Annotated in this window: 52 protein-coding genes and 1 tRNA gene (2 of these 53 running past the window's edge); 17 read left to right on the forward strand and 36 right to left on the reverse strand. The window is 68.9% G+C overall.

The window, feature by feature from the left end; genetic code table 11:
- The 5 genes from ASG62_RS01415 to edd form a co-directional block, all read left to right on the forward strand.
- Positions 1 to 125, forward strand: the final stretch of a protein-coding gene (locus ASG62_RS01415) for a biliverdin-producing heme oxygenase (protein ID WP_056694507.1). 589 nt of this gene lie to the left of the window's left edge; the window shows 125 of its 714 coding nt (coding positions 590-714); its start codon lies off the left edge, out of view; its stop codon occupies positions 123 to 125.
- Positions 122 to 2,734 carry an HWE histidine kinase domain-containing protein gene (locus ASG62_RS01420; RefSeq protein WP_056694505.1) on the forward strand — a complete coding sequence of 871 codons (2,613 nt, stop codon included), beginning with the start codon at positions 122 to 124 and terminating at the stop codon, positions 2,732 to 2,734. Before ASG62_RS01415 ends, ASG62_RS01420 begins: the two co-directional genes overlap by 4 nt.
- Positions 2,735 to 2,907: 173 nt before the next feature.
- The gene (gene zwf, locus ASG62_RS01425; protein WP_056694504.1) at positions 2,908 to 4,386 is read left to right on the forward strand and encodes a glucose-6-phosphate dehydrogenase; all 1,479 of its coding nucleotides are present in this window, start codon (positions 2,908 to 2,910) and stop codon (positions 4,384 to 4,386) included.
- A 55-nt stretch (positions 4,387 to 4,441) separates the two neighbouring features.
- On the forward strand, positions 4,442 to 5,158 hold the full coding sequence (gene pgl, locus ASG62_RS01430) for a 6-phosphogluconolactonase (RefSeq protein ID WP_056694502.1): 717 nt from the start codon (positions 4,442 to 4,444) through the stop codon (positions 5,156 to 5,158).
- A 152-nt stretch (positions 5,159 to 5,310) separates the two neighbouring features.
- A complete protein-coding gene (edd, locus tag ASG62_RS01435; RefSeq protein ID WP_056694500.1) occupies positions 5,311 to 7,131 on the forward strand; it encodes a phosphogluconate dehydratase in 1,821 nt (606 codons plus the stop codon).
- A 78-nt stretch (positions 7,132 to 7,209) separates the two neighbouring features.
- Here the strand turns inward: edd and ASG62_RS01440 are convergent, their stop codons facing one another.
- A complete protein-coding gene (locus ASG62_RS01440) occupies positions 7,210 to 9,234 on the reverse strand; it encodes a GumC family protein (RefSeq protein ID WP_082537183.1) in 2,025 nt (674 codons plus the stop codon).
- Between the two features lie 142 nt (positions 9,235 to 9,376).
- A complete protein-coding gene (locus ASG62_RS01445; protein ID WP_082537182.1) occupies positions 9,377 to 10,516 on the reverse strand; it encodes an endo-1,4-beta-xylanase in 1,140 nt (379 codons plus the stop codon).
- Positions 10,517 to 10,541: 25 nt separating this feature from the next.
- Here ASG62_RS01445 and ASG62_RS01450 point away from each other — a divergent pair, with 25 nt between their 5' ends.
- The gene (locus ASG62_RS01450; RefSeq protein WP_056694497.1) at positions 10,542 to 11,861 is read left to right on the forward strand and encodes a lipopolysaccharide biosynthesis protein; all 1,320 of its coding nucleotides are present in this window, start codon (positions 10,542 to 10,544) and stop codon (positions 11,859 to 11,861) included.
- On the opposite strand, the gene ASG62_RS01455 is transcribed toward ASG62_RS01450, so the two are convergent.
- The 3 genes from ASG62_RS01455 to ASG62_RS01465 are packed head-to-tail and all read right to left on the reverse strand — an operon-like array spanning position 11,812 to position 14,799.
- Positions 11,812 to 12,708: a DUF6492 family protein gene (locus ASG62_RS01455; RefSeq protein ID WP_056694495.1), complete on the reverse strand. Its 897-nt coding sequence runs from the start codon at positions 12,706 to 12,708 to the stop codon at positions 11,812 to 11,814. The two genes, ASG62_RS01450 and ASG62_RS01455, sit on opposite strands and share 50 nt — an antisense overlap.
- A 40-nt stretch (positions 12,709 to 12,748) precedes the next feature.
- A complete protein-coding gene (locus ASG62_RS01460; RefSeq protein ID WP_244487566.1) occupies positions 12,749 to 13,567 on the reverse strand; it encodes a WecB/TagA/CpsF family glycosyltransferase in 819 nt (272 codons plus the stop codon).
- Complete coding sequence (locus ASG62_RS01465; RefSeq protein WP_056694492.1) at positions 13,549 to 14,799, reverse strand: glycosyltransferase; 1,251 nt, start codon at positions 14,797 to 14,799, stop codon at positions 13,549 to 13,551. The genes ASG62_RS01460 and ASG62_RS01465 overlap by 19 nt, the downstream gene beginning before the upstream one ends.
- Before the next feature lie 194 nt (positions 14,800 to 14,993).
- Between ASG62_RS01465 and ASG62_RS01470 the strand changes: the two genes are divergently transcribed.
- The 6 genes from ASG62_RS01470 to ASG62_RS01495 all read left to right on the forward strand — a co-directional run bounded on the left by ASG62_RS01470 (position 14,994) and on the right by ASG62_RS01495 (position 20,105).
- Positions 14,994 to 15,974, forward strand: a complete 981-nt coding sequence (locus tag ASG62_RS01470) for a glycosyltransferase family 2 protein (protein WP_056694967.1) — start codon at positions 14,994 to 14,996, stop codon at positions 15,972 to 15,974.
- Positions 15,943 to 17,247 (forward strand): O-antigen ligase family protein, encoded by a 1,305-nt coding sequence (locus tag ASG62_RS01475; protein WP_056694490.1) that lies wholly within the window; start codon positions 15,943 to 15,945, stop codon positions 17,245 to 17,247. Before ASG62_RS01470 ends, ASG62_RS01475 begins: the two co-directional genes overlap by 32 nt.
- A 90-nt stretch (positions 17,248 to 17,337) precedes the next feature.
- Positions 17,338 to 17,799, forward strand: a complete 462-nt coding sequence (locus ASG62_RS01480; protein ID WP_056694489.1) for a DUF2948 family protein — start codon at positions 17,338 to 17,340, stop codon at positions 17,797 to 17,799.
- A 53-nt stretch (positions 17,800 to 17,852) separates the two neighbouring features.
- Positions 17,853 to 19,145, forward strand: coding sequence for a histidinol dehydrogenase (hisD, locus tag ASG62_RS01485; protein ID WP_056694487.1), 1,293 nt, complete (start codon positions 17,853 to 17,855; stop codon positions 19,143 to 19,145).
- A gap of 14 nt (positions 19,146 to 19,159) precedes the next feature.
- Positions 19,160 to 19,642, forward strand: coding sequence for a UPF0262 family protein (locus ASG62_RS01490; RefSeq protein ID WP_056694486.1), 483 nt, complete (start codon positions 19,160 to 19,162; stop codon positions 19,640 to 19,642).
- Position 19,643: 1 nt separating this feature from the next.
- Complete coding sequence (locus ASG62_RS01495) at positions 19,644 to 20,105, forward strand: low molecular weight phosphatase family protein (protein ID WP_056694483.1); 462 nt, start codon at positions 19,644 to 19,646, stop codon at positions 20,103 to 20,105.
- Positions 20,106 to 20,136: 31 nt separating this feature from the next.
- On the opposite strand, the gene ASG62_RS01500 is transcribed toward ASG62_RS01495, so the two are convergent.
- Together ASG62_RS01500 and ASG62_RS01505 are read right to left on the reverse strand one after the other, a co-directional pair.
- Positions 20,137 to 21,744 carry a DHA2 family efflux MFS transporter permease subunit gene (locus ASG62_RS01500; protein WP_056694481.1) on the reverse strand — a complete coding sequence of 536 codons (1,608 nt, stop codon included), beginning with the start codon at positions 21,742 to 21,744 and terminating at the stop codon, positions 20,137 to 20,139.
- 23 nt (positions 21,745 to 21,767) lie between these two features.
- Positions 21,768 to 23,015 carry an HlyD family secretion protein gene (locus ASG62_RS01505; RefSeq protein WP_082537227.1) on the reverse strand — a complete coding sequence of 416 codons (1,248 nt, stop codon included), beginning with the start codon at positions 23,013 to 23,015 and terminating at the stop codon, positions 21,768 to 21,770.
- 125 nt (positions 23,016 to 23,140) lie between these two features.
- Here ASG62_RS01505 and ASG62_RS01510 point away from each other — a divergent pair, with 125 nt between their 5' ends.
- Together ASG62_RS01510 and ASG62_RS01515 are read left to right on the forward strand one after the other, a co-directional pair.
- Positions 23,141 to 23,818, forward strand: coding sequence for a TetR/AcrR family transcriptional regulator (locus tag ASG62_RS01510; protein WP_156381913.1), 678 nt, complete (start codon positions 23,141 to 23,143; stop codon positions 23,816 to 23,818).
- Entirely contained in the window at positions 23,815 to 24,264 is a 450-nt protein-coding gene (locus ASG62_RS01515; protein WP_056694477.1) for an NUDIX hydrolase, read from the forward strand. Before ASG62_RS01510 ends, ASG62_RS01515 begins: the two co-directional genes overlap by 4 nt.
- Positions 24,265 to 24,269: 5 nt before the next feature.
- On the opposite strand, the gene yihA is transcribed toward ASG62_RS01515, so the two are convergent.
- From yihA to rpmH, 5 genes are read right to left on the reverse strand one after another with little or no spacing between them, the layout of a single operon-like run.
- Complete coding sequence (gene yihA, locus ASG62_RS01520) at positions 24,270 to 24,968, reverse strand: ribosome biogenesis GTP-binding protein YihA/YsxC (protein ID WP_082537180.1); 699 nt, start codon at positions 24,966 to 24,968, stop codon at positions 24,270 to 24,272.
- A complete protein-coding gene (locus tag ASG62_RS01525; protein WP_056694475.1) occupies positions 24,965 to 25,600 on the reverse strand; it encodes a CatB-related O-acetyltransferase in 636 nt (211 codons plus the stop codon). Before ASG62_RS01525 ends, yihA begins: the two co-directional genes overlap by 4 nt.
- Before the next feature lie 35 nt (positions 25,601 to 25,635).
- Positions 25,636 to 27,462 carry a membrane protein insertase YidC gene (gene yidC / locus ASG62_RS01530; protein ID WP_056694474.1) on the reverse strand — a complete coding sequence of 609 codons (1,827 nt, stop codon included), beginning with the start codon at positions 27,460 to 27,462 and terminating at the stop codon, positions 25,636 to 25,638.
- Entirely contained in the window at positions 27,462 to 27,854 is a 393-nt protein-coding gene (rnpA, locus tag ASG62_RS01535; protein WP_056694472.1) for a ribonuclease P protein component, read from the reverse strand. The genes yidC and rnpA overlap by 1 nt, the downstream gene beginning before the upstream one ends.
- Before the next feature lie 20 nt (positions 27,855 to 27,874).
- Positions 27,875 to 28,009 carry a 50S ribosomal protein L34 gene (gene rpmH / locus ASG62_RS01540; RefSeq protein ID WP_056502505.1) on the reverse strand — a complete coding sequence of 45 codons (135 nt, stop codon included), beginning with the start codon at positions 28,007 to 28,009 and terminating at the stop codon, positions 27,875 to 27,877.
- A gap of 326 nt (positions 28,010 to 28,335) precedes the next feature.
- Here rpmH and ASG62_RS01545 point away from each other — a divergent pair, with 326 nt between their 5' ends.
- Together ASG62_RS01545 and ASG62_RS01550 are read left to right on the forward strand one after the other, a co-directional pair.
- Entirely contained in the window at positions 28,336 to 29,853 is a 1,518-nt protein-coding gene (locus ASG62_RS01545) for a sensor histidine kinase (protein WP_244487565.1), read from the forward strand.
- A gap of 215 nt (positions 29,854 to 30,068) precedes the next feature.
- Positions 30,069 to 30,145, forward strand: a tRNA-Arg gene (locus ASG62_RS01550).
- A gap of 432 nt (positions 30,146 to 30,577) precedes the next feature.
- On the opposite strand, the gene ASG62_RS01555 is transcribed toward ASG62_RS01550, so the two are convergent.
- From ASG62_RS01555 to ASG62_RS01575, 5 genes are all read right to left on the reverse strand, one after another.
- Positions 30,578 to 31,339: a DeoR/GlpR family DNA-binding transcription regulator gene (locus tag ASG62_RS01555; protein ID WP_056694470.1), complete on the reverse strand. Its 762-nt coding sequence runs from the start codon at positions 31,337 to 31,339 to the stop codon at positions 30,578 to 30,580.
- 85 nt (positions 31,340 to 31,424) lie between these two features.
- Positions 31,425 to 32,249 carry an ABC transporter permease gene (locus tag ASG62_RS01560; protein ID WP_056694468.1) on the reverse strand — a complete coding sequence of 275 codons (825 nt, stop codon included), beginning with the start codon at positions 32,247 to 32,249 and terminating at the stop codon, positions 31,425 to 31,427.
- 4 nt (positions 32,250 to 32,253) lie between these two features.
- Complete coding sequence (locus tag ASG62_RS01565) at positions 32,254 to 33,168, reverse strand: ABC transporter permease (RefSeq protein ID WP_056694467.1); 915 nt, start codon at positions 33,166 to 33,168, stop codon at positions 32,254 to 32,256.
- 3 nt (positions 33,169 to 33,171) lie between these two features.
- The gene (locus ASG62_RS01570) at positions 33,172 to 34,287 is read right to left on the reverse strand and encodes an ABC transporter ATP-binding protein (RefSeq protein WP_082537179.1); all 1,116 of its coding nucleotides are present in this window, start codon (positions 34,285 to 34,287) and stop codon (positions 33,172 to 33,174) included.
- Between the two features lie 41 nt (positions 34,288 to 34,328).
- The gene (locus ASG62_RS01575; protein WP_056694465.1) at positions 34,329 to 35,468 is read right to left on the reverse strand and encodes an ABC transporter substrate-binding protein; all 1,140 of its coding nucleotides are present in this window, start codon (positions 35,466 to 35,468) and stop codon (positions 34,329 to 34,331) included.
- 179 nt (positions 35,469 to 35,647) lie between these two features.
- Here ASG62_RS01575 and fabG point away from each other — a divergent pair, with 179 nt between their 5' ends.
- A complete protein-coding gene (gene fabG, locus ASG62_RS01580; RefSeq protein ID WP_056694463.1) occupies positions 35,648 to 36,418 on the forward strand; it encodes a 3-oxoacyl-ACP reductase FabG in 771 nt (256 codons plus the stop codon).
- A gap of 164 nt (positions 36,419 to 36,582) precedes the next feature.
- On the opposite strand, the gene ASG62_RS01585 is transcribed toward fabG, so the two are convergent.
- The 19 genes from ASG62_RS01585 to ASG62_RS01680 form a co-directional block, all read right to left on the reverse strand.
- Positions 36,583 to 37,920: an aspartate aminotransferase family protein gene (locus tag ASG62_RS01585; protein WP_056694461.1), complete on the reverse strand. Its 1,338-nt coding sequence runs from the start codon at positions 37,918 to 37,920 to the stop codon at positions 36,583 to 36,585.
- Positions 37,917 to 38,939 (reverse strand): phosphotransferase enzyme family protein, encoded by a 1,023-nt coding sequence (locus ASG62_RS01590; protein WP_056694459.1) that lies wholly within the window; start codon positions 38,937 to 38,939, stop codon positions 37,917 to 37,919. The genes ASG62_RS01585 and ASG62_RS01590 overlap by 4 nt, the downstream gene beginning before the upstream one ends.
- 105 nt (positions 38,940 to 39,044) lie before the next feature.
- A complete protein-coding gene (locus ASG62_RS01595) occupies positions 39,045 to 40,304 on the reverse strand; it encodes a hydantoinase/carbamoylase family amidase (RefSeq protein WP_082537178.1) in 1,260 nt (419 codons plus the stop codon).
- Entirely contained in the window at positions 40,301 to 41,137 is an 837-nt protein-coding gene (locus ASG62_RS01600) for a BtpA/SgcQ family protein (protein ID WP_056694457.1), read from the reverse strand. Before ASG62_RS01600 ends, ASG62_RS01595 begins: the two co-directional genes overlap by 4 nt.
- Entirely contained in the window at positions 41,134 to 42,081 is a 948-nt protein-coding gene (locus ASG62_RS01605; protein ID WP_056694455.1) for a PfkB family carbohydrate kinase, read from the reverse strand. Before ASG62_RS01605 ends, ASG62_RS01600 begins: the two co-directional genes overlap by 4 nt.
- 4 nt (positions 42,082 to 42,085) lie before the next feature.
- Positions 42,086 to 42,856, reverse strand: a complete 771-nt coding sequence (locus ASG62_RS01610; RefSeq protein WP_056694453.1) for a glutamine amidotransferase — start codon at positions 42,854 to 42,856, stop codon at positions 42,086 to 42,088.
- A gap of 50 nt (positions 42,857 to 42,906) precedes the next feature.
- Positions 42,907 to 43,995: a phosphotriesterase gene (locus ASG62_RS01615; protein ID WP_056694451.1), complete on the reverse strand. Its 1,089-nt coding sequence runs from the start codon at positions 43,993 to 43,995 to the stop codon at positions 42,907 to 42,909.
- A gap of 4 nt (positions 43,996 to 43,999) precedes the next feature.
- Positions 44,000 to 45,037 (reverse strand): ABC transporter permease, encoded by a 1,038-nt coding sequence (locus tag ASG62_RS01620; RefSeq protein WP_056694448.1) that lies wholly within the window; start codon positions 45,035 to 45,037, stop codon positions 44,000 to 44,002.
- The gene (locus ASG62_RS01625; RefSeq protein ID WP_056694446.1) at positions 45,034 to 45,837 is read right to left on the reverse strand and encodes an ATP-binding cassette domain-containing protein; all 804 of its coding nucleotides are present in this window, start codon (positions 45,835 to 45,837) and stop codon (positions 45,034 to 45,036) included. Before ASG62_RS01625 ends, ASG62_RS01620 begins: the two co-directional genes overlap by 4 nt.
- A 70-nt stretch (positions 45,838 to 45,907) precedes the next feature.
- A complete protein-coding gene (locus tag ASG62_RS01630; RefSeq protein ID WP_056694444.1) occupies positions 45,908 to 46,849 on the reverse strand; it encodes a substrate-binding domain-containing protein in 942 nt (313 codons plus the stop codon).
- Between the two features lie 189 nt (positions 46,850 to 47,038).
- Positions 47,039 to 47,989 (reverse strand): ROK family protein, encoded by a 951-nt coding sequence (locus ASG62_RS01635; RefSeq protein ID WP_056694442.1) that lies wholly within the window; start codon positions 47,987 to 47,989, stop codon positions 47,039 to 47,041.
- Positions 47,989 to 48,696, reverse strand: a complete 708-nt coding sequence (locus ASG62_RS01640) for a ribulose-phosphate 3-epimerase (protein ID WP_056694440.1) — start codon at positions 48,694 to 48,696, stop codon at positions 47,989 to 47,991. Before ASG62_RS01640 ends, ASG62_RS01635 begins: the two co-directional genes overlap by 1 nt.
- Entirely contained in the window at positions 48,693 to 49,553 is an 861-nt protein-coding gene (locus ASG62_RS01645; RefSeq protein WP_056694438.1) for an alpha/beta fold hydrolase, read from the reverse strand. The genes ASG62_RS01640 and ASG62_RS01645 overlap by 4 nt, the downstream gene beginning before the upstream one ends.
- A complete protein-coding gene (locus ASG62_RS01650) occupies positions 49,550 to 50,371 on the reverse strand; it encodes a sugar phosphate isomerase/epimerase family protein (protein ID WP_056694436.1) in 822 nt (273 codons plus the stop codon). The genes ASG62_RS01645 and ASG62_RS01650 overlap by 4 nt, the downstream gene beginning before the upstream one ends.
- Complete coding sequence (locus tag ASG62_RS01655; RefSeq protein ID WP_056694434.1) at positions 50,371 to 51,447, reverse strand: Gfo/Idh/MocA family protein; 1,077 nt, start codon at positions 51,445 to 51,447, stop codon at positions 50,371 to 50,373. Before ASG62_RS01655 ends, ASG62_RS01650 begins: the two co-directional genes overlap by 1 nt.
- A gap of 425 nt (positions 51,448 to 51,872) precedes the next feature.
- On the reverse strand, positions 51,873 to 52,673 hold the full coding sequence (locus ASG62_RS01665) for a DeoR/GlpR family DNA-binding transcription regulator (RefSeq protein ID WP_056694430.1): 801 nt from the start codon (positions 52,671 to 52,673) through the stop codon (positions 51,873 to 51,875).
- Between the two features lie 76 nt (positions 52,674 to 52,749).
- Positions 52,750 to 53,640 (reverse strand): 3-hydroxyisobutyrate dehydrogenase, encoded by an 891-nt coding sequence (mmsB, locus tag ASG62_RS01670; protein WP_056694428.1) that lies wholly within the window; start codon positions 53,638 to 53,640, stop codon positions 52,750 to 52,752.
- A gap of 42 nt (positions 53,641 to 53,682) precedes the next feature.
- A complete protein-coding gene (locus tag ASG62_RS01675; RefSeq protein WP_056694426.1) occupies positions 53,683 to 55,281 on the reverse strand; it encodes a GMC family oxidoreductase in 1,599 nt (532 codons plus the stop codon).
- Between the two features lie 4 nt (positions 55,282 to 55,285).
- Positions 55,286 to 55,621, reverse strand: the end of a protein-coding gene (locus ASG62_RS01680; protein WP_056694424.1) for a branched-chain amino acid ABC transporter permease. It continues 654 nt past the right edge of the window; 336 of the gene's 990 nt are visible here — the last part of the coding sequence; the start codon falls outside the window, past its right edge; it ends in the stop codon at positions 55,286 to 55,288.

Genomic DNA, 55,621 nt, shown 5'->3' on the forward strand with positions numbered 1-55,621 from the left:
TCCGGTACTTCCTCGACGTGGAGCGCCTGTCCCGCGCAGATGCGGAGCGCCTGTCCAGCGCAGACGCGGAGCGTCTGTCCAGCGCAGACGCGGAGCGTCTGTCGCGCGCGGGAGAACGCGCTTGAGCGGCGGTGTTCCAGGCTTCGACGGGCCGGTCGATCTCTCCAATTGCGACCGCGAGCCGATCCATCTTCTCGGCCACATACAGCCCTTCGGCTTCCTGATCGCGGTCTCGATGGACTGGCTGATCCAGCATGTCTCGGCCAATATCGGCGAGTTCCTCGCCTGCGATCCCGAGACGCTGCCCGGCGAGAACCTCCTGAACGTCCTGCCGGAAAACGCGATCCACTCGATCCGCGGGCGCCTCCAGATGCTGGCGGCGGGCGAGGGCACGGAGCGTCTCTTCGGCTGCGATCTCCTCGGCGACGAGCGGCCCTTCGACGTCGCGGTCCATGTCTCGGGCTCGACGATCCTGATCGAAGCGGAGCCCGCCGAGACGACCATGGCGATCAATCCGAGCGCCATGGTCAAGAGCATGATCGCCCGCATCCAGAAGGCGGCGACGCTGACCGATCTGCACAAGAACGCCGTGCGCCAGCTGCGCGGCGTCACCGGGTTCGACCGCGTCATGCTCTACCGCTTCGCCGAATCCGGTTCCGGCGAGGTCGTGGCGGAATCGGTGCGCAGCGGCCTGGAGACCTTTCTCGGCCTGAACTATCCCGCGACCGACATTCCGGCCCAGGCCCGCCAGCTCTACATCCGCAACCAGATCCGCATCATCTCCGATGTCGGCGCGGTCACGGTGCCGATCGAGCCGCCGCTGGACCCCTTGGGCAAGCCCCTCGATCTCTCGCTCTCGCTGCTGCGCTCGGTCTCGCCGATCCACATCGAATATCTGCAGAACATGGGCGTCGCCGCCTCGTTCTCGATTTCGATCGTGATCGGCGGCAAGCTCTGGGGCCTCTTCGCCTTCCATCACTACGCGCCCCGCCACCTCTCGATGGAGATGCGCTCCGCGCTCGAACTCTTCGGGCAGATGGTCTCCTTCATGATCGAGGCACGGCTCTATTCCGAGCGGCGCCAGATGGAGGAGACGACCCGCGAGGTGCACGACCGCTTCCTCAGCAAGATCGTCGCGGCGACCGGCAGCGTCGAGGCGCTCGGCGACTATGCGGACGAGCTGCGCGAGATCATTCCCTGCGACGGGCTGATGGTCTGGGCGAAGGGAGAGGCGCGGCGCTTCGGCCGCACGCCGACCGAGGACGAGATGCCGGGCCTTGCCCGCTTCCTCAACCGCGCCGCCGCCAGCCGCATCTACGGAACCGACGAGCTGGGCTTTCTCTATCCGCCCGCGCAGGATTTCGCGGACCGGGCGGCCGGCATCCTCGCCATCCCGATCTCCCGCTCGCCGCGCGACTACGTGATCTTCTGCCGGGGCGAGGTCGTGCGCACCGTCGACTGGGCGGGCGATCCCCGCTCCAAGCCCGTGACGACCGGCCCGAACGGCCCGCGCCTGACGCCGCGCAAGAGCTTCGAGGCCTGGCGCGAGACCGTGCGCGGCAAGAGCATTCCCTGGACGCCCTCCGAACTGAAGGCGGCCGATGCGCTTCGCGTCTCGATCCTGGAAGTCCTCATCCGCTACAACGAGGAGAGCGAGCGGCAGAAGCAGCTGGCGAGCGAGCGCCAGGAGCTTCTGATCGCGGAGCTGAACCACCGCGTGCGCAACATTCTCGGCCTCATGCGCGCGCTGGTCTCGCAGAGCCGGCCGGGCGCGAAATCGATCGACGATTTCGCCGCCATCATCGGCGGGCGCATCCAGGCGCTGGCGCGCGCGCACGACCAGATCACCTCCGACAACGCCTCCGCCATCTCGCTCGCCGAGATCGTCTCGACGGAGGTTTCGGCCTATATCGGCGCCAAGGCGAGCCGCGTGCATCTGTCCGGTCCCGACATCCATGTCGAGGCGCGGGCCTTTTCCACGCTCGCGCTCGTCTTCCATGAAATGGTCACGAACTCGGCCAAATATGGCGCTCTGTCCGATTCGCATGGCTCGATCTCGGTGCAGTGGCGCATCGAGGACGATGGCGGCTGCAGGATCGAATGGCGCGAGAGCGGCGGTCCGGCCGTGACGGCACCGACGCGGCGCGGCTTCGGCTCCACGATCATCGAGCGCGCCATTCCCCACGACCTGCAGGGATCGGCGCAGCTTCGCTACCGCCTTCCCGGCCTGGAAGCGGATTTCACCCTGCCCGCCGGCGTCTTCCACCCGGTTGCACCCGAAATGGCGCGCCTCGCGGCGGCGTCCAAGGAAACCGCCCGCATGGCATCCGTCGCAAACCCGTCCTCGCTCAGCGGGATGACCGGGCTCATCGTCGAAGACAACATGATCATCTCCATGGATGCCGAGCAGCTCATGCTCGACAATGGGATGACGCAGGTCTTCGTGGCCGCGAGCGTGGCCGAGGCGCGCAAGATCATCGTGCGCGAGACGCTCGACGTCGCGCTGCTCGACGTCAATCTCGGCAACGAGACGAGCTTCCCGCTGGTCGGCGACCTGAAGGCGAGGAACGTGCCCTTCGTCTTCGTGACGGGCTATGGCGAGAACGTGGACCTTCCCGTGGAAGCCAATGGCGCCCGCGCCATCAAGAAGCCCTTCGCCAGCGACCAGCTGATCGACGCTCTGGGCACCGCTGCGCGCTCGGAACGGGCCGTTCCGACCACTTCAAACGATTGAATCTGCCAAAAACAGCGATTGATCGTCTCTGAATCGCGTTTGCCGCGCTGCAAGAGACTGGAAAAGCGCGAAGGCTTGGATTACTCCCAAGGCACGGCCATCGAGCGCGCGGACGTCCCGCGCAGCCGGCGCCCGAGATGCGCGGGGATTTCGCCCCGCCCGGAAAGGATTCGATGTCGAGCCAGATCATTCCCGTCGAACCGTTCGACTATGTCGTCTTCGGCGGAAACGGCGATTTGGCCGAGCGCAAGCTCCTTCCCGCCCTCTACCACCGCGACGACGACGGCCAGATCCCCGCGGAATCGCGCATTATCGGCGCCTCCCGCACGGCTTTGTCGGACGACGATTTCCGCGCCTTCGCCAGGGCCGCGATCGAAGAGCACGTCGCCGCCGCCGACCGGCACGAGGACTCGGTCGAGCGCTTCGTCCAGCGCCTCTACTACCGGCAGGTCGACGCGCGCTCCAACAATGGCTGGGACCAGCTGAAGAGCCTTCTGGAAGAGGGCGGCGGGGATCGCGTCCGCGCCTTCTATCTGGCCGTCGGCCCCGCCCTCTTCGGCGACTTCGCCTCGAAGATCGCGGAAAACGGCCTCATCACCGAGAAGACCCGCCTCGTGGTGGAGAAGCCGGTCGGCCGGGATCTAGCCTCCGCGCGCGAGCTGAACGTCATGATCGGCCGCCACTTCCGCGAAGACCAAGTGTTCCGCATCGATCACTATCTCGGCAAGGAGACGGTGCAGAACCTCATGGCGCTGCGCTTCGCCAACATGCTCTACGAGCCGCTGTGGAACTCCAGCCACATCGACCACGTCCAGATCACGGTCGCCGAGAGCGTCGGGCTCGAGGGCCGCGTCAGCTATTACGACAAGGCCGGCGCGCTGCGCGACATGGTGCAGAACCACATCCTGCAGCTTCTCTGCCTCGTGGCGCTGGAGCCGCCGGCGGCGATGAACGCCGACGCCCTGCGCGACGAGAAGCTGAAAGTGCTGCGCGCGCTCCGGCCGATCGACGCCGGCAATGTCGAGAGCCGCACGGTGCGCGGCCAGTACAAGGCCGGCGCCTCCAACGGCTCGGCCGTGAAGGGCTATCTCGACGATCTCGGCGATGCCGACAGCCAGACCGAGACCTTCGTCGCCATCAAGGCCGAGATCGGCAACTGGCGCTGGGCGGGCGTGCCCTTCTACCTGCGCACGGGCAAGCGCCTCTCGCAGCGCATGTCCGAGATCGTGGTGACGTTCCGCTCGATCCCGCATTCGATCTTCGAGCGCTCCGCCGGAAACGTCGTGCAGAACCAGCTCGTCCTGCGCCTCCAGCCGGACGAGGGCGTGCGCCAGTGGCTGATGATCAAGGACCCCGGCCCCGGCGGCATGCGCCTTCGCCACATCCCGCTCGACATGACCTTCGCCGAATCCTTCAACACGCGGAACCCCGACGCCTACGAGCGCCTGCTGATGGACGTGATCCGCGGCAACCAGACGCTCTTCATGCGCCGCGACGAGGTCGAGGCGGCCTGGGAATGGGTCGATCCGATCCTGAAGGCCTGGGACGAGAAGGCGATGCCTGCACAGAGCTACACGGCCGGCACCTGGGGCCCCTCCTCCTCCATCGCCCTCATCGAGCGCGACGGGCGCACCTGGCACGAGCCGGACTGACCGGGCTCCCAACGACACAAGCCGCGCAAGCGAGCGAACGGGCAGGGAGACCGGCATGAACAGCGTGTTTCACAGATACGAGTCGCGCGAGGCGCTGGCCGAGGCGCTGGCGGCCGGCGTCGCGGCGGTTCTGGTCGGCGGCATCGCGACGACGGGCGCGGCGACGCTCGCCGTCTCCGGCGGCTCCACCCCGAAGCTCTTCCTGGAAACGCTCGGCCGCGCCGAGATCGACTGGAGCGCCGTCACGGTCACGCTGGTCGACGAGCGCTGGGTGCCCGCAGACCACGCGCGCTCCAATGCGGGCTTCCTCGCCCGCCATTTCCTGAAAGGCCCCGCCGCGGCCGCGCGTTTCGAGCCGCTCTATGCCGAGACCGAGACGCCCGAGGAATCCCTTTCCGATCTCACCGCCCGCATCGGCGGCCTGCACCATCCGTTCGACGCCGTCATCCTCGGCATGGGCGCCGACGGGCACACGGCCTCCTTCTTTCCCGGCGCGGACAAGCTGGCCGAGGCGATCGACCCGGCTAATCACAGCCCGCTCGCGGTGCTCCGCGCCGAGGGCGCCGGCGAGCCGCGCATCAGCCTGACGCTCGCCCGGCTGGTGGACGCGCATTTCCTCGCCCTCCACATCGAGGGCGACGAGAAGCTCGCCGTTCTGGAGACGGCCAAGGGCGACGGTCCCGTCGAGGATCTGCCCGTCCGCTCCGTGCTGCGCGCGCCCCGCGAGGAGCCGCTGCAGGTCTTCTGGACGCCGGCCGGCGCACCGGCCTGAGCGATGCCGGACGGGCTCCGCCCAGCTTGGAACCGCTCTGAATTTCAATCGATTTAGCGTTTGTTCTTCGCTATGATCGCGCTGCAATATCGAACCTTCGCCGACACGCGCCCCGGCCGAACCGGCCCCGCTTTCGAGAGGCATGAGCTGACATGACCGCCGACCGCCGCATCGAAGAGATCACCGACCGCATCCGCGAGCGCTCCGCCAAGACGCGCGAGACCTACCTCTCGCGCATTCGCGCCAAGGGCGCGGAAAAGCCGGTGCGCTCGCATCTCACCTGCGGCAACCTCGCCCACGGCTTCGCCGCCTGCGGCCCGACGGACAAGGAGCGGCTGACGGAGAACCGGGTCGCCAATCTCGGCATCGTCACCTCCTACAACGACATGCTCTCGGCCCATCAGCCCTTCGAGACCTACCCCGAGATCATCCGCCAGACCGCGCGCGAGGCCGGCGCGACGGCGCAGGTCGCCGGCGGCGTGCCCGCCATGTGCGACGGCGTCACGCAGGGTCAGACGGGCATGGAGCTGTCGCTCTTCTCGCGCGACATCATCGCCATGTCCGCCGGCGTCGGCCTCAGCCACGACATGTTCGATGCGGTCGTCTATCTCGGCGTCTGCGACAAGATCGTCCCGGGCCTCGCCATCGCCGCCCTCACCTTCGGCCATCTGCCCGCGATCTTCATTCCCGCCGGCCCGATGACCTCGGGCCTGCCGAACGACGAGAAGAGCCGCGTGCGCCAGCTCTACGCGGAAGGCAAGGTCGGCCGCGACGCGCTGCTGGAGGCGGAGTCCAAATCCTATCACGGGCCGGGCACCTGCACCTTCTACGGCACCGCCAATTCCAACCAGATGCTGATGGAGATCATGGGCCTGCACACGCCGGCCTCCTCCTTCGTCAATCCCAACACGCCGCTGCGCGACGCGCTCACCAAGGAGGCGACGCACCGCGCCCTCGCCATCACTGCGATGGGCAACGAATACACGCCGGCGGGCCTCGTCGTGGACGAGCGGGCGGTCGTCAACGGCGTCGTCGGCCTCCACGCGACGGGCGGCTCGACCAACCACACGATGCACCTCGTCGCCATCGCGCGCGCGGCCGGCATCCAGCTCACCTGGAACGACATTTCCGACCTCTCGGACGCCACCCCCCTGCTCGCCCGCGTCTATCCGAACGGGCTCGCCGACGTGAACCACTTCCATGCCGCCGGCGGCATGGGCTTCCTCATCCGCGAGCTTCTCGACCACGGCCTGCTGCACGACGACGTGCGCACCGCCTGGGGCCAGGGCCTCAGGGCCTATGCCGTCGAGGCCAAGCTCGGCACGGACGGCTCGGTCGTGCGCACGGCGGCGCCGGTAGAAAGCGGCGACCCGAAGGTTCTGACGACGGCCGACAAGCCCTTCTCGACCAATGGCGGGCTGAAGATGCTGACCGGAAACATGGGCAAGGCGGTCATCAAGGTCTCCGCCGTCAAGCCCGAGCGCCGCGTCGTCGAGGCGCCTGCCAAGGTCTTCCACGACCAGGACGAGCTGAAGAAGGCCTTCGACGCCGGCCAGCTCACCGGCGATTTCGTCGCCGTCGTGCGCTTCCAGGGACCGCAGTCCAACGGCATGCCGGAGCTGCACAAGCTGACGCCGCTTCTCGGCGTGCTTCTCGATCGCGGTCAGAAGGTCGCCCTCGTCACGGACGGGCGCATGTCGGGCGCCTCCGGCAAGGTGCCGGCGGCGATCCACGTCACGCCCGAGGCCAAGGCCGGCGGCATCATCGGGCGCATCCGCGAGGGCGACATGATCCGCCTCGACGCCGAGAAGGGCACGCTGGAAATCCTCGTCGGCGAGGCCGAGCTGGCGGGCCGCCCGAATGTCGAGGCCGACCTTTCGGCCAACGAGTTCGGCCTCGGCCGCGAACTCTTCGCCACCTTCCGCGCCGCCGTCGGCCCGGCCGACCAGGGCGCCAGCGTCTTCTTCAACTGATCGACATACGTCTCGAAAGAAAAAGGCCCGGGCGACAGCGCCCGGGCCTTTTCGTTTCCGGAAGATCGCCGCCGTCGCTTATCCGAGGCGGCCGCTCGTCGCCTTGCGCCGGCGGATTTCGGCGATGGTCTCGCGGATCGAGGCGATGTCGTGCGCCAGCTCCGCCGCTTCCGCTTTGGGCGCACGGGCGGGCGCGGAACCCGCTCCCATCTGCGACAGCGCCCGCACGCGCTCGCGGAGCTTGGCCCGGTCCTCGGCTTCCCCGCTTTCGACCGGCGGGACGGCCCGAGCGGGCGCCGGCGCCGGTTCCTCGAAGATCTCGGCGGGCGCGCGGCGAAGCAGCTGGCCTTCGCGGGCGGCCTCGGAGCCGAGCGGCGCCGGGCTCGACGCGGGCTCCGCCGGCTCGCGCACGCTGGCCTCGATCGCTCGGGCCTCCACCTCGACCGGGACCGCCACCTCGTTCGGCGGGCTCGCGACGTCGGGCTCCGCAACAATTCGGGGCAAGCGAGAGGCGCGGTCGAGCTCGGAGACGCCCTCCATCACCGCCGGCTCCAGGCGACGGTCGGGCGCGCTCGGCGCGGTCTCGGGCGTCTCAAGAGGCCCCGACGGGGCCGGCGCTGCGGCGGCAAGATCCCGGCGCGGAGCGGCCGTCGCGGCGCCCGTCAGAACCTTCAGGACGGCGAGCACGGTGGCGAGCGCGATCCCGGCCGCGAGGCCCATGACGAGACCGGCGAGGAGGACGATCTTCTTCGACATGCCGGACGCCTCGAACGGCGTGGTCGCATCGGAGATCACGCGGACATTGGCGGTGTTGAGGCTCTCCTGCTCGCTCGTCTCGCGGGCCCGCAGCAGAAACGCCTCGTAGACGGCGCGCGAGGCATCGACCTCGCGCTCCAGCTCGCGAAGCTTCACGAAGGAGCCGGACGTTTCCACCTGCTTGGCCTTCAGCTCCTCGATCTGGGCGGTCAGGTTGCGCTCGGTCTCCGTGGCGCGGGCAAGCTCCGTCTGGGCGGCCGCGACGATGCGGCCGAGCTCGCCGGCGATCGCCTGACGCGCGGCGCCGAGCGCGCCCTCGGTCGCGATGCGCTGGGGATGGCGCGGCCCGAGCTTGGTCGCCAGGATCGCGGCCTGCTGGGCGAGATCCGAATAGCTCTGGCGCAGCCGCACCAGCGCGGCCGAGGCCAGCTCTTCCGGCAGCGTGCCGCGCACCACGTCCTCGACGCTCGCCCGGCGCATGGAGTCGGCGCGCACGCGAAGGCCGGTGATGTCGCCCCGCGCCTTGGCGAGCTGGTCGTTGATGCGCACGATGTAGTCGTCGTCGACCAGTCGCCCGCCGACGCCGATCAGCGCGTTGCGGCTCTTGTAGTCCTCCACGCGCCCCTCCGCCTCGACGACGCTGCGGCGCAGCTCCGACAGGCGCGAGGAGAGAGAATCGGTCGCCCGGCGCGCCGTGTCGGACTGGACGCGGCCCTGCTCGGCGATGAAGACTTCGGCGGTGATGTTGGCGATCTCCGCCGCCTTCTGCGGATCGATGCTGGCGACCGTGAGATTGATGACGAAGCTCTTGGTCTCCCGCGCGACCGTCAGCGCATGGCGCAGGCGGTCGATCACCCGCAGCTCGCGTTCGCGCAGGGCGGCATCGGGGTTCGACAGGATGGAGGTGAAGACCGACGGCAGGAGCGAAGCGATGCCCGTCTTCAGCTGGCCGTTGAACTCGGGATCGCTTTCGAGCCCCGCCTTGGCCGCGACGCGCGACAGGACGTTGTTGGACAGGATGACGGAGGTCTGGCTCTCGATCAGCGCGAGCGTCGCCTCGGAGGGCAGCCCGTTCGGCGTCACCTCGTTGGCGACCACCTTGATGTCGCGCGGGTCGATGAGGATCTGTGTCGTCGCCTCGTAGACCTTGGGCGTCGTCAGGGCGACCGCGAGGGCGCCGAGAAGCCCGAGCAGTCCGAAGAGGAGCACGAGCCCGCGCGAGCGCCAGATGGCCCCCGCCAGATAGACCGGATCGAAGAGCGGCGAGGGCGACGGCACCGCACGCCGCTCGCGTGGCCTTGCCTCGCTCGCAGGGCTCGCGGACGCTGGGATCTCGGAGGTGAACATGCGACGGCGGTCCCGCGAGAGTCGAGTGACGGTCTTGGCACCGGCGCGACGATGCACGATGCGCCGACTCCAGCCCTTTGCCGACCTTAAGCGAACATGGCTAACGCTCGGTTAACACCTGGTGCGTGTGGCAAGCCTTCCTTCACACCTGCAACCGCCTCTCGATCAGCCCGTGCCAGCTCTTGGGTTTCAGATCGGCGTCGAGCGGCAGCGGGCGGCAGGGCTTGCCGTCCGGGCGCGGCATGGTGCCGGGAATCCAGCTGTAGCGATCGGTGATGCCCCAGGCGACGACGGCCTCGGGCGGGCCGGCCGCGAAGACGCCGTCGAGAAGATCGCCGACGATTCTGTAGGCCGCCGCGTCCTGCTCCTCGGCGCCGCCCTCGATCTTCCAGTCGATGACGTCGAGTTCGGTCACGAGCAGGCGCACGCCCAGCCGCTTCAGCGCTTGGCCGAAGGCGGCGAGCGCTTCGACGTCGATTTCCTGTTCGGCATAGAGGTGGCCCTGGATGCCGACGCCGTCGATGCGGATGTTCGCATCCTGGAGCTGGCGCACGATGGAGAGCGCGATCTCCCGGCGCAGGTCGAAGCGCGGGCCCTTGAACTCCAGATCGTAGTCGTTGAGGACGAGCCGGGCCTTCGGGTCCGCCCGCTCGGCGGCTCTGAAGGCGATCGGGATGTGCCGCGGGCCCAGGACGCGCAGCCAGCTCGTGTCGCGCAGCAAGGCCCGGTCCGTCGGCTCGAAGGCGATGGCCTCGTTGACGACGTCCCAGCTCGTCATGCGGCCGCGATAGCGGTCCATCACCGTCTCGATATGCCCGACGAGAACGCGCTCCAGCTCCGCCGGATCGTCGATCGCCTCCATCCAGGGCGGCGTCGCGCCGAACCAGAGAAGCGCATGCCCGCGCGTGGAAAGACCGTTGGAAAGCGCCAGATCGACGATCCGGTCGGCCGGCCCGAAGCGGAAGGTCGCGGCATCGGGCCTCAGAAGATCGGCCTTCAGCTCGTTCATCGGCATGACGAGATCGCAATGGTCGAGAAAGGCCTGAACGTAAGAGGGATCGCTGTCCATATGATCCGACATCAGCGCCCCACCGAAGAGCACCTTGCCGCCGGAAGCCCGCGCCGGGCCGGGCCGGCTCGCGAGCGCCCCGGCGGCGGCCCCCGCCCCCGCCGCCAGGAACGAACGGCGCGTTAAGCCGGATGGCCTAGACTCCGCGTTCGGTGCGGCCACGGCCGGCGATCCGGCAAGGCTCCGGGCGTCCCGTCCTGTCGTGATGCCCATCGGTCGTCTCGCTAAAGGGTGGGAAATGGTTGCGCTTGCAGACTGGACGGCAAGGCTTAAGGGCAACCTAAGCGGGCTGCGGAGCTACGCCTTCCTCCTCGGCGGCTCGGCCGGGCGTCTCGTCCTGTCGCTGGCCTATTTCGTCTCGGTGGCGAACGGGCTGACGGTCTCCGATTTCGGCCTCTTCGCCACGGCCTCGGCGACCGGCATCGTCCTCTCGCGCATCGCGGGCCTCGGCTTCGTCTCGCCGCTCTACCGCGTCGCCACCGTCAAGCCGCAGCTGATCGGCACCTACACGGTGGGACTCGGACTTGCCGTCCTCGCCTCGCTGCCGCTCGTCGCCCTGGCGGCGGCCGGCTTCTACCTCGCCTTCTTCATGGGCCAGATGAGCCTCGGCGCGTTCCTCGCCATCATCGCGGCGGAGATCTTCTGCTGGCGGCTTCTCGAAGTCGTCGTCATCGTCAACAACGGCATCGGGCGGTTCGGGCGCGGCGCCTCGATCGTCGTCGTCGGCTCGGCGGTCCGGGCGCTCGCGGCCGTCGCCTTCGCCGCCTTTTCCGACCATTCGCTCCTCTCCTGGAGCCTCGCCTATCTGGCGGCCAACGCGGCGGTCGCGGCCCTTTCGGTCGCCCTCTTCTATCCGCCCTGCCGCCTTCGCTTCGCGCCCCGGCTCTATCTGGCGCGCTGGCGCGACAGCGTCTCGGTGGCGGGCGCCGAGATCGTCTTCTATCTCCAGTCCGAGCTCGACAAGCTGCTCGTCCTCTCCCTCGGCGGCCCCCATATCGCGGGCATCTACGCCATCGTCATGCGCCTCGTGGACCTCACGGCCCTGCCCATCCGCTCCTTCTCGACCATGATCGTGCAGAAGCTGATGAAGACGCCGCAATGGCTGGATCGCTGGCGCATCCGCTGGTCGATCGAAGGCGGCATCGCGGCCGTCTCGATCGCCGGACTCGCCGGCCTCGGCGGCTTCCTCCAGGTCTTTCCGAACGCGCTCGGCGGAAACGTGGCGGGCGCGGCGCCCCTCGTCCTGTCGGCCCTGCTCGTGCCGGCCTTCCGCAATCTCGTCGAATATCAGAGCGAGCTTCTCTATGCGCGCGGCCGCACGACGGTGCGCGCCCTCGTCCTCGCCCTGGTCGGCCTTATCAAGGCCGGGCTCCTCTTCATCCTGCTGCAGACCTTCGACGACAGCGGCACCGGCTGGATCGTCGGCTTGAACGGCCTCTTCCTCGTGCTCTGGATGGTCTCGGCCGCCGCGACCTACACGGCCTTCGACTGGGCTCCGTCCCGCAGGCTCAGGCGGCGGTCCTTCGGTCTCGATCCAGCCCCGCTGCCCGGCGAATGAGGGCGAGATCGGTGCCGAGGAAGGACTGGATGCCGATTGCCACCTGATCGGGGCCGAGCGCCCGCATGAAGGCGCCGAGCGAGGCCTCGTCCAGCGCCTCGCCGCTCCAGAGCGTGCTGCAGCGCTTGAGATCGGTCGCACGGTGCAGGTCCGGCCGCCCCTCCACTTCCTCCACGAAGCGGCCGTAGATCGTGTATTCCGAGATCGCCCGCGTGCCCGCCAGCGTCCGCGCCCAAGACCGGCCCGTCACCGCCTCGATCCGCGCCGTCATGGCGCGCACGCTCTGCGTGCGCCAGGCGGCGAGCGAGGAGATGTAGTCGGTCTCGGTGACGTCCGGCCCGGCAATGCCGAGAATCCGCCCGGCGAGGCGCGACCAGGACCGGTGCTTGTCCAGAACCGGATCGTGCGCCGGAAGCCCGCGGGGAATGCGGTAGAACTCCGTGACGCCGCCGGCCTCGAAGAGCCCCGCGTCGAAGTCGCGCACGACCACGGCGTCCGAATCCAGCGTCACCATCACGTCTTCAGAAAGCGCCGCGCCGATGGCGATGCGGCGCAATTGCTGGACGTGCCAGCCGCGCAAGGGCGGGCCGAAGGGCGAGAGCCAGATGCGGCGGCGGCCGAAATTCGTCGGATCGGGAAAGACGCGGAGCCATCGCGGCAGGAGGTCGCTTTCGGCGACGATCTCGCGTTTCGGCCCCGCGAAGGGCCGAAACAGCGCGAGATCGGCATCCTCGACGAGAACGAGATGGCGCGTGTGGCCCAAGACCCGGGCGTCGATGCTCTCGCAGAGCAGGGCGAACCGTTCGAGGTCGCCGCGATAGCTGGCGGTTACGAGAGCGACGGACAAGGATCTTCGTCTCCGATGGGGCTCGTCGGCATCCGGCCTCTCAGCCGCCGCGATCCTTGCGCCACCACAGCGCGATCATCCGGGCCAGAAAGGTCGGGTTGCCCAGGATGTAGCGCTTCCACAGGCGCCGCGGCTCGATCATCATGCGCCAGATCCATTCCATCCGCATCATACGCACGAGGGCCGGCGCCCGCGAGACCTTGCCGGCGACGAAATCCAGAAGCGCGCCGACGCCGATCGCGATGGTGCACTCCTCGCCGGACAGATGCTCGGCGATCCAGAGCTCCTGGCGCGGAACGCCGAGCGCGACGATCGCGATATCGGGCTTCAGCGTCCTCAGCGTGGAGAGCACGACCTCGGTCTGCAGGCCCTCCTGGAAATAGCCGTGTGACACGACCGCGAACCGGTGTTGCGGGCACGCCTTGACGAGGCGCGCGCAGGCCTCGTCGGCGACGCCCGGCTCGGCGCCGAGAAGCGCGACGCTCAGCGGCCGGCCCGTCTCGGCGAGGAGATAGGGCACGAAGTCGGTGCCGTTCAAATTCTCGCAGAACGGTGTGCCGTAGAGGAGCTGCGAGGCGATATCGATGCCGATGCCGTCGGGCAGGATGACGAAATCCTCCAGCGAGCGCCGGTAGGTCTCGGACTCGAAGGCAAGGTTCACGCAGTGGGCGTTGAGGAAGCCGACCTTGGTGAAGATCTTCGCCTCGATCCGCGCCATCAGGATGCGCCGCGCCTCGTCCGCCGCGACGGAGATGACGTCGACCCCGCCGATGCGGCGCGGCGCCTGCGAGAAGAAGGCCGGCTCGGCGGCCACGCGCAGGGAAAATGGAACTTCGAGATTCATTGTCCGCCCACCCATCCCGAATGGAACTCCCGCGCCTGAAAGCTCGGAGCGGCCCGCGACGCGCCGGCGGCCTTACGCGGCCGGCTCAGCGCCGCATCGAGGATCGCCAGCCCCCGCCCGATGCCCGAGGCCAGCGCCGCGCGCTGCCGCTCGGCGAAGGCCGCGCCGTCGACGCGAAGGCTGCGGCCCTCCCGGTCCAGATGGACCATCGCCTCCAGCCCCGCGGCGAACCCCTCCGGCTCGTCCGCGACGACGACATTGTCCGGCACGGCATCGACGCCCCGAAGCGCCGGCGTCGTCGCCACGGCCGGCAGGCCCTCCTCGAAGGTCTCCAGCGTCTTCAGCTGGATGCCGGTGCCGCCCTTGGTGGCGAGCGCGATGACGCGCGAGCTGCGCACGAAGGCCTGCGCATCCGGCACGCGGCCGAGAAAGCGCACGTTCTTCGGCGCCCGCGGCGGCGCGCCGTCGAAGCGGCCGGCAATGGCGATCGTGAGCGTTTCCGGCAGATGCGGCACGACCTCGGCCAGAAACCAGTCGAGCCCGACGCGGTTCGGAGCCCAGCTCCAGCTGCCGATGAGGCCGATATCGTAGCGGCGCGCCTCGTCCTCGGCAGCAGCCGGCCGGCCGAGCGTCAGCGCCAGCGGCTCGTAGCGCGGATCGCCGTCGAGACCGAGGGCGCGGCCGTCGTCGCGGCTCAGCGTGTGGATCGCGGCCGCATCCCGGCAGATGCGGGCCTCCGCCGCCTCCAGAAGCCGCGCCTCGCGCTCGTAGAGATAGCGTGCGAGCCTCGAGCGCGCATTGCGGGCGTTTTCCGCCGCCGTGCGGTGCTCGACATTGTGGGCGACGAAGATCGAGGGCTTGTCGCGCGCCAGCATCGGATAGGCCGTCGGCATCTGGATGGAGTTCAGGACATAGCCATCCACCGGCCCCGCCGCGGCCAGGCGCTCGCGCATCAGCCGGTCTCCCAGCCCATGCAGCTTGGCGGCGGCGACGGGCAGGCCGGAGCGCAGGGCATGGGCCACCCAGGCCGCCTTGCGGCCGCGCGTGGCGAGCGCGTTCTCGATGATCAGTTCGCCGAGCGGCACCTCGCCGGGCACCGGCATTCTCGACCCCGGCAGGCGGAAACCGGCGAACGAGACCCGCGCGCCCTGGCGCCTCAGCTCCTGCGCGATCGCGCGGTTGGCCAGCTCGAACCCCGAGGCCGGATCGTGGTCCGGCAGAAGAGAACTGATGAAGAGCAGGTGCATCGCTGAGCGCCTCGTTCGCTAACAAGGTCAGGCTTACGATGGCCCTCGCCACGCTTCCGCTAAACGCATCGTTCAAATTTTACACAACCCTCAGTTCCTTTCGGCCCGACCCGCTTCAGCCCTTGTTGAGAGTTTGCGCCTAGTCTTTGCCAAAGCCGCGTCGAAGCTGGCTCGTCCTGTTGCCGGATGCCGTCATGACGAAGACCGTCACCATCGAAGTCCGCTCCCCGGGGCTGGAGGATACGGCGCCCCGCGTCGTCGTCACGCTGCCGACCTTCCGCCGTCCCGAGCACCTCCTGAAGACGCTGGAATCCCTGGCCGCCCAGACGCTGGCCGAGCCCGTCGCGATCGTGGTGATGGAGAACGACGCGGAGCGGCGCGAGGGTCTTCGGGCCGCCGAGCCGCTCTTCCGCTCGGGCCGGCTGCGCGGCCTCGTCCTCGTCGCCCACGATCGCGGCAACTGCTTCGCCTACAATGCCGGCTGGGAGACGGCGCTCGCCGAGTTTCCGGCGATGGAGCATCTCCTCGTCATCGACGACGACGAGATCGCCGTGCCCGACTGGACGCGCAGCCTCGTCGGTCTCGCCGACGCGACCAAGGCCGACATCGTCGGCGGCCCGGTCCTGCCGACCTTTCCGCTCGAGCGCGGCGCGCGGCTGAAGCGCCACCCGGTCTTCACGCCGCCCTACGACACGAGCGGGCCGGTGCCGATCCTCTACGGCTCGGGCAACGTCCTCATCCGCCGGCGCGTCCTGGAGACGATGGCGCGGCCCTATCTCGATCCCGCCTTCAACTTCATCGGCGGCGGCGATGCCGACTTCTTCGCGCGCTGCCGCCGCCAGGGCTTCTCCTTCGCCTGGTCGCAGGAGGCGATGATCGCCGAGACGACGCCGGCCCGGCGCATGGAGTTCTCCTGGCTCCAGCAGCGGGGCCTTCGCGAGGGCGCGCTCTCCACCATCATCGAGCGGCGCGGCGCGAAGAACCCGGCCGCGCGGGCGAAGACGCTCCTCAAGAGCGGGGCGCTCCTGGCGCTGGCGCCGCTTCGCTCCGCGCGCCTCGCATTGCGCACGCGCTCGCTCGTCATCGGCCTCTATCCGATGAATGTCGCCATCGGCCGGTTCCTCGGCGAATTCGGGCTGGTCCATGAGCAATATCGCCGTCCCGAGCAGAACTGAGCCGTCGCGGGCCGCCGTCGACGCGCTGCGGACGGCGCTGGCGGCGATCCTCCTCGCCGCCCTGATCCTGACGCTGACGCCCTTCGCCGTGTCCGACAGCGCGGCCGAGGCCTCCGCGCAGGCGGCCGGCAACATCCTGAACCAGCTCGGCTACGCGATCCTCGCCCTGCTGGCCCTCGCCTCGCACATGCTCTTCACCGACCGCCTCGTGGCGCGCTCGCTCCTGCGCCCGGCCTGGTTCCTGATGGCGCTCTGCATCCTCTATTCGGTGACGCAAGCTCTCGATCCCGCTCAGACCTTGCGCGCGGCGCTCTTCACCATCATGGCCATGGTCGCCGCCACCGCCGTCGTGACACTGCCGCCCGACGCCGCGTCCTTCCGCTCCGCGCTGTCTGCGGCCGCGCTCACCGTTCTTAGCCTCTCCTATCTCGGCCTTCTCCTCAGGCCCGATCTCGCCATCCACCAGGCGGTCGGCGAGGAGGCGCAGCATGCGGGCCTCTGGCGCGGCGCCTATCCGCACAAGAACCTCGCCGCGCCCATCATGGCCGGGCTCTTCTTCGCCGGGCTCTATCTCGTGCGCAGCGGCGAGCGTCGCGTCGGCTGGCTGGTGGCGCTGGCAGCAGGGCTCTTCGTCCTGAAGACCGGCTCCAAGACCTCCACCGCCCTCGTGCCGCTGGTCGCCATGCTCGTCGTCTTCGGAAGCCGGATCGGAGGCCGCATCCTGCCCGTCGCGGTGCTCTTCCTCGCCATGGGCGGCATGGCGCTGATGACGCTCGGCGCCGTGCTGTCCCCGACCCTCGACGGCATCCTCCAGACCCTCCTGCCGGGGACGACCTTCACCGGGCGCATGGACCTCTGGCGTTTCGCGCTCGACACGATGGCCTCCCGCCAATGGACGGGCTTCGGCCTCGAATCCTTCTGGATGACGTCCAACGTCTTCGGCGCGGAAATGCCGTTCGAACTGTCCTGGGACCCGCGCGGCATCGTCAACGGCCATAGCGGCTATCTCGACGTCGCGATCGCCATGGGCTGGCCGGCGCTGGGCGTGGCGGTGCTGGTACTCCTCGTCCTTCCCATGCGCGACTACCTGAAGAGCCCGGAGGGCGGCGAACACCGTCGCATGGCCGATCTCTTCCTGATGATCGTCGCCTTCGTTCTCCTCAACTCCTTCCTCGAAAGCTACTTCTTCCGGCGCAACGATCCCGTCTGGATGATGCTCTGGATCTCCATCGTGGGCCTGCGCCTCGTCTCCCGGTTTCCCATCCGCTCCTGAATCTTCGCATAAGCGCCGCCGGGCGCTTGGCGTTGCGGAACAAGTTCCTACCTGCGGCATAAGGGACCGCTTGCCGACGATGGATGCCGAATGGATAACCTGCGCCTGGACGGGGTCGACGAAGACGACCTCGCCATCATTTCCGCCCATTGCCAGGACGCCATCGTGCGGGCCGAGGAGTGCCAGTATCTGGAGGCGGAGGGCCGCTTCGTGATGGCGATGAACCGCTTCGTCTGGGAAAAGGCGCAGGAGCGGTTTCGCGTCTCCGTCTTCCGCCGCCCCGACTACGAGCGCCGCCGCGCCGTCCTGCATTTCGACCGGGTGCTCTCGGTCAAGCGCCAGGGCGTCGATCCGCGCGCGGCCGATCAGGTCCTGTCGCTGCTCGCCATCCGCTTTTCGTCGGCCGAGGCGCCGTCGGGCTCGATCGAGCTTGTCTTCGCCGGCGGCTCCGCGATAAGGCTCGACGTGGAATGCGTCGAGGCCCGGTTGACCGATCTCGACGCGGCATGGTCGACATCGGCGCGGCCGGACCACGACGCGGACGCCGAATAGCCGGGCGAACGGGGCGGCGGAGCCGCGAGCCGCGCTCGGGGGAGAAGACGCATTTGCCCGTCAGGCTGAACGCCGCCGACGCCGATTTCGAGGACCGCTTCCGCGCGCTCCTCGGCGCCAAGCGCGAAGTGTCCGAGGATGTCGACGCCACCGTGCGCGGCATCGTGGCGCGCGTGCGCACCGAGGGCGACGCCGCGCTGATCGAACTGACCCGCCGCTTCGACGGGCTGGACCTGACGCCGCAGACGCTGCGCATTCCCCAGGACGAGATCGAGGCCGCCTTCCGCGCGACGGCGCCGGAGACGCTGGAGGCGCTGACGCTCGCCCACGAGCGCATCCGCAGCCACCACGAGCGCCAGCGCCCCGCCGACGACCGCTACACGGACGCGCTCGGCGTCGAGCTCGGCTCGCGCTGGACGGCGGTGGAATCGGTCGGCCTCTACGTTCCCGGCGGCGCGGCAAGCTATCCGTCCTCGGTTCTCATGAACGCCGTGCCGGCCAAGGTCGCGGGCGTCTCGCGCATCGCCATGGCCGTCCCGGCCCGCGCGGGCGAGCTGAACCCGCTGGTCCTCGCCGCCGCGCGCATCGCCGGCATCGACGAGATCTATCGCATCGGCGGCGCGCAGGCCGTGGCGGCGCTCGCCTACGGCACGCAGACGATCCCGCCCGTCGCCAAGATCGTCGGCCCCGGCAATGCCTTCGTCGCTTGCGCCAAGCGGCAGGTCTTCGGCACGGTCGGCATCGACATGATCGCCGGCCCGTCCGAAGTGCTCGTCATCGCCGACGGCGCCAACGATCCCGCCTGGCTCGCGGCCGATCTCCTCGCCCAGGCCGAGCACGACGAGGCCGCGCAGTCGATCCTCCTCACCGACGATCCCGCCCTCGCCGACGCGGTGGAAGCCGAAGTGGAGCTCCAGCTCCGGCGCCTCTCCCGCCGCACGACGGCCGAGACGAGCTGGCGCGACTTCGGCGCGATCATCCTCGTGCCCACGCTGGACGCCGCCCCCGCCCTCGCCGACCGGATCGCCGCCGAGCATCTGGAACTGGCCGTCGAGGACCCCGAGCCGCTCTTCGCCCGCATCCGCAATGCCGGCGCGGTCTTCCTCGGCCGGCACACGCCGGAGGTCATCGGCGACTATGTCGGCGGCTCCAACCACGTCCTGCCGACGGCGCGCTCGGCGCGCTTCTCCTCGGGCCTCTCGGTGCTCGACTTCGTCAAGCGCACCTCGATCCTGAAGCTCGGCCCCGACCAGCTGCGGGCGCTCGGGCCCGCCGCCATCGAGCTGGCGCGCGTCGAGGGTCTCGACGCGCACGGCCGTTCCGTCGCCATCCGGCTCAACCTCTAGCGCCCGAGGCCGGAATGGCGACAGCAACCGACAATCCCCACCGCCTGATCGACATCGAGCTCGACGACACGATCGGCCGCGCGACGCCCGATGTCGAGCACGAGCGGGCGGTCGCGATCTTCGACCTCATCGAGGAGAACGCCTTCCGCCCGGCGGGCCTCGAAAAAGGGCCCTACAAGCTCCGCCTGTCGCTCCTGGAAAAGCGCCTCGTCTTCGACATCCGCGATCAGGCAGGCGAAGGCCTCGTGACGCACATCCTCTCGCTGACGCCGCTCAAACGCGTCATCCGCGACTATTTCCTGATCTGCGACAGCTATTACGAGGCGATCCGCTCGGCCACGCCCTCGCAGATCGAGGCGATCGACATGGGCCGCCGCGGCATCCACAACGACGGATCGGAAACCCTTCGCGAGCGGCTGGCGGGCAAGATCGAGGTCGATCGCGACACCGCGCGGCGGCTCTTCACCCTCATCTGCGTCCTGCATTGGCGCAACTGACATGGCGCCGGGCGTAGAGAAGCCGGACGGCGAAGACCGCAGGACGCGCGTCTCTTCCGTGCTCTTCGTCTGCGGGATGAACGCGATCCGATCGCCGATCGCCGAGGCGCTCGCCAAGTCGCTGATGCCCCGCACCTACGTCGCCTCCGCCGGCGTGCGCAGCGGCGAGCGCGATCCCTTCGTCGACGTGGTACTGGCCGAGCGCGGCCTCAGCCTCGGCGACCGCGCGCCCCAGCGCTTCGAGGATCTGGCCGACAGCTATTTCGACCTCATCGTCACCATGGCGCCCGAGGCCCACCACACCGCGCTCGACGCCTCCGGCGGTGCCGCCGTCGAGGTCGAGTTCTGGCCGATGCCCGATCCCTCCGTCGCCACCGGCAGCCGCGAGGCGATCCTCGACGCCTATCGCGACGTCGTCGCCCGCATCGAGGCCCGCCTGCGCAAGACCTTCGTCACCGACTGAGCCCGACCGGAGCCTCGGGCGCCTTCGCGGGTCAGTGCGCGTCGACCTTCACGCCCGTCGAAGGCTTCTGAATGAAGACGGCGAGGAGGACGAGGGAGGCGAAGAGGACGGTGAGGAAGATGAACACGTCGGAGAAGGAGAGGATCTGAGCCTCCCGGCGCACGATCTTCGACATCTGCGAGAGCGCGGTCGCCGAGCCGTCGAGCCCCTGGGCGGCAAAGCGCGCGGACATGGACGCCATGCGGTCCTCCACCACGCGCCGGCCCCAGCGGACCTGCTCGGACAGGCGCTCGTAATGCAGCGTCGAGCGGTCGTTCAACATCGTGTTGATGATCGCGAGCCCGACCGCGCCGCCGAGATTGCGCGTGAGATTGAAGAGGCCGGAGCCGCCCTTCATCTTGTCCGGCGAGAGCGTGCCGAGCGCGATGTTGTTGATCGGAATCATCGCCATCATCAGCCCGACGCCGCGCAGGATCTGCGGCAGGAGCAGCTCGTAGAAGTCCCAGTCGTGCGTCAGGCCCGACATGAGATAGGTGCCCGTGCCGAAGGAGACGAAGCCGATCGACATCATCAGGCGCGGGTCCATCTTCACCTTGCCCATGAGGATGCCCGAGATCGGCGCCATGATGAACATGGCAAGGCCGGAGACGAACATGGTCTGCCCGATCATCAGCGAATCGTAGCCGCGGATGCGCGCCAGATAGACCGGGTAGAGATAGGTCAGCCCGTAGAGCCCGACGCCGAGCACGAAGGAGAAGAGCGAGCCGAAGGCGAAGTTGCGGTTGGAAAAGGCCGTGAGATCGACGATCGGTTCCTCCGCCGTGAAGGCCCGCCAGAAGAAGAGGACGGCGCCGACCACCGTCACGATCGCGAAGACGAAGATGGACGTGTCCTCGAACCAGTCGTTCAGCGGACCCTCCTCCAGCACGTATTCGAGCGAGCCGAGGAAGGCGGCGAGACCGAGGAGGCCGAACCAGTCGAAGCGGTTGAAGAGCGCGAGGTTCGGCTTGTCGAAATCGACGAGGTTCCAGACCGTGATCGCGACGATGATGCCGGGCGGAACGTTGACGAGGAAGAGCCAGTGCCAGGAGAAGGCATGGCTGAGATAGCCGCCGATCGTCGGGCCGATCGTCGGCGCCAGCGTCGCGACGAGGCCGATCACGGGCGAGACGATCGCGCGGCGCGAGGGCGGGAAGATCGTGAAGGCCGCCGCGAAGACGGCCGGGATCATGCCGCCGCCGATGAAGCCCTGGATCGCGCGATAGACGATCATCTGGTCGATGTTCGAGGCCGTCGCGCAGAGCGCCGACGAGGCGGTGAAGCCGGCGGCGGCCAGGGTGAAGAGCACCCGCGTCGACAACATGCGCGCCAGGAAGCCCGAAAGCGGGATCATGACGACTTCGGCGATGAGATAGGCCGTCTGGACCCAGGCGATCTCGTCGGACGACGCCGACAGGCCCGCCTGGATCTCGGAGAGCGAGGCCGAGACGATCTGGATGTCGAGGATCGCCATGAACATGCCGAAGACCATCGCCACGAAGGCGACGATCCGGCGCGTGGAAATGGTCTCCTCCGCCGCGCTCGGCGGGGCAGGCCGGGCGGGACTGGCGGGCGAGCCGGCCGTGAGCGTGGCGGACATGGGAAAGACCCCAGTTCGGGCGGTTAGTTCAGAGCGGCCGTGTCGTGACCGGCAGGGCCTGTGCGGCTGTCGATGGCGACCACGGCCGAAAGGCCCGGCCGCAGGCGACCGTCCAGCGCCTCCACATCGTCGATCGCGATGCGCACGGGAACGCGCTGCACGACCTTGGTGAAGTTGCCGGTGGCGTTGTCGGAGGGAAGAAGCGTGAAGACCGAGCCGGAGGCCGGCGACAGCGACACCACCGTGCCCGTCAGCTTCTGCCCGGGCAGCGCGTCGACCTCGATCTCGACATGCTGACCGGGGACGATCTCGGCCAGCTGCGTCTCCTTGAAGTTCGCCTCGATGAAGACCTTCGACATCGGCACGACGGAGGCAAGGCTCCGGCCCGCCGAGAGATAGTCGCCCGGCTGCACCGCGAGATTGCCGACGATGCCGTCATAGGGCGCGGTCAGCGTCGTGAAGGAGAGATTGCGCGCGGCCGTGTCGCGGGAAATTTCCAGCTCGCGGATCGTGCGCTGGGCTTCCTTCACCTGCGCATCGAGGACCGCGACATTGGCCGTCGCCGCCGTGATCGAGGCCCCGGCCCCGCGAAGCTTGGAAGCGGCCTGATCGCGCGCGCTCTGGGCGGAATCGCGCTGAGCCTTCGCGCCGACGCCGCTGCGAACCAGATCGCTCGCGCGCTGGAGGTCCAGCTCGGCCTGGGCCAGAGACGTGGCGATCGCATCCTCGCTGGCCTGCGCCTCGCCGACGGCGGCCTCGGCGGCGGCCTTCTGCGCGCCCAGCCGGTCGACGGCGGCATGCTGGGTCGCGATCTTGGCCTCGGCCGATTCCAGCGCCAGCTCGAAATCGCCGCGGTCGATCTGGACGATCGTCTGGCCGGCCTTCACATGCTGATTTTCCTCGACCGGCACGGCGGCGACATAGCCGGTGATCTTCGGCGAGAGGATCGACATGTCGGCCGCGATATAGGCGTCGTCCGTGGAGACGAAGAAGCGCCCGACCGTCCAGTACTGATGGCCGAAATAGCTGCCGGCACCGAGCGCGGCGAGAAGAAGGACGAGAAGGATCGGCTTCTTCCGGCTCTTGGCTTTGGGTGCCTGCGCCGCCGGGGACGCGGCGGGAGGCGCCGCCTCTGTCGCGGCCGGTGCGGGCTTTGCAGGCGGCGAGGCCTCGGCGCGAGCGATGATCCGCCCGCTCACGTTTCCGGTCTCCGTCTCGCCGTCCGTCGAACGAAGCGGCGCCTCGTCCTCGCGTGTGCTCTTGTCCAGCATCGCACCATCCTTCATCGAACCGAACCGTTCGGTTCGATGTTGACTTAGCGGCATCGAACGGCCATTTCAAGATCGTTCTACTGCAGTGCACGACAAAACCACGCTTGTATGAATAAGGTCGTATAGTGACACCCCTCGCGCTCGCCAAAAGCCCCGACGAACCGCATGTGAAATGTGCGGAGGGCCGCTCTGCGGCGGGCGAAGACCCCGTCAAGCGCAGCCAGATTCTGGAGGGCGCCCGGCGCATCTTCGTATCCGTCGGTTTCGACGCGGCTTCGATGAACGACATCACGCGCGAGGCCGGCGTCTCGAAATCGACGCTCTACGTCTATTTCCGCTCCAAGGAAGAGCTCTTCACAGCGCTGATCTCTGACGTGCGCGAGCGCTATTTCGCGGAAGTCGAGGCGATGCTCGGCGATGCCGACCACCCCGCCGAGACCTTGAAGCGTTTCGGCATTCGCCTTGCCACCATGGTCATGTCGCCGGAAGCCATGCACGCCAAGCGCACCGTCATCGCGGTGGCGAGCCGCATGCCCCATCTCGGCCGCGAGTTCTATCAGCACGGCCCCGCCCGCGGACTCGCGCTCGTGGCCGGCTATCTGGAGCGTGCGAAAGCGGCGGGCACCCTCGCCATCGACGACGTCCCCTTGGCCGCCTCGCAGTTCATCGAACTGACCACGGCCGGCATTCTGCGGCGCCGATTCTTCGACGACGAGGCTCCCCCGGTGACGGAGGCCGAGATGGAGGTCGTGGTCGACGCCGCCGTGCGTCTGTTCATGGCGGGCTACGGGACGAAACCGTGACCGTCTGGCGACCGCCCCAGGCGATCCGCGTCAAGGCGCTCGGCCTGATGATCGAGAGCGATCATCTCTTCGCCGCCGAGGTGCCGGGCGATTCGGGTGCGCTGAAAGGCGTGCGGCCGCTCGGCGGCTCGATCGAGTTCGGGGAAGGCCGGGAGGAGGCCCTACGCCGCGAGTTCCGCGAGGAGTTGCAGGCCGAGATCGAGTTCCTCGGCCCCTTCGCCTGCCTCGAGAACATCTATGTGCACGAAGGCGCCACCGGCCACGAAATCGTCTTCGTCGCCCCGATCCGCCTGATCGGCCGCTCGATCCCGCCCGGCGCCGTCGTCGAGTTCGCCGAGGCCGACGGCACGCTCTGCCGGGCGCGCTGGCATTCGTTGGACGCTCTGCGCCGGGGCGAGCCCGCCCTCTACCCGGACGGGCTTCTCGACCATCTCCGCGCGCTTTGAGCGGATCAGCCCTTCGGCTGGCTCTCCGCGAAGCTCGCGATCACCGACTGAAGATCGGCGAGCCCCAGGAACTTCTCCGACGAGGTCGCGATCAGTTCGGGAAAGGCCGCCGGTCGCTTGGCGATGGCCGCGCGCGTCGCCTCGATCAGCTTCGGCACGGCGAGATCCTTGATCTTGTCGGTCTTGGTCAACACGATCTGGTAGGACACCGCCGCCTTGTCGAGGAGGGCGAGCACGTCGAGATCGTTCGCCTTCAGCCCATGGCGCGAATCGATGAGGACGAAGACGCGCTTCAGCGTGGAGCGTCCGCGCAGGTAGTCGAAGACGAGCCGCGTCCAGGCATCCACCTGCTCCTTCGGCGCCTGCGCATAGCCGTAGCCCGGCATGTCGACCAGCGCGATCGGCGGCAGGTCTTCGCCCGTTCCCGAGAAGCCGCCGGGCACGAAATAGTTCAGCTCCTGCGTGCGGCCCGGCGTGTTCGAGGTCCGGGCCAGGCCCTTCTGGCCGAGCAGCGCGTTGATCAGCGAGGACTTGCCGACATTGGAACGCCCGGCGAAGGCGATCTCCGGCGGCCCTTCCGGCGGCAGGAACTTCATCTCCGGCACGCCCCGGATGAAGACCCAGGGGCGGGCGAAGAAGAGGCGCGTGTCGTCGGGCACGGTGCCCGGCGTCTGCGCGGCATTGAGGTGCGTCTGGTCGCTCATCGTGCGGCCTCCAGTTTGTCGAGGTCCGCGCCCCGAATGGCGCCGAGATTGCGGGAAATCTTGTCGGCCGGCCAGGACCACCAGCCGAGCGCCAGAAGCCGCTCGATCGTGGCCTCGTCGAAGCGACGGCGCACGAGACGGGCGGGATTGCCGGCGACGATCGCATAGGGCGGCACGTCGCCCGTCACCATCGATCCCATCGCGACGATCGCCCCGCTGCCGATGCGCACGCCGGGCAGGATGGTCGCCCCCTCCCCGATCCAGACATCGTCGCCGACGACCGTGTCGCCCTTCCATCCCGCCTGGACGGTGGCGAGATCGAACCCCGCCTCCCAGCCGCCGCCGAAGATGTTGAACGGATAGGTCGAAAAGCCGGTCATCGCGTGGTTCGCGCCGTTCATCACGAAGCGCACGCCCGTCGCGAGCGCGCAGAACCGGCCGATGATCAGCCGGTCCCCGATGAAGTCGTAATGGTGGGAGACGCAACGCTCCACGAAGCGCTCGGGCGCCTCGGGATCGTCGTAATAGGTGTAGTCGCCGATCTCGATCAGCGGATGATCGACCACCGCCTTCAGGAAGACGATGCGCCGGTGCGCCGGAACCGGATGCGCCAGCGTCGGGTCCGGCCCCATTCCGGCCGGTCCCGAACGATCGGTCGCAGCCCCCGTCAGGCGCCGCTTTCCTTCTTGTCGCGCCGGAACGAGTCCCGGATATTGTCGAAAAGTTCGATCTTCGTCCCGTTCCGCTTCATGATCACCGACTGCTGGATGATCGAGAGCGTGTTGTTCCACGTCCAGTAGATGACGAGGCCGGCCGGGAACGAGGACAGCATGAAGGTGAAGACCACCGGCATCCAGGTGAAGATCATCTTCTGCGTCGGGTCCGGGGGCGTCGGGTTCAGCTTCATCTGGATGAACATCGTGATGCCCATGAGAAGCGGGAAGACGCCGATCATCAACGCATGCGGCACGCTGTAGGGCAGAAGGCCAAAGAGGTTGAAGACGCTCGTCGGATCCGGCGCGGCCAGATCCTGAATCCAGCCGAAGAACGGCGCATGCCGCATCTCGATCGTGACGTAGAGAACCTTGTAGAGCGCGAAGAAGACCGGGATCTGCACCAGCACCGGCCAGCAGCCGGCCGCCGGATTGATCTTCTCCGTCTTGTAGATCTCCATCATGGCCTGCTGCTGCTTCATCTTGTCGTCCGCATAGCGCTCGCGGACTTCGAGAATCTTCGGCTGCATGTCCTTCATCTTCGCCATCGACTTGTACGATTTCGAAGCGAGCGGGAAGAAGAGGAGCTTAAGAGCGACGGTGACGAGCAGGATGGCCGCACCGAAATTGCCGGTGAACTTGTAGATCCAGTCGATCGCGTGGAACATCGGCCGGGTGATGAAGAAGAACCAGCCCCAGTCGATCAGCTGTCCGAAGCGCTGAACCTGTCCGTCGGTCTCGTAGTGATCGACGAGATCGACGACCTTGGGCCCCGCGAAGGTGCGCGAGACGACCGTGCCGGAAGCGCCGGGCGCCACGGTCACGGGATCGCCGAGGAAGGCCGCGTGATAGCTCGGGCGGCCCGCCGTGTTGAAGAGGAACTCGGACCGGAAGGTGCGGCCGGCCTCGGGAACGAGCGCCGTCGCCCAGTATTTGTCGGTGATTCCGAGCCAGCCGGTCGTGGAGGCGGCCGGCTGGATGCGGCCCTCGTCTTCGATGTGGCTGTAGGTGGCCTCGCTGACGCCGGCATCGCCGAACACGCCGAGCAGGCCCTCGAACACGACCCAGGCCGAGGCGACCTGCGGCTTGGTGAAGCGAACGACCTGACCGTAGGGATTGACCGAGACCGGAGCGCTGCCCGCATTCGTCACCGTGTCGGTCACGGTGAACATATAGTCGGGATCGATCGAGATCTGGCGGCTGAAGGTGACGTTCGCCTCGTTGGTGAAGGTCAGGACGACCGGCGTCGTCGGCGTCAGCACCTGACCGGCGGCGGCCTGCCACACGGTGTCGGCGCCCGGCAGAGCGCCGGCGGCCTGCCCGCGATAGCCGAACTCGGCATAATAGGCGTCCGGCGCCGTCTCCGGCGAGAGGAGAACGATGGTCGGCGACGCGTCGTCGACCGTGTCGTGATAGTTCTTGAGGCGAAGGTCGTCGAGACGGCCGCCGCGCAGGTTGATCGAGCCCGACAGCGTCGGCGTGTCGATCGTCACCCGCTGGCCGCCGGCCAGAGCCTCGTCGCGTGTCGCGGCGATGCGGCCGGGCACGACGCTTTCGCGGCCCGCGGGCGCGACGATCGTGTCCTGCGGGGTGCCGGCGGGCGTCTGCGGCGTCTGGAGCGAGCCGGGGTTCTGCGGCGAGGTCTGCCCGGTCGCCGCGCGCTGCGCGATCTCGGCCTGACGCTGCGCCTCCAGGCGCGGCGAGACGACGAGGAACTGCCACCCGACCAGCACCAGGATGGACAGCGCCATGGCGATCAGGAAGTTGCGGTTGTTCTGCATCACGTCGTCCCCGATGGGTCTTCGCCCGGCCGCGTCGTGGCGCCGCCGCCGCGTTCCGGCTTTCCCTGCCGAACGCGCAGGAACCGCCGGGACAATTCGCTCGAAACGAGCTCGAACGGCGCCTCCAGGAGATCCCGGCGGGCGACGATCACATAGTCGAAGCCGGCGACCATGTCAGCCCGGCAGACCGTCCGGATCGCCTCGCGCAGACGGCGGCGAATCCGGTTGCGCTCGACCGCGTTGCCGACCTTCTTGGTGATGGTCAGCCCATAGCGGGCGGGCGCCGGATCGCCGCGATCGAGAGCTTCGATCATGAAAAAAGGGCCGTTCAACCGACGGCCCCGTCGCGCGGCCAGAAATTCGGCCCGCGTCTTCAGGCGCTCCGCCTTCAAGCGGCAGCGCTCGAAGCGGCTCAGGCCGACAGGCGCTTGCGGCCCTTGGCACGACGCGATGCGATCACCTTGCGGCCGCCCGTCGTCTCCATGCGGGCGCGAAAGCCGTGGCGGCGTTTGCGGACGAGCTTGCTCGGCTGATAGGTGCGCTTCATGGCTCTTTCCCGCGCCAAAAGCGCAGGCCTCTTTCAGGAACGGTTCGAATGCGGATCGGCATGGAACGACGCGACGGGCGAACCCAGGCGCACAGCGTCCACACGCCGGTTTGGCGGTCCTCTTGATACACTCACCCGCGAAAGTCAATCGCGACGCTGCGATGGAACCCTCGCCGCCCTCGACGATTGACCCGCCGAATGCGCCCACACGGGCGGCGCGCGGATGGCGACGGCGCCGTTGGACAGGACCGAAGGTCTGCCTACTTCCGTGGTAACAAGAACCGGTCGCCGGGCAAAGGCAGGTTCGGCGTGCGGAAAGAGACGACGTGCGGCACAGGCGCCATGACGAAACCCTGCAGATCGGAGAGCCGCGCCCGGCGCCGTTCGCCGTGTCGCATCGCCTGTCGACGAGCTTTCTCTGGCTGACCATGCTGGCCATCATGGCCGCGGAAGTCCTCATCTTCGTGCCCTCGATCGCGAGCTTCCGCCAGGACTGGCTGAACCAGCGGCTGGAGACGGCGGCCGTGGCCGGCGTCTCGGCCGAAGGCGCCGGCGGCGTGCCGCTTCTCGACGACGAGGCCCAGGGCAAGCTCCTGCGCGCGCTCGATGCCAAGCTCGTCGCGATCACCACGGGGGGCATGTCGCAGCTCCTGGCCAAATCGCCCGATCTCTCCGCGATCGACCACGAGGTCTCGCTCGACGAGACCATGCCCCTGCCGCTGATTCTCGGCGCCTTCGACACGCTTCTCTTCGGCGAGAGCCGGATGATGCGCGTCACCGGCCCCGTCGGGGACGGCGACATGGAGGCCGAGGTCGTCATGCCCGAGCGCAAGCTCCGGCACGCCATGCTCATCCATTCGCGCAATCTCTTCGGCCTTTCCATCGTCATCGCGAGCTTCACCGCGATCTTCGTCTATCTTGCGATCAGCCGTCTCCTCATCCGCCCGATCCGCGGGATGACCCGTTCGATGATGCTCTTTCGCGAGAAGCCGACGGATGCCGAGCGCATCCTCGTGCCGAGCGGGCGGCGCAACGAGATCGGCCTCGCCGAAGCAGAGCTCGCCGACATGCAGGCGGTGCTGGCCGAGACGCTGCGCGAGCAGCGCCACCTCGCCGATCTCGGTCTCGCCGTCTCCAAGATCAATCACGACCTGCGCAACATCCTCGCCTCCGCGCAGATCGTGTCGGATCGTCTCTCGGCCCTGCCCGACCCGCACGTCCAGCGATTCGCCCCGATGCTGATCCGCAGCCTCGACCGGGCGCTGGTCTACACGCAGTCTGTGCTGAGCTACGGCCGCGCCGTCGAGAGCCGCCCCGTGCGGCGCAAGGTGCGGCTGCGCCGGCTCGTCGACGACGTGGAGGACGTCCTCTCGCTCGGCCGCGATCCCGGCATCGAGGTCTTGAACCAGGTGCCGCCGGATTTCGACGTCGACGTCGATCCCGACCAGTTCTACCGGGCCATCACCAATCTCGTTCGCAACGCGATCCAGGCGCTGGAAAGCGAGACGAGCGAGGCCGTGATCCGCAAGATCACCGTCGCGGCCGAGCGGCTGCCGGACGGAGGCGCCGCCGTCGCCATCGAGGATACGGGCCCGGGCCTCGGCGAGCGGGCCCGCGAGCATCTCTTCAAGGCCTTTCGCGGCTCGACGCGCTCCGGCGGAACGGGCCTCGGCCTTGCGATCGCTGCCGAGATCGTCGAGGCCCATGGCGGCCGCATCGAGTTGAAGGACACGGGCCGCCCCGGCGCCTGCTTCGAGATCCGCCTGCCCCCGCCCCGCCCGGCCGCCGCGCTCCCCGACCGCCGCCGTCCGCCCGCATCGGAAACCGGCGGCAAGGCCGCCTGACCTCCCGCCCCTCCCCGACAACCCAGCCGCACCCCTCGCCGAAGCCCGCCCGCACCTCGCGGGACGAACGCGTACCACTGCCCAGCCCGCCGCACGCCTTGCACCTTTTCATCGCGCGCCCGACGTTTTTTCGAGCAACGGACTTGCAATCCCCCCGCCCCCGGGCTACCAAGCGCTCGTCAGCGACCGACGAGTTCGGATTGCAACGACACAGTGCGCCCGTAGCTCAGCTGGATAGAGCACTAGACTACGAATCTAGGGGTCAGGAGTTCGAATCTCTTCGGGCGCACCACAAATCTTACTTCATCGTTAGAGACTATTCGCGCAGCTGCAATTACGGTCGCGGCAATCAGTCATACTGACAGGCGTCGAGAGTTTGAGCGTTTAGATGCGCTTGTTCCGTCTTGTTCCGCCCGCCGAACGCGTGTCCGTCTGGCCGACATCGCCATTGCCTTTCCCGTCGATGCTCCTGCCTTTTAAGACATGACCTGCATGGCCAGGCCGTCGAGCCAGATCGGGTTCCAGACGATAGTGGTGAGCTTGCGCACGCGAAGCGAGAGCTCCTCCACTGCGGCGCCCTTCGCACGATGCGGGCTGCGTTCGACGTTTCAGCGTCACCTGTTTTCAATCTGGAATGTTGAAATCGTAGATATCGACAAACACGAATTGGATCGTGCCTCGGCGTCAGGGCTCCAGTAAGCCACGACCGCGACCCGACCCGCTTTCAAGCCAGCGTCAATCGGACGGAATGGGCGCGGAGCGCGTCCAGGAGGCTCGGGTCCGGTCGGGCGTTCGAGACGAGGTCGTGGATCTGCGACCAGGGGGCGTAGCGGGAGGGAAAGAGGCGGCCGAACTTCGAGGCGTCGGCCGCGATCATCGTGCGCGCCGAGCGCATCGCCATCGCGCCGTAGACCGAACCGCAGTCCAGAAGCGCGTCGGAAGGGCCGTCCTCGGCCAGTCCGCTGGCGCCGAGAATCGCGACATCGGCATGGAAGCCGGCGAGAAAGGCGATCGCATGGGCGCCGACGGTCGCCCCTTCCACGGCGTGGTAGTCCCCCGGCATCATGACGACGCGGATCGTCGGGTTGATCGCAAGGACCGTCGCCACGCCGAAGGAATGCGTGAGGACCGTCACGTCCCGCATCTGGGTGGCGATGCGCCGCGCGACGTGAACCGTCGTCGAGCCCGACCCGATCATCAGCGTCCGGGCGCCGTCGAGAAGCGGCACCGCCGCGCGCGCGATCTGCTGGCGCTCCTCCTGGAAAAGGAGATGGCGCTCGGTCACGGACGGTTCGGTGGAGAGCGGGCGGATCGCGCCGCCATAGGTCCGGTTGAGAAGGCCCTGCGCCGTCAGTTCGTCCAGATCGCGGCGGATCGTTTCGGTCGAGACGTCCAGAATGCGGGCAAGCTCGGCGACGCGCAGGCTGGGTGCCGTCCCGAGCTCCGCGAGGATTCGCGACTGGCGACGTGATTTCGAGGTCGACATGCCCTTCCCTCCCGCCGGCCAGAACTTTCCCTCCCAGCGGGATAGCGCCCTCCCCGACCCGGCGCCAGAGCCGGTGCGGCGGGGCTCAGCCGGCAGCGGCGAGGTCCCGCGCGGTCCGCCGACGGCGCAGCAGCGCGAGAACGGCCCCGCCGACGAGGAGGAGAAGGGCGGCCGACAGCGTCGCCATCGTGCCGAGCGCCGGCACCATCGGCGTGTAGCCGGCGACCATCTTGGAATAGAGCCATTTCGGGATCGTGGAGTCTGCGCCCGCCGTATAGAGCGACAGCGGAAAATTGCCCCAGGAAAGGAGGAAGGCGAAGAGCGCGCCCGACCAGATGCCGGGCCAAAGAATCGGCAGCGTGATCTCGCGCAGGATGACGAGCCGGGAGGCGCCGAGATCGCGCGCCGCCTCTTCGAGAACGGGATCGAAGCCATAGACCTGGATCGCGATGACGAGCGTGACGACCGGCGTGATCCAGACGAGATGGGCTGCGATCACCGTCTTCCAGGACGGGTCGATCCCGAGGGCGTTGAACCAGAGAAGCAGCGCCAGGCCGAGCACGGGCTGCGGAAAGAAGATCGGCAGGAGCAGAAGCTTCTGGTAGAGGCGCCGTCCCTTCCAGTCGTACCGGGCGAAGGCGAGCGCGCCGAAGAAGGCGAGCACCACCGAGACGAGCGTGACGATTCCCGCGATCAGCAGCGAGTTTTCCAGAAGCACCCGCACTTCGAGCGAGCCGAGCGCGCGGCCCCACCATTCGCCGGAAAAGGCGCGCACGGGAAAGGCGAAGTAGCGGCCCTTCGACAGCCCGGCCAAGGCGCCGCAGAGGATCGGCAGATAGACCGCGATCCCGATGGCCAGCGTCCAGAGGACGACGAAGAGATGGCGGCGGGACCGGTGGATCGAGCCCATCGCGTCAGCCCCGGCCGAGAATGCGGTCGAGATCGAGTCGCGCCAGCGCGAAGAGCGACAGGCCGCTGACGATCGCGACGAGGATCAGCGCCAGAGCCGAGCCGAGCGGCCAGTTCTGCGCATAGGTGAACGCGACTTCGATCTCCTGCGCGATCGAGATCACCGACTGGCCGCCGAGGACCTTGGCCTCCGCCACGGCGCCGGCCGCGAGCACGAAGGTGAGCAGCATGCCGATGAGGATGCCCGGCATGGCGAGCGGCAGTTCGATCTCGCGCCAGATCATGAGGCGCCCGGCCCCGAGATCCCGCGCGGCGTCGATGAGGTCGCGCGGCACCATGGACAGGCCGAGCACCATCGGAAAAAGCATGAAGGGCAGATAGACATAGGCCATGCCGAACAGGGTGATGGCCGGGGTGAAGAGCACGTCGGGCCCGCCGGAAAACCCGAGCCATTTCAGCGCGCCGTCGAGCACTCCGTTCTTGATGAAGAAGAGCACCCAGCCGTGCAGCCGGACGTTCTCGGAAACGAAGAGCGGAAAGACGAAGAGCACGGACACGAGGCCCGCCCCGCGCCCGAAGACGCGCACGAGCCCGTAGGCGATGGGATAGGCGACGACGCAGAGGATCGCGACGGTCGCGCCGGCGTAGAGCAGCGACCCGGCGAAGGAGGTCCAGACCGTGTTGGCGGGGTCGACGATCGCGGCGAAATTCGCCAGCGTGAAGGAGCGGAAGACGTCGAAGCTGCGCGGCGTCGCGAAGGCATAGGCCGCGACCGTGACGAGCGGCGCCAGGAACCCGGCGGCGAGGAGAAGCCCGACCGGCAGCGCGCAGCGAAGGCCGGGGGACAGGTGAAGGCCGATGCGGGACGGGGCGGCGGTCGAGGCCGTCGTCTTGGCCGTCCCGAGCGCGAGGTCGCTCATGTCTCAGGCTCCGACGAGAATGGCGTCGGCGGCCGTCCAGCCGATGCGGACCTCGCCGCCGCGCGGGGCGGTGCCGGCGCGCGGCGCCTCGACGAGCAGCGTGCGCGCGCCGCAGCGCACCTGATACTGCACGCGCGAGCCGAGCGAATATTCGTTGACGATCTCGCCGCAAAGGGCGTTGTCAGCCGAGGCGTCGTCGGCGACGAAGCGCATGACCTCCGGCCGGACGATGATCGTCGCCGCCTCGCCGAGGCCCGGCGGCTCCGCGCCCACCGAAACGGGCGCGCCGTCCTCGATGCCGATCCAGCCGCTCTCCGTGCGCCGGATGTCGAACGCATTCACCTCGCCGAAGAACTCGGCGACGAAGCGATCGGCGGGGCGGGCATAGATTTCCTCCGGCGTGCCGATCTGCGCGATCCGCCCGCCGCGCATCACGCCGATGCGGTCGGACATGACCATGGCCTCCTCCAGCGAATGGGTGATGTAGACGAAGGTCTTGCCGCTCTCGCGATGCAGGTCTTTCAGCTCCTTTTCCAGGAGCTTCTTCAGCTTGTAGTCGAGCGCCGAGAGCGGCTCGTCGAAGAAGAGGACGTCGGGATCGTAGGCGAAGGCCCGGGCGAGCGCGACGCGCTGCCGCTCGCCGCCGGAGCATTGCAGGACGCTCCGGGCGTAGTAGCTCTCGGGAAGGCGCACCATCCGCAGGAGCTCCAGCGCCCTCGCCCGCCGTTCGGCGGGCGCGACCTTTCGCACCTTCAGCGGAAACTCGATGTTCTCGCCGACGCTTCTGTGCGGAAAGAGCGCGAGCGACTGGAAGACAAGACAGGTCGGCCGCTTGTCCGGGGGCACATGGTTCATCAGCTCGCCGCGCAGCGTGATGTTGCCCTCCGAAGGCGCCTCCAGCCCGGCGAGCATGCGCAGGAGCGTCGTCTTGCCGGAGCCGGAGGGCCCGACGATCGTCACGAACTCGCCTTCCGCGATGTCGAGATCGATGCCGTCGACGGCGGCGAAGTTCGAGAAGACCTTGCGCACCCCGACGAGCTGCAGCACGGGGCGCCGCGCCGCCGGATGAGGCGGGGGAGCGGGGGAACGCACGGCGGCGGCGGCGAAGGCGGTCGTCATGGGCGGGGGAGACCTCGATGGAGCGGGGGAACGAGGACGCCTCAGCCGCGCTGGCGCTTGGCGCCGAGCATCAGCTCCAGCGCCTTGTCGTAGTCCGGCACGATGTCGTATTCGGCGGAGCGGGCCATCTCCTCCTCCAGCGTGTCCCACTGGATGGAATCCAGCTCCTCGGGCGTGAAGAGCGCGAAGCATTTCGGGTCGCCCATCTGGCTCACCGGGTTGAACGTGCCTTCCGCAAAGGCGACGGTGTGCGCGACCTCCGGCGTCTGGACGTATTTCAGGAACTGGATCGCGAGCGGCGAGAGTTCGGGATTGTTGACGGTCGAGGTGATCTCGATCCAGGCGATGCCGCCCTTGCCCCCGATCGGCCCTTTCAGCGGCGTAATCGCGCGCATCTCCTTGTAGCCGTCGGCCCGCGCGGGAGAGACGGAATAGGTGCCACCCGTCATGTGCAGGTCGATCTCCCCGGAGACGAGCGCCTGGTTCATCGTGGCGGCGTCGCCGATCATCTTGGCGCCCTTGAAGACGCGCTGCGCCGTCTCCTCGAAGGCCTTCAGCTCCGCCGCGTCATGGACCTTGAACGGGTCGATGCCGGCGATCATGAAGATGTTGAAGACGTTCCAGTCGTCGGATTCCAGAATGCCGTAGCGGCCGGCGAGCGAGGCGTCGTTGAAGAGGTCCCAGCCCTCGCCTTCCGCCGTCGCTTTGGAAACCTTGTTCGTGTTCACCACGAAGGAATAGGGCCCGAAGCGCTGCGCCATGCCGAGCAGCTCCGAACCGTCCTCGCTCATCGACCAGCGATAGGGTGGCTTGAACTGCGGCAGCATCGTCTCGAAGAAGGGCTCGAATTCGGCCTTGGGCAGCGGCTTGATGAGGCCGGCGGGCGCCATGACCTTTCGCGCCCAGGGATTGTTGACGTTGATGAGATCCCAGATCCGCGTCTCGCCGCCGCGCAGCCGGTTGATCATGGTCGGATCGTTCGTGAGGCTTTCGGCCTTCACCGTGCCGGACGTGTCGGCGCGGAAGGGATCGAGCACCTGGGCCGAATTGTAGCCCTCCCAGCAGAGGATGTTCAGCTCGCCCTCCCGCGCCGCGAAGGCCTCGCGCGATGAGGCGAAGGGCGCCGTGGCGGCCGCCGCGCCCATGAGCTGCAGAAAGGTGCGTCTCGACAGGCCGTTCATGTCCGATCCTCTCGCCAGGGCGGATGGTTCCGCCGATCCGATGTTGGAAATCTGTCGCATTCATCTTCGACTTGCAACATCAATCGCGTGGATTTAGCCTCCCGGGAGGGCAGAGATCATGTCTGCCTATCTCTTCATCAAATCGGCGCGCCGTTGAGCGCGCCGGCAGGAGCTTCGCGATGCTGACATCCTTGAAGGGCCGGACCGCCATCGTCACCGGCGGCAGCCGTGGCATCGGGAAGGGGATCGCCGCCTGCTTCGCGCGAGCCGGCATCAAGGTCCTGGTCGTCTCGCGCTCGCAGGGCGAGGCCGAAGCGGTGGCGGCCTCCATCGGCGGCGAGGCGGCGGGCTTTGCGGCCGACGTGTCGCGCGGCGCCGATTGCGAGGCCATGGCGGCCTTCGCGGTGGAGCGGTTCGGCGGGATCGACATTCTCTGCGCCAATGCCGGCATCTTCCCCGCCGCCAAGATCGGCGAGATGACCGAGACGGACTTCGACCACGTCCTCGGAACGAACCTGCGCTCGACCTTCCTCAGCGTGAAGGCGGTGCTGCGTGCCATGGAGGCGGCCGGACGGGGCCGCATCGTCATCACGTCCTCGATCACGGGGCCGATCACCGGCTATCCCGGCTGGTCGCATTACGGAGCGAGCAAGGCCGGGCAGCTCGGCTTCATGCGCACGGCCGCGATCGAGCTTGCACCCAAGCGCATCACCGTCAATGCCGTGATGCCCGGCAATATCGCGACGGAGGGGCTGGACGGCATGGGCGCCGACTATATCGGGAAGATGGAGAGCTCGATCCCGATGCGCCGGCTCGGCGGCGTCGAGGACATCGCCAATGCCGCGCTCTTCTTCGCCTCCGACGAGGCCGCCTACATCACAGGCCAGGGCCTCGTCGTGGACGGCGGCCAGATCCTGCCGGAATCGCTCGGGGCCCTCGAGGCCATGTAGGCGACCGGCCCGAAGGCTCCGCCGCCCTCCCCGCGAGGCGGAGGCGGAGCCATTCGAGTTTGTCAGGAATAATCGGGAACGGTTATTCCGAAGAGACAAACGACGAGAAAGGAATCGAGAGCCTGTCTGGTTCAGTATGAACCTGACGGACTCTAGGAACCCCATCAGCGCGTGCCGGTCGCCTCGTCCAGCGCGGCCTGGAAGCTCTCGACGAAGATGCCGGCATGCTCCTCGCCGAAGCAGAGCGGCGGCCGGATCTTCAGCGTGTTGCCGTAGAGCCCGGCGGCGCCGATGAGGATGCCGCGGGTCTTCAGGCCGTTGATCAGGCGGCTGCACAGCGCGGGGTCGGGCTCGCCGCTCTCGGGCTCCACGAGGTCCAGCCCGATGAAGAGCCCCGCGCCGCGCACGGCGCCGATCGTGGCATGGCGGCCCGCGAGGTCGCAAAGCCCCGCCTTGAACGAAGCCCCGACGCGGCCCGCATTCTCCACGAGCCCCTCGTCCCGGATCACGTCGAGAACGGCGAGCCCCGCCGCGGCTGCGACCGGATTGCCGCCGAACGTGTTGAAATAGCCGGTTTCCTCGCAGAAGCGCCGGAGCAGATCCGGCCGCGTGACGACCCCGCCCATGGGAAAGCCGTTGCCCATCGGCTTGCCCATGGTCACGATGTCCGGGACGATCCCGTGGCGCTCGAAGCCCCAGAGCCCCGCGCCCGTCCGCCCGAAGCCCGGTTGCACCTCGTCGGCGATGAAGAGGCCGCCGGCGGCCTTCGTGACCGCGAGCGCGGATGCCAGGAAACCCGGCGGATCGGCATGGATGCCATCGCTGGAGAAGATCGTGTCGACGACGAGGCCGGCAAAGCCGATGCCGTCTCGCGCGAGATCGGCGATGGCCTGCGTCAGGTCCGCGGCGAACCGCTCCCCGACATCGCCGCCGCTGGCGATATCCGGCGCTGGAATAGCGCGGACATGGGGCGCGAGACCACCCCGGCGGAGGGCGGAGGGCGAGATCTCGGTGACGGCCGCCGTGTTGCCGTGATAGGCGGCGGCCGTCACGACGAAGCCGGAACGACCGGTCGCGATCCTCGCGATCCGCAACGCCAGATCGTTGCTTTCGCTGCCCGTGCAGGTCAGCGCCACGTTCGTCAGCGGGGCGGGAAAGCTGGCCAGAAGCCGGTCGGCATAGGTCTCCACGACGCCGTTGAGATATCGCGTGTGGATGTTCAGCTCGGCGGCCTGCCGGGCCATGGCCTCGACGACCCTCGGATGGCAGTGCCCGACGGAGGGCACGTTGTTGTAGACGTCGAGATAGCGCCGCCCCTTCGCGTCGAAGAGATGGACGCCGCGCCCGCGGACCATCTCGATCGGCTCTTCGTAGAAGAGGACGGACGCCGCGCCGAAGGCGGCCACGCGCCGCGCGACGCGGCGGGCCATCGCCTCGTCGGACGGCGGGGCGCCGCCCGCATCGAAGCGGTTCATCATCAGGATTTCGCGAACGTTGCTCATGCCGCGCGCACGCCCGCTTCATCGGCCCCCACGCTGGCGCCCGCATCGTCCATATAGGCCCGGGCAAGATCGACCGTTCCCCGGCTGAAGGCCGGTCCGAGCGCGAGCGCCGTCGGGGTCTCGGCATGCGAGGCGATCCAGGCGGTGAGCTGCATCCGGCGCAGCATGACGAACATCGGCAGAAGCCGCGCCTGCTCCTCGGGAAAGGGCGAGACGCGCGCATAGCCTTCGAGCCAGGCCTGGCGCAGCGCCGGGACGATGGGCTCGTGCTCGATGAAGCTGATGGAGGCGGCAAAGTCGTAGCCGAACCAGGAGAGGCCGCAATCGTCGAAATCGATGACGCCGAGCCTGTCTCCCTCGACCAGGAGATTGGCGGCGCGCATGTCGCAATGGACGAGCCCGAACCGGTCCCCGCCCTGTCCGGCCGCCCGGCATTCAGCCTCCAGCCGCACCTGCAGCCGCTCGAGCAGGGCAAGCCCCTCGCCGTCCAGACCAGGGGCCGCGCGCCAGTCGCCCCAATAGGCGTCGCGGCCGAGGATCGTCTCGAAATCCCAGCGCTTGCGCACGAAGTCGGCCGGGCGCGTCCAGCGCCGTGCGTGGTCGTGGAGACGGGCGGAGATCTCGCCGAGATGGCGATACCAGTGCGGCAGGTCGCTCGTGGCCTCCGGCTCGCGGCCGCTCATGTGCTCGAAGGCGACGGCATACCGGGCGGAAGGCCCGTCCATGAAGCGGACGAGCAGTTCTCCATCCTCGGCCCGCAGCGGGCGCGGCGTCTCGACGACCCCATCCCGGCGCAGGGCCTCGATCCAGGAAAGCTCGGACCGGATCTCGGCTTCCGAGTGATAGCCCGGCCGGTGAACGCGCAGGACGACCCGCCGCCCGCCCTCCTCGGCCAGGAAGGTCGCGTTCTCCGAGATGGTCAGAAGCCGCAAGTCTCCGTCCGAGGAGAGTTTCCAAGCCGGCAGCACCGCCCGAAGGCTCCGCTCCAACCGCTCCAGAAGCGAGTTCTCGTACAGCATGCCCAGACCCACCGGTTTTCCGTCAGGCAAGGCAACACCGGAATTGTTGGGATTGCAACATTTAAAGCCGCAGACCCCCGTCGAAGACGACTATCCGGCGCGGACTCAGCTCGATGCCCGCGGAACATCCTGTGCGCTCAGCGTCGCCTGGAGCAGCGTTTCGGCTCCGGCGATGCAGAAGCGGGGCTCGACGAACTCGGCTTCGTTGTGGCTGATTCCGTCGCGGCAGGGCACGAAGATCATGGCGCTGGGGGCGATGCGGGCGAGGAAGAGGGCGTCGTGGAAGGCGCCGGAGACGAGGCGCGTCGCGGCATGGCCGGCGTCCCGCGCTGCGGCCTCGACAAGCGCCGTCATCTCAGGGGGAAAGGCCGCGGGAGCCATGTCGAAGACGATGCGCAGCTCGGCCTCGCAGCGCGCCTTCGCGGCCTCGGCCTCGACGACGGCCCGCACCTCGCGCTCGATGGCGTCGAGCGCGCCGGCATCGGGATGGCGCAGATCCAGGGTGAAGGCGACCCGTTCGGGCACGGCGTTGATCGAGCCCGGCTCGGCGTGGATGCGCCCGACCGTCAGCCGCGCCGCCGCGTCGCCGGCCATGACGCCGGCAAGCGCATGGAGCGCGGCGGCGGCGGCGGCCATCGGGTCGCGGCGATAGGCGGGCGGCGTCGTGCCGGCATGGGCGGCCGCGCCCGTCAGCACCGCCTCCAGCCAGCGCGTGCCCTGGATGCCGGTAACAGTGCCGATGGCGATGTCCTCGCGCTCGAGCACCGGCCCCTGCTCGATGTGAAGCTCGATATAGGCCGCGATCGGCCCGCCGAGCGGGCGGAACGGCACGCCGGAAAGGGCGCCGAGCGTGGCCGCCAGTTCGTCGCCGAACCGCGCGCCGTCGGCGCCGAGGATGTTCGTCCACCCGGCCGGGATCTCGCCGGCGGAAAAGGCCTGCGATCCCATGCAGCCCGGCAGGAAGCGGCTGCCCTCCTCGTTCGTCCAGACGGCGAGTTCCACGGCGCGGGGCGACGTCACCCCGGCATCCTCCAGCGCTTCCAGAACCTCGAAGCCGGCGAGAACCCCGAGCGCCCCGTCGAAGCGCCCGCCGGTCGGCTGCGTGTCGAGATGGCTGCCGAGGAGGAGCGGCGGCAGTGCGGCATCCGTGCCGGCGCGCCGCAGGAAGAGGTTGGCGCAGGCGTCCTGCTCCACGAGAAAGCCGCGCGCCTGCCCGAGCGAGGCCAGAAGCGCGCGCGCCTCGCGGTCGCCTTCCGTCAGGGCCTGCCGGTTCACGCCGCCCCGCGCCGTCGCGCCGATGGCGGCGAAGGCATCGAGGCGGGCAAGGAGCCGATCGGGATCGATGCGCGGGATCTGCGCCGTCACCGATGGAGACCCGCGATGAAGCGCTTGACGCGCTCGGGCTCGACCGGGTTCCACCAGACGCCGTCCACCTTCAGGGAACTCGCCACGATCACGCCGTCGACGATGTCGAGAATGTCGCCGGCATTCTCGGGCGTCACGCCGCTGCCCACCAGCGTCGGCAGGCCCGACGCTTCCTTGATCATGCGGATGTAGCTCAGATCCGCCGCATGGCCGGTGCGCTGGCCGGTGGCGATCACCGCGTCGGCGTCGAAGAAGACGAGATCCTTCACCTGCTCCTCGACCGGCCGGTCGGCGACGATCGCATGCGCCCCGTGCTTCACATGGGCGTCGGCGAAGATGCGAATGCCTTTGGCGCGGAGTCTGGCGCGGTAGCGCAGCGCGCGGGCCGCCTCGCCCTCGATGAAGCCCTCGTTGGCGACATAGGCATTGGCCCATTGGTTCACGCGAACGAAGGCCGCGCCCGAGGCGCTGGCGATGGCGAGCGCGGGAATGGCAGCATTGGCGAGGACGTTGATGCCGATCGGCCGGCCGAGCTCGCGCCGTATCCGGTCGGCGACGACGCTCATGTGAGCGGACGTCTCCGGCCCGATATCGTCGGGCTTGGAAAACGGCACGTCGCCGTGGTTCTCGACGATGACGCCGTCGCAGCCGTTGGCGAGATAGGCGCGCGCGTCGTCGAGGCCCCGTGCGTAGATGGCCTCCACCGCCTCGGCGTCGAAGCGCGGGGCGCCCGGCAGGGGCAGGAGATGGACGACGCCGATGATCGCCTTCGTCCGGCCGAAGATCGAGGTGATGGCGTCGCCGGCGACCTGGCCGATGGGTTGCGTGCTCATGAGCGATCTTTCGGTGTCGATGGGAAAAGGACCGCGATCTCGGCGGGTGTCGGACAGGCGGCGAGCGTGCCCGGCCGCGTCACCGCGATCCCGGCGGCGGCGATGGCGGCGGCGAGCGCCGGCCCGGATGCCTCGCCCTGCGCGAGAAGGCCGGTGAAGACGCCGCAGAGAACGTCGCCCGCACCGCTCGTATCGAGCGGCGTGACGGCGGCGGCGGGAAAGCGGCGAACGCCGTTCCCACCCGCCATCAGCGCGCCGCCCGCGCCGAGGCTGACGACGACATGGACGGCACCGCGGCCCAGAAGTCGGCGCGCGGCCTCGCCGGGATCGCGCGCGCCGGTCAGCGTCTCGGCCTCCCCGGCATTCACGACGAGCCAGTCGACGTCGCCGAAGTGCCAGTCGTCGCTTTCGCCGAGGGGGCTGGCGTTCAGAATCGTGACCGCCCCCCGATGCCGCGCGAAGGCGAGGCAGCGGTGGGAGACGGCCAGCGGAAGATTGCCCTGCATCAGCAGGAGATCGCCGCCGCGAAGACGCGACGCCAGACGAGGCGCCCCTGGAGCATCTGCGAGCGGATCGAAGCCCCGCGCGCGCTCGACGAGGCTGACGATCGCGTTCTCGCCGCCGGCCTCGACGAGAATGACGGAGCGGTCGCTCGCGCCCTCCGCCTCGATGAGCCCGTCCAGATTCAGCCCCTCGGCGGCGAGACGGTCGCGGATCGTCGCGGCCGCCTCGTCCGAGCCGACCGCGCCGTGGAAGGCGACGGGCGCGCCGGTCCGCGCGGCGGCGGCCGCCTGGTTGGCGCCCTTGCCGCCGAGCCCCTGCCCGCCGCCCGCAGCGTTCAGCGTCTCGCCCGGCATCGGCAGCCGGGCGAGGCGGAACGTCGTGTCGAGGGCCGCATTGCCGACGACGTGAACGACGGGGGTCGAGGGGCCGGGGCCTGCCATTCGGTCAGTCCTTGGCGATGGACCAGGCGAGCATGGCGGCGAAGAGCTTGGCATAGCCTTCCCAGGCGATGAAGCCGGAGGGCAGCCAGTGCGGCCCGACATCGGAGGTCCAGACGACGGAGCGGCCCTTGCCGTAGGTGCCGGTGACGAGGAGCGGCTGCGAGCCGTATTCGCCGGAAACGGTGGCCAGAACCTCCGCGCCCGGCTTCAGCTCGACCTCGTTATAGCCGAGCAGCACCGGCCATTCGGTTCCGAGCCCCTGAAGGATCGGATGCGCCGCGTCGCCCGTCACCTCCGGCGTGAAGCCCTCCGGCACCTCGACGCGGTCGTCGAAGCGAAAGCAGGTCACGGGCAGCACGTCCTCGACCGGGGTGCGGGCATAGCGCGCGCCGCCGTTGATCCCCTGGAACGAGTAGTAGCCGCCGAACATCAGGAGGGCGCCGCCTTCCTCGACATACTGGCGCAGCAGCTTCAGCCGGTTCGGCGTCGTCTTGGAGTGAATCCAGGTATCGGGATGGAGAAGCAGCGTGTTGGCGCCGATGTCGGACAGGATCACCGCGTCATAGGCGCGGAGCGCCTCGATCGTCTGCGGAAAGTCGCGCTGCGCCTGATGGGCCGGCATGAACTCGATGTCGAACGGGCTGTCCTTCAGCGCCTTCAGAAGCTCGTCGGCGCCCTGGTGATAGGTGACGGTCGGAAACTGGTCGAAGCCCTTGATGTGCGTCGCGGTGGACACCCAGGATTCGCCGGCGAGAAGCACCTTGGATCGGGACATGATGGTCGTTCCTTTGGGAAGGATGGGAGAGGTGGAAGGGATGGAGATGTTCAGACGGCCGAAGAGAAGACGGCGCGCGGATTGTCCACGAGCATGCGGTCGATGACCGCCGCATCGAGGCCGTGGCGCATCAGTCGCGGCACGAAATGCTTCAGGATGTAGCCATATCCGAAGCCGCCGAAGCGGGTCAGCATCATCTTGAGGAAGACGTCCTGGCTAAGGAGAAGCCGGTCCGCATGTCCGCTCTCGACGAGCGCGCGGATGGCGCGCGCGTTCTCCTCGTCGGAGGGAGACTGCGAGTCGGCATCGGCATAGTAGTAGTCCATGCCGATCATGTCGTATTCCAGAAAGGCCCCGCGCTCGGCCAGCGCCCGCTGGTAGGGCAGGTCGTCATGGCTCGGATTCATGTGGCAGAGCACGGTGTGCCGGAGATCGGCGCCCTCGCCCTCCACGATGTCGAGCACCTCGTGGGCGAGGCGCTCCCACCCCGGCAGATGGATCGACAAGGGCACCCCCGTTCGCGCGGAGGCCCGGGCGGAGGCGCGCAGCGACTTGCGCTCCTCGGCGGTGAAGTCCTTCGAGACGCCGACCTCGCCGATGATGCCGGCGACGACGTCCGGCTTCTCGGCGGCGCCGCCGACGTCGTGGACGAGGAACTCCGTGACCTCGTCGACATCCATTCGCTTCAGCCAGTCGGGATGGGTGTGTTCGAGATAGAAGCCCGAGCCCATCACGATCTTCAGCCCGCTCATGCGCGAGATGCGTCCGAGCTTGGCCGGATCGCGGCCGATGCCGATATTGGTGGGGTCGACCACGGTGTGGCCGCCGAGCGCCTGGAAGAGCTTCAGCTCGGAGAGCGCCAGATCGCCGTCGGTGAGCGAGACGTTGTCGCGGTTGATATAGGGGTTCATCCGCAACTCGCCGATGATGCCCATATGCACGGGCTCCTCGGCGATGGCGCGCAGGTCCGGGTGGCACGGGCAGGACCAGGATTTCTCGCCGTCGATGAAGATGTGCTCGTGCATCAGCGTGATGCCGAGCTCGGCGACGGGGACGGGCCCCTGCACCGTCATCGCATGGCCCGTGGCGACGCCGATGCCGGCGGGCGCGGAAGCGGAGGGCTGGAAGTCGAGCGGCATCGGCTCAGCGCTTCCGCACGGCGCCGCGGAACAGGCGGAAGTTCAGCCAGATCGCGACGAGGATGATGCAGCCGGTGATGATCGGCGTGAGAAACGGCGACATGTGCGAGAGGATCAGCCCGTTGGCGATCACCGAGACCGTCAGCGCGCCGAGCACCGTGCCGACCAGCGTGCCGCGCCCGCCGAAGAGGCTGGTGCCACCGAGCACCACGGCGGCGATGACCTCCAGCTCGAAGCCCTGCCCGGAATTCGACGAGCCCGAGCCGAGGCGTCCGGCCAAGACGATGCCGGCGAGCGCGGCGGCGCTGGAGGAGAGGACGTAGACCATCAGCGTGGTGAAGCGCGTGTCGACGCCGGCCCGGCGCACCGCCTCGGCATTGGCGCCGATGCCGGTGACGTAGCGGCCGAAGCGCGTCTGGTTGAAGGCGATCCAGGCCACGACGAGCGCGGCGAGCGCGATCCAGGCGGGAATGGGCACGCCGAGGAACCAGCCGCGCCCCATGACGACGAAGGGGCTGTCCGGCGCGATCGGGATCGAATAGCCGCCGGTGATGAGAAGGGCGAGGCCGCGGATGACCGAGAGGCCCGCCAGCGTCACGATGAAGGCGGGAATGCCCTCGTAGGCGACGAAGAAGCCCTGGATCGCGCCGACGGCGGCGCCGAGCGCCAGCATGGCGAGGATCACGACCGGCCAGGGCAGGCCGAACTGCAGGAGCGCGGCCGAGAGCGCGCAGACGAGCGCCAGAACCGAGCCGACCGAGAGATCGATGCCGCCGGTGGTGATGACGAAGGTCATGGTCGCGGCCACGATCAGGAGCGGCGCGGACTGGCGGATGATGTTCAGAAGGTTCGGCGCGGTCAGGAACGCATCGGTGCTCAGCGTGAAGAGAAGGCACACGAGGCCGAAGAAGATCGCGATCGAGGCGACGCTTCCATTGGCCATGAACCGGTCGCGCCAGTTGGTCCGGCGCACGCGGGGCGCATGGCCGGCGGGATGCAGCGAGGCGGCGGGAAGGGCCGCGGCGGGCTCGGTCGGGGTCATGCCGGCAGGGCTCCCAGTTCTTCGCCGCGGTGCCCGGCCGAACGCGCCTGGAACTTGCGGCCGACGATGAGGTTCACGACGTCTTCGATGCTGGTCTCCTCGATCCGCCGCTCGGCGACGTTGCGGCCCTCGTACATGACCTGGATGCGGTCGCAGACGAGGAAGAGGTCCTGCAGACGGTGGGTGATGAGGATGACGCTGACGCCGCGCGCCGAGACCGTGCGGATCAGCTCCAGCACCGCCTCGACCTCGGCCACCGCAAGGGCGGCCGTCGGCTCGTCCATGATGAGCACCTTCGGGTCGAAGGAGGCGGCTCTGCCGATGGCGATCGACTGGCGCTGGCCGCCCGACAGGTTCTCGACGAGAAGCTTGGTGTCGGCGATGACGATGCCGAGCCGCTCCAGCATGGATTTCGCATCCGCATGCATGCGCGGCTTGTCGAGGAAGGGCAGGCCCGCGACCTTGCGGCGGGGCTCGCGGCCGAGGAAGAGATTGCCCGCGACGTCCACCGTGTCGCAGAGCGAGAGGTCCTGGTAGACCATCTCGACATGGGCGGCCCGCGCATCGGCGGGCGAGGCGAAGGCGACGGGCCGGCCGTCGATCTCGATCGTGCCGCCGTCGGGCACGACCGCGCCGGACAGGACCTTCGACAAAGTCGACTTGCCTGCGCCGTTGTCCCCGACGAGGCCGAGCACCTCGCCCGGCGCCAGCCGCAGCGACACGTCGTGCAGCGTCTGGATCGGGCCGTAGCGTTTCGAAATCCCGGTCATGCGGACGCGATCGGGCGGGGATGTGCTCATCGACGAGGCTCCTGGCATCGGACTGAGGGCGCCGCCGCGCGAACCGGCGGCACCCGATCGGCTCGGCGGATTACTTGAACATGCCGCGGAACTGATCGACGTTCGCCTTGGTGACGATCGTCACAGGCACGTTGATGATGGGCTCGACGCTCTCGCCCTTCTTCAGCTTCACCAGCGCCTCGACGGCGGCCTTGCCCTCGCCCGCCGGGTCCTGCTGCACGACGCCGGCGACCCAGCCCTCGTCGATGCCCTTCACGGCCTGGGCGGTGAGGTCCCAGCCGAAGACCTTGACGTCGGCCTGCCGGCCCTGGCTCTCGACGGCCGAGACCGCGCCGATGAGGGCGGGCTCGCCCGTCGCGTAGAGCGTCTTCATGCCGGGATTGGCGGTCATCAGGTTCTCCGCCGCGCCGAGCGCGACGTCCTGCACGTTCTGCCCGTCCACCGTGTCGAGGAACTCGATCTTCTCGCCGCTGGCCGTCGCGGCCTCCTTGAAGCCGTCGAGACGCTGGTTCTGGATGAAGGAGTTCAGCGCGCCGACGACGCCGACGGTCGCCTCGCCGCCCATCTCGGCCTTCACGTAGTCCGCGTAGAACTTGCCGATGTCGGCGCCGGCCTTGGCATTGTCGACGCCGATGAAGGAGACGTTGTCGCCGCCCGGGATCTGCGCGTCGATCGCGACGACCGGAATGCCGGCGGCCTTGGCCTCGGTGATGGCCGGCTTCACGCCGTTGACGTCGATGGCGACGAGGATGATGCCGTCGACCTTCTGGGTGATGTAGGTCTCGATCGCCGAGTTCTGGGCCGAGGGCACGTTGTTGGCGTCGAAGATCACGAGTTCGGCGCCCGCCGCCTTCGCGGCCGCCTTGGCGCCGTCGTTGATCTGGTTGAAGAAGAGGGCCTGACTGTTGATCGTCACGAGGGCAAAGGTTTCGGCCCGTGCCGAGGCCGCGCCGAGGGCGAAGGTGAGGACGGCGGCGGCAACGCCGCCGGACAGGATCTGGGACAGGCGCATGGAATTCCCCTTTGGATCGGCGGCCCCCGGGGCCTCGGTCGCGCTTCTGCGCCAGGAGAGAATTCAAGAAACTTGAATGGGTGTCAACGGAATTTCGTGCTGCATTGCCACATAATTCATCTGCACCGAAAAATAGCAGTTTCTGCCTGATTTTTCAGCTGACATGATCGCAGGGAGAAAAGCCGACGTTCAGCCGGGGTCGAGCACCAGGCTCGCAGCGCCGGCAAGACCCGCCTGCCCGCCGAGTCCGGCCGGAACGACCGGCACGTCGCGATAGGCCGGCATGGCCCGATCGGCGATTGTGCGGGCGATGCCCGCCTCCATCAGGTCGAGCGCGGCCGAGAGCCCGCCGCCGACGACGATGGCCTCCGGTGAATAAAGATGCAGGAGATTGGTGAAGCCGATGCCGAGCCAGCGGGCCTCTTCGGCAAGAAGCGCCAGGGCCTGCGAGTCGCCCTCCCGCGCCGCGGCGACGACATGGCGCGCGGTGACCGGGCCGTCCTCGGCCAGCGCCCGCAGGCGCGATCCGTCGCCGGGGCGCGTTGCCGCCGTCGCGCTCCAGCCAAGCGCGGAGCCGGACGCCACGGCCTCGAAACAGCCGGTCGCCCCGCAGAAGCAGGGCCCGCCGCGCTCGGTGATCGTCATATGCCCGATCTCGGCGGCAAGGCCCCGCCGCCCGTGCAGGATGCGCCCGTCCGCCACCACGCCCCCGCCGATGCCGGTCGAAACGGTGACGAAGACGATCGAGCGCAGGCCCCGTCCGGCGCCGTAGCGCCATTCGCCGAGCGCGGCGGCATTGGCGTCGTTCTCGACCCGCACGGGCATGGACAGGCGATCGCCGAGAATGCGGGCGAGCGGAACGTCGCGCCAGCCCTTCAGCGTCGGCGGCGCGATGGCGATGCCCGCGATCGGATCGAGGGGCCCGGGCGCGCCGACGCCGAGACCGAGGATCTCGGCACCGGGCACGCGCGAGCGCACGTCGTCGAGGAGGGCGACGATCTGCTCGACGACGCGCTCCGGCCCGCCCGCGGCATCGGTCGCCATGCCCGCCTGCGCCAGAAAGCGCCCGCCCTTCGCCACGGCTGCGGCGCGCAGCTCCGTGCCGCCGAGATCGACGGCGAGGGCGAGCGGCTCGGCCATCAGGCCGCGACCTTCAAGTCGTGCAGCCAGCGCATGCGGGCGGAGAGGTCGGGATCGCCGAAGGCGAGCGAGCCGAGCACCACGGTCTCGGCCCCCGCCGCGCGCAGGCGCGGCACCGTCTCCTGCCGGATGCCGCCATCGGCCGCCAGCACCACGTCGGCCTCGCGGCCGTGGCGGGAGAGGATCGCGCGGGCCTCCTCAAGGCGCGGGCAGGCCGTGTCGGAAAGGCCCTGCCCCTTCACGCCGATCGCCGTGCCGAGAAGCGTCACGAAGGAGACCTTCTCGACGAAGGGCTCGATGGCCTCGACCGGCGTTTCCAGCCGCAGCACGACGCCGCCGGCAACGCCCATCGCGGCGACCGCTTCGAGCGCCCGCAGCCCCGCCTCGCCGTTCTCGGCATGGACGCTGATCAGATGCGCCCCGGCCTCTGCGAACTGCACCGCCTGCGCCTCCACGATGTCGGCCTCGACCATGAGATGGACATGCAGCGGCCGGTCGGTGAGCTTGGCGATGCGCGCGACCTGATCGGGGAAGAAGAGGAAGCTCGGCGCGAAGCGGCCGTCGGCGACGTCGATATGGTAGAGATCGACATGGTCGTGCGTGCGCTCGAGGTCCGCCTCCAGGTTGGCGAGGTCGGCCGACCAGAGCGAGAACTCGCCGAGCAGGCGGTCGCGCGGCAGCGAGGCGATCTGGAAGCGATCGGTCATCGGGGTGATCCTTCGAAGGAGGAGGAAGGCGGCAGAGCCGCGAGAAAATCGGCGATGGCCCGGCGCACGGCCGCCTGGTGCACGCCCTTGTCGGCGGCCTTCGGCGGCACCTCGACGAAGGCGGCGCCGGGAACGAGGCCGGAAAGCTCGCGGGCCAGATCCAGCGGATGGACGTCGTCCTCGCCATTGCCGACGACGAGCACGGGAAGGCGCAAGGCCGCGATCTCGGCCCGCGTCACGCCCGGCCCGTCCGCCGCGACGCCGTCCAGGAGATCGGCGGTCGAGGCAAGGTCCGGCCGGTCGAAGAAGCCGGCGAGCGAGGCGAGATTGTCGGGCGAGACCTCGGCCAGCCGCCGGGCCTCCGGGGAGGCCGCGAAGGCCGCGCGGGCGGCGTCGCGGTCGCCGGGATGCGCGCGCATCGCGCCCGCCGCGACGGCATAGGGGCGCATGTTGACGGGCGCGGGCTCCGCGATCCAGGCGGGGCGGACGAGCACGAGGGCGCGCACGAGATCGGACCGCGTCACCGCCAGCCGCAGCGCGATGGCCGCGCCCATTGAGACGCCGCCCGCAACGAAGCTCCGCGCGCCCGCCGCCTCGGTCGTCGCCTCGATTGCCGAAAGACAGTCGTCCGCGAACATCGCGATCCCGAACGGCCGCGTGGCGCCGGGCTCGGACTGCCCCTGCGCGCGACATTCCAGCGTCAGGCGATGCCAACCCGCCGCGTCCGGAAAGTTCCCCTCGGCCTGCGCGGCATCGCCGCCGAGCCCGTGCTGGAAGAGGACGGCCGCCCCCTCGCCGGCCTCCACGAGCCGCAGCCGGGCGCCGTCCCGTTCGATCCGGCGCTCGCGCGGGCTCATCGCAGCGCGCCCTTCAGGAAGGCGGCGACCTCGCCGGCCTCCTCGGGCTGGAGGCCGTGGGTGACGAGCGGTCCGTCGAAGCCGGCGGCGCGAAGACGGCGGAGGAAATCGGGGAAGTCGACGACGCCCTGTCCGGCCGTCGCGAACCGGCCGTCGGCATGGCGGTCCTTGGCATGGGCCATCGCGATCAGCGGCGCCGCCTCGTCCACTGAGCGCGCGACGATGCGGCGGGCTTCGTCGGCGCTCGCCGCCTCGAAGAGATTGGCGGGATCGAGCACGACGCGAAGGCGCGCCGAGCCCATCTCGCCGGAAAGCCGGACGGCATCGGCGGTGGAGGTGACGATATTGGCCTGTTCGGGCTCGATGCCGAGATCGACGCCGTGCCGCTCCGCCAGATCCAGCGCCTTGCCCATCTCCGCCGCCATGTCGCTCCAGGCGGCGGGATCGGCATTGTCGGGATGATGCACCCACTGGTCGGCCGCGTTGCGCGTCCCCGTGCAAAGCGTGACGAGCGGGATGCCGAGCGCGGCCGCCGCCTCGATCACGACGCCGAGCCGGCGCAGCCCGTCGTCCCGCGCGGCCGGGTCGGGATGGGCCATGTTGTAGGTGCCCGACAGCGCGGCGAGGGAGACGCCGCTCGATCGCGAGGCCGCCCGGATCGCGTCGATCGCCTCGGCCGGCACATGGTCCGGCATGGAGGCGAGGCCGGCGCAGGCGAGATTGAACTGCACCGTCTCGTAGCCGGCCTCAGCCGCCGCGGCGAGGACGGCGGCGGGATCGCTGCCCGCAAAGGTCTTGGCGAAGATGCCGAGGCGCATCAGACGGCCCCCGTGACGTCGGCGAGGACGACGCGCTCGCCCGTCTCGACCGAGCGCGCGATGGCGACCATGGCACGGATCGAGGCGACGCCGTCGGCGGCATCGGCGCCGCGCATCGGCGCGCCGTCGAGGATCGTGTCGGCGAAGCCTTCGAGCTGGCGGCGGAAGAAATGGCCGTCGGCGCCGAGCGGCTTGTGCGTGGTCGCCGTCTTCTCGTGGAAGATCTCGACCTCGGAGGCGCGGAAGTACCAGGGGTTGAAGGTCTTCGCGAGCACCGAGCCGTTCTCGCCGTAGAGCTGGAAGCCCTCGAACCAGTCCATCCGCACCGCGACGGTGAGATCGAGATGGCCGAGGGCGCCGGAGGCGAACTCGGTCTCCACGAACCAGCAATAGGCGCCGAAGGCCTCGCGCAGGCGGGCGCGCACGGCGGTGATCTCGCCGCAGAGGAAGCGCGCGGTATCGACGAGATGCGAGCCGTGCGCCAGCATGAAATACTGCCGGAGATCGGCCTTGGGATTGCCGCCGGGCTTGCGGGCGAGCTTGGAGGTGACGGGCAGCGGCTGCACCGCGTCGGTGTTGGTGTAGCGGTGGGTGGAATCGCAGTACCAGGCCTTCAGCGCCAGCACCTCTCCCATCTCGCCTCGCGCAAAATCGCGGGCCGCCTCCAGCGCCGGGTCGAAGCGCTTCATGTGCCCGACCTGATAGATGCGTCCCGACGCCGCCACGGTCCGCGCGAGCGCCTCGCCCTCCTCCACCGAGACGCCCACCGGCTTCTCGCAGAGAACGTGCTTGCCCGCTTCCAGCGCCTTCAGCGTCATGGGAACGTGATAGGCGTCCGACGTCGCCACGATGACGGCGTCGAGCGCCGGATCGGCGAGCATGGCGTCGTAGTCGGCATAGGATTTGGCCGGCTCGTAGGTCGCCGCCATGCGCGCCAGGAGATCGGGCGCGGCATCGCAGATGGCGTAGAGGTCGGCATTGCGGGCCTTCACGCAGGATTCCAGATGCGCGAACTGCGCGATCGGGCCGCAGCCCAGGACACCGACGCGCAGCCGGCGATCGTCCTTCTTCAGCATGACACTCGTCCTCCGGCGCCGCGGCGTCGCATGGTTTTGCAGGTGGTCTTCAAGGGCGGCTCCCCCGCCGGCAGCGCGCGGCCGAGGACGGCTCGTGAGGCGCGCGAAACGGCGATCGCCGCGTCGGTGTCGCGCCGGTCGAAGGGCTTCGTCTCATGAAAGGAGATCGACAAGCGTCGGCTCGCCGCCGGAAGCGCCGGCTTCGGACTTCGACATGTCCACCTCCCCGTACCCGCGGCTCGTCGTCCGCGGGTCTCTTATGGTCGAGGCGCAGTCTGCCTCGTTTTGGACGCCCGTCAAGCAGAATAGCGCATAAAGCCGCATTCTTTGGCGCTGGATTTGAAGAAACGCGCACAGAGACGCAACCGCTGGCCGACGTCAGCGGCCACCGTCCGGCTTCGCCAAGGCCGTTCCCGGCTTCTCCGTCAGCAGACGGTGATCTGCACATCCGCGCCGGCCAGCGCCTCGCGCAGTGCGCCGGTCGGCTCGGCATCGGTCACGAGATGCTGGATGCGCTCGAGCGGGGCGATCCGCGCGAAGGCCTCCGCGTCGAACTTGGAGCTGTCGACGAGGAGAACGGTGCGGTCGGCGATGTCGATCATCGCCGCCGTCGCCACCGCCTCCTCCAGGCGCCCGACCGAGGGGCCGGCCGCCGAGAGCGCGGCCGCGCCGATGACCGCCGTATCCGCCCGGATGCCCGCGACGCTCGGGAAACCCACCGCGCCGATCGTCACCTGCGACACCGACCAATAGGCACCGCCGAGAATCTGCAGCGCCCGGACGCTGGCATCCGAGACGACGGGGGGAATGCGCAGATTGTTGGTGACGAGCGTGAGGTCGCGGTGCCGCGAAAGCTCGCCCGCGAAGTAGCAGGTCGTCGATCCGCCGTTGAGGATCAGCGTCTCCCCGTCGCGCACCAGCCGCGCGCCGGCCCGCGCGATCCGCAGCTTGGCGTCGCTATGCTCGTCCATGCGCTGGCCGAGCGTCGTGTCCACGCGCACCATCCGGTCGTTGCGCACGGCGCCACCATGGGTGCGCACGAGAAGCCCGCGCTTCTCCAGACCGTCGAGATCGCGCCGGATCGTGTCGCGCGAGACGTCGAGCAGCGCGACGAGTTCGGTGACGGTCAACTGCCCGCGCTCGTCGAGGAGATGGATCAGGCGGTTTTGGCGCATGGCCGGCAGCGCGGCGCTACGCTCGGTCGTCTCGCGTCTGGTCTCGTCCATGTCGCCGTCGCCCCGCCCCGCCCCGCCCCCACATGTCGCAACCGGATTAAGCCGCGCGGCGCAAAGGGGCAATCGGTCAGGAGCCGGCGTCTCGCAGGTGGCGGATGATGCCGGAGAAGTCGACGTCGCCCTGGCCCGCCTCGGCGAAGGCGGCATAGATCGCCTCGGCATGGTGCCCGAGGGGCGTCGCGACGCCGCCGGCCTCGGCCGCGGCCTTGGCAAGGCGCAGGTCCTTCAGCATGAGACCGGCGGCGAAGCCCGGCCGGTAGTCGTTGTTGGCGGGCGAGGTCGGCACCGGGCCGGGCACGGGGCAGTAGGTCGTGAGCGACCAGCACTGGCCGGAGGAGGTGGAGGCGACGTCGAAGAGCGCCTGGGCGGACAGGCCGAGCTTTTCCGCCAGCACGAAGGCCTCCGCGACCGCGATCATGGAAACGCCGAGGATCATGTTGTTGCAGATCTTGGCGGCCTGCCCCGCGCCGGCCCCGCCGCAATGCACGATCTTCGACCCCATGGCCTCCAGCAAAGGCCGCGCGCGTGTGAAGGCGGCCTCGTCGCCGCCGGTCATGAAGGTCAGCGTTCCCCCCGCCGCGCCCTTGGTGCCGCCGGAAACGGGCGCGTCGAGCGAGGCGAAGCCGGCTTCCGCCGCCAGCTCGTGCGCGCGCCCCGCGCTTTCGATGTCGATCGTGGAACAGTCGACGAGCAGCGTTCCCGGCGCCAGATGCGGCAGCGCCTCCTGCCAGATCGAGAGCACATGCGCCCCCGCCGGCAGCATGGTCATCACGACCTCGGCGTCGCGGACGGCCTCGCCGAGCGAGGCGGCGAGCGGAACGCCCTCCGCGCGGGCCGCGCCGAGCGCGCCCTCCGAGACGTCGAAGCCCGCCACGCCATGGCCGGCTCGGGCAAGGTTCAGGGCCATCGGCCGGCCCATATTGCCGAGGCCGATGAAGGCGATGCGGGTCGAGCTCATGTCGGATTCTCCAGCGGGGGCCGGCTCGGGGAAACGGCGCCGTCAGCGCCAGGACTGCCGGATCAGATCGGCGGCTTTCTCCGCGATCATCAGCGTCGGCGAATTGGTATTGCCCGAGACGATGGCGGGCATGACGGAGGCATCCGCCACGCGCAGGTTTCGAAGGCCGCGCACGCGAAGCTCGGGATCGACGACGGACCCCTCGTCGGCGCCCATGCGGCAGGTGCCGGCGGGATGAAAGATCGTCGTTCCGATCTCGCCGGCGGCCGCGACGAGGTCCTCCTCGCTCTGGAACGCCGGTCCCGGCTTGAACTCCTCCGGGTGGTAGGGCCGCAGCGCCGCCTGGGAGACGATGCGCCGCGTCAGGCGGATGGCGTCGGCGGCCACGCGCCGGTCGGCCTCGGCGGAGAGATAGTTCGGCCGGATCGCCGGCTGGACCCGATGGTCCGGCGCGCCCGCATGCACGCTGCCGCGGCTCTCCGGGCGCAGGTTGCAGACGCTGGCGGTAAAGGCCGGGAACGTGTGGACGCCCTCGCCGAACTTGTCGAGGCTGAGCGGCTGGACGTGATACTGGAGATTGGCCGTCTCGAAGGAGGGATCGGACTTGGTGAAGACGCCGAGCTGGCTCGGCGCCATCGACATCGGGCCCGACCGCGTCAGCGCATATTCGAGCGCGATGGACGCCTTGCCGAGCAGCGAGCTCGCCCGCTCGTTCAGCGTGCGGATGCCGCTGACCTTGTAGGCGCAACGCAGTTGCAGATGGTCCTGCAGGTTCTCGCCGACGTCGCGGCGCTCGGCGACGAGCGGAATGCCGGCGGCGCCCAGCACCTCGCCGCGCCCGATGCCGGAAAGTTCCAGGACGTGCGGCGAGCCGATCGCCCCGGCGCAGAGGATCGCCTCGCGGCGGCAGGAGACGGTGCGCACCTCGCCGCCGGTCTCGAACTCGACGCCCCGCACGGCCAGATCCTCGATCGCCAGCCGGCGGACATGGGCGCTCGTCACGACCTCGAGGTTCGGCCGGTGGCGCGCGGGCTTCAGGAAGGCCTTCACCGTGTTCCAGCGCACGCCCCGGCGCTGGTTCACCTTGAAGTAGGAGGAGCCCTCGTTGTCCCCGCGATTGAAGTCCTCGATCGGCGGAATGCCGGCCTCCTCTGCGGCGGCGCGGAAGGCGTCGAGAATGTCCCAGCGCAGGCGCGGCGGCTCGACGCGCCATTCTCCCCCGACCCCGTGCATCTCGTCGGCGCCGGCGAAATAGTCCTCCGAGCGCTTGAAGAGCGGCAGCACGTCGTCCCAGCCCCAGCCGGCACAGCCCATCTGGCGCCACATGTCGTAGTCGCGCGCCTGGCCGCGCATGTAGATCATGCCGTTGATCGAGGAGCAGCCGCCCAGCACCTTGCCGCGCGGATAGGCGAGCGCCCGCCCGTTCAGCCCCGCCTCGGCCTCCGTCTGGAAGCACCAGTCGGTGCGCGGATTGCCGATGCAGAAAAGATAGCCGACGGGGATGTGGACCCAGGCGTAATTGTCCCGCCGGCCCGCCTCCAGAAGGAGAACAGAGACGCCGGGATCGGCCGAGAGGCGGTTGGCGAGCGCGCAGCCCGCCGTGCCGCCCCCGACGACGATGTAATCGTAACTATCCTGCATCGGATCAACCGCCCTCGCCGCCGCCGAAGCGCCGCCCGAGACGGGAGGCGAGGAACTCGCCGACGAGGCCGCGCCGGAAGAGGAGGACGCAGACCATGAAGATCACGCCGGTGATCACCGTGACGGGAAAGGCCGAGGTGGCGAGGCTGTTCTGGATGGCGACCACGAGCCCCGCGCCGACGACCGGCCCGAGCATGGTTCCGATGCCGCCGAGCAGCGTCATCAGGATGACCTCGCCGGACATCTGCCACGTCACGTCGGTCAGCGTCGCGAACTGGAAGACGAGCGCCTTCATGCCGCCCGCCACGCCCGCCAGCGCCGCCGACATGACGAAGGCGGA

The sequence above is a fragment of the Aureimonas sp. Leaf427 genome, from assembly GCF_001425485.1.
GTDB lineage: Bacteria > Pseudomonadota > Alphaproteobacteria > Rhizobiales > Rhizobiaceae > Plantimonas.

What these genes read in the sequence shown, in the direction of transcription:
- ASG62_RS01565 (WP_056694467.1), bottom strand. Translation starts at nt 33,168, where the DNA reads ATGAGCGACCTCGCGCTCGGGACGGCCAAGACGACGGCCTCGACCGCC.
- yihA (WP_082537180.1), bottom strand. Translation starts at nt 24,968, where the DNA reads ATGAGCGACCAGACGCACCTCAATGCCGCGCAGACGCCGGGCACCGTG.
- ASG62_RS01655 (WP_056694434.1), bottom strand. Translation starts at nt 51,447, where the DNA reads ATGCTGAAGAAGGACGATCGCCGGCTGCGCGTCGGTGTCCTGGGCTGC.
- ASG62_RS01575 (WP_056694465.1), bottom strand. Translation starts at nt 35,468, where the DNA reads ATGAACGGCCTGTCGAGACGCACCTTTCTGCAGCTCATGGGCGCGGCG.
- ASG62_RS01465 (WP_056694492.1), bottom strand. Translation starts at nt 14,799, where the DNA reads ATGCACCTGCTCTTCATCAGTTCTCTTCTGCCGGACCACGATCCGGCC.
- ASG62_RS01560 (WP_056694468.1), bottom strand. Translation starts at nt 32,249, where the DNA reads ATGGGCTCGATCCACCGGTCCCGCCGCCATCTCTTCGTCGTCCTCTGG.
- yidC (WP_056694474.1), bottom strand. Translation starts at nt 27,462, where the DNA reads ATGCAGAACAACCGCAACTTCCTGATCGCCATGGCGCTGTCCATCCTG.
- ASG62_RS01480 (WP_056694489.1), top strand. Translation starts at nt 17,338, where the DNA reads ATGGATAACCTGCGCCTGGACGGGGTCGACGAAGACGACCTCGCCATC.
- ASG62_RS01665 (WP_056694430.1), bottom strand. Translation starts at nt 52,673, where the DNA reads ATGGACGAGACCAGACGCGAGACGACCGAGCGTAGCGCCGCGCTGCCG.
- ASG62_RS01615 (WP_056694451.1), bottom strand. Translation starts at nt 43,995, where the DNA reads ATGCCGCTCGACTTCCAGCCCTCCGCTTCCGCGCCCGCCGGCATCGGC.
- ASG62_RS01630 (WP_056694444.1), bottom strand. Translation starts at nt 46,849, where the DNA reads ATGCGCCTGTCCCAGATCCTGTCCGGCGGCGTTGCCGCCGCCGTCCTC.
- ASG62_RS01600 (WP_056694457.1), bottom strand. Translation starts at nt 41,137, where the DNA reads ATGAGCACGCAACCCATCGGCCAGGTCGCCGGCGACGCCATCACCTCG.
- ASG62_RS01505 (WP_082537227.1), bottom strand. Translation starts at nt 23,015, where the DNA reads ATGCTGGACAAGAGCACACGCGAGGACGAGGCGCCGCTTCGTTCGACG.
- ASG62_RS01645 (WP_056694438.1), bottom strand. Translation starts at nt 49,553, where the DNA reads ATGAGCCCGCGCGAGCGCCGGATCGAACGGGACGGCGCCCGGCTGCGG.
- ASG62_RS01555 (WP_056694470.1), bottom strand. Translation starts at nt 31,339, where the DNA reads ATGTCGACCTCGAAATCACGTCGCCAGTCGCGAATCCTCGCGGAGCTC.
- ASG62_RS01620 (WP_056694448.1), bottom strand. Translation starts at nt 45,037, where the DNA reads ATGACCCCGACCGAGCCCGCCGCGGCCCTTCCCGCCGCCTCGCTGCAT.
- ASG62_RS01470 (WP_056694967.1), top strand. Translation starts at nt 14,994, where the DNA reads ATGACGAAGACCGTCACCATCGAAGTCCGCTCCCCGGGGCTGGAGGAT.
- ASG62_RS01490 (WP_056694486.1), top strand. Translation starts at nt 19,160, where the DNA reads ATGGCGACAGCAACCGACAATCCCCACCGCCTGATCGACATCGAGCTC.
- ASG62_RS01570 (WP_082537179.1), bottom strand. Translation starts at nt 34,287, where the DNA reads ATGACGACCGCCTTCGCCGCCGCCGCCGTGCGTTCCCCCGCTCCCCCG.
- ASG62_RS01610 (WP_056694453.1), bottom strand. Translation starts at nt 42,856, where the DNA reads ATGTCCCGATCCAAGGTGCTTCTCGCCGGCGAATCCTGGGTGTCCACC.
- ASG62_RS01625 (WP_056694446.1), bottom strand. Translation starts at nt 45,837, where the DNA reads ATGAGCACATCCCCGCCCGATCGCGTCCGCATGACCGGGATTTCGAAA.
- ASG62_RS01460 (WP_244487566.1), bottom strand. Translation starts at nt 13,567, where the DNA reads ATGGGTGGGCGGACAATGAATCTCGAAGTTCCATTTTCCCTGCGCGTG.
- mmsB (WP_056694428.1), bottom strand. Translation starts at nt 53,640, where the DNA reads ATGAGCTCGACCCGCATCGCCTTCATCGGCCTCGGCAATATGGGCCGG.
- zwf (WP_056694504.1), top strand. Translation starts at nt 2,908, where the DNA reads ATGTCGAGCCAGATCATTCCCGTCGAACCGTTCGACTATGTCGTCTTC.
- ASG62_RS01635 (WP_056694442.1), bottom strand. Translation starts at nt 47,989, where the DNA reads ATGGCCGAGCCGCTCGCCCTCGCCGTCGATCTCGGCGGCACGGAGCTG.
- ASG62_RS01475 (WP_056694490.1), top strand. Translation starts at nt 15,943, where the DNA reads ATGAGCAATATCGCCGTCCCGAGCAGAACTGAGCCGTCGCGGGCCGCC.
- ASG62_RS01440 (WP_082537183.1), bottom strand. Translation starts at nt 9,234, where the DNA reads ATGTTCACCTCCGAGATCCCAGCGTCCGCGAGCCCTGCGAGCGAGGCA.
- ASG62_RS01585 (WP_056694461.1), bottom strand. Translation starts at nt 37,920, where the DNA reads ATGAGCAACGTTCGCGAAATCCTGATGATGAACCGCTTCGATGCGGGC.
- ASG62_RS01590 (WP_056694459.1), bottom strand. Translation starts at nt 38,939, where the DNA reads ATGCTGTACGAGAACTCGCTTCTGGAGCGGTTGGAGCGGAGCCTTCGG.
- ASG62_RS01675 (WP_056694426.1), bottom strand. Translation starts at nt 55,281, where the DNA reads ATGCAGGATAGTTACGATTACATCGTCGTCGGGGGCGGCACGGCGGGC.
- ASG62_RS01640 (WP_056694440.1), bottom strand. Translation starts at nt 48,696, where the DNA reads ATGACCGATCGCTTCCAGATCGCCTCGCTGCCGCGCGACCGCCTGCTC.
- fabG (WP_056694463.1), top strand. Translation starts at nt 35,648, where the DNA reads ATGCTGACATCCTTGAAGGGCCGGACCGCCATCGTCACCGGCGGCAGC.
- ASG62_RS01450 (WP_056694497.1), top strand. Translation starts at nt 10,542, where the DNA reads ATGGTTGCGCTTGCAGACTGGACGGCAAGGCTTAAGGGCAACCTAAGC.
- ASG62_RS01495 (WP_056694483.1), top strand. Translation starts at nt 19,644, where the DNA reads ATGGCGCCGGGCGTAGAGAAGCCGGACGGCGAAGACCGCAGGACGCGC.
- edd (WP_056694500.1), top strand. Translation starts at nt 5,311, where the DNA reads ATGACCGCCGACCGCCGCATCGAAGAGATCACCGACCGCATCCGCGAG.
- ASG62_RS01445 (WP_082537182.1), bottom strand. Translation starts at nt 10,516, where the DNA reads ATGGGCATCACGACAGGACGGGACGCCCGGAGCCTTGCCGGATCGCCG.
- ASG62_RS01650 (WP_056694436.1), bottom strand. Translation starts at nt 50,371, where the DNA reads ATGCGCCTCGGCATCTTCGCCAAGACCTTTGCGGGCAGCGATCCCGCC.
- ASG62_RS01605 (WP_056694455.1), bottom strand. Translation starts at nt 42,081, where the DNA reads ATGGCAGGCCCCGGCCCCTCGACCCCCGTCGTTCACGTCGTCGGCAAT.
- rpmH (WP_056502505.1), bottom strand. Translation starts at nt 28,009, where the DNA reads ATGAAGCGCACCTATCAGCCGAGCAAGCTCGTCCGCAAACGCCGCCAC.
- ASG62_RS01525 (WP_056694475.1), bottom strand. Translation starts at nt 25,600, where the DNA reads ATGGGGCCGGACCCGACGCTGGCGCATCCGGTTCCGGCGCACCGGCGC.
- pgl (WP_056694502.1), top strand. Translation starts at nt 4,442, where the DNA reads ATGAACAGCGTGTTTCACAGATACGAGTCGCGCGAGGCGCTGGCCGAG.
- ASG62_RS01500 (WP_056694481.1), bottom strand. Translation starts at nt 21,744, where the DNA reads ATGTCCGCCACGCTCACGGCCGGCTCGCCCGCCAGTCCCGCCCGGCCT.